This is a genomic window from Nocardiopsis sp. FR4, from assembly GCF_009830945.1.
Classification (GTDB): domain Bacteria; phylum Actinomycetota; class Actinomycetes; order Streptosporangiales; family Streptosporangiaceae; genus Nocardiopsis.
The window spans coordinates 21,973-78,106 of record NZ_ML776457.1 but is presented as its reverse complement, the minus strand read 5'-3'; the positions used below and the strand labels follow the sequence as shown (position 1 = coordinate 78,106).

The following is a 56,134-nucleotide window of genomic DNA, read 5'->3' as shown; positions in this document are numbered from 1 at the left end:
GGTCGGACGGCTTCGGCACCGTGGGTAGCAACCATCGCTCAGGGTGGTGTTTCCGGAACGCCGCGGAGCGGCCTCCGCGCTCGCGGGCGGCTGCGACGCCTACGCCACCCGCTCCTGGCCTTCCTCGGGGCGCTGCCGACCAGGTGCGGGGACCCGGCGGGCGCCCTCGCGCCCCCTCGGCACCGCGCGCGACGGAGCAGGCCCTGGACGGCTCCGGCCCGGGTCCGGCCCGGACGCGCCGCGCGAGGCCGCCGGGCGAGCCCGGGCGGGCCTCCCTCACGCGTAGAGGGCGAGCACGGCGACCACGGCGGCGGTGTTCCACAGCGCGTGAGCGACGACGGTCGCGGTCAGGCGGCCGGTGGCCAGGAACAGGCCGGTGTAGACCAGCCCGGCGAGGAGGATGGCGGCGGCGTCGGGCGGCGAGGCCGGCAGGTGCAGGACGGCGAAGAGCACCACCGAGACCGCCGCCGCCCCGTACAGCGCCGCCCGGCGGCGGGCGAAGAGCCGGGGCACCGCACCCAGCAGGAACCCGCGGAAGTAGAGCTCCTCGGCCAGCCCTCCGCCGACGATCCCGAGCAGCAGCGTCGCCGTGAGCGCCGAGGCCCCGGCCGCGGCGGTGGAGAGTACCTCCTGCACCCCGGGGTTGAGGGCGCCCCCGGCGGCGGGGACCAGCACGCCGAACTCCAACAGCAGGCGCGGGGGAACGGTCGCGGCGCCCAGCAGGGTGTCGCGCCCCCACGAGCGGGACGTCAGTCCGACGGAGTCGGCGCCCAGCCCCCGGCGGCGCAGCCACCAGGACACCACCAGGGCGGCGAGGGCGAGTTCGACCAGGGCCAGGGCCACGAGGGCCGGCGGAGGGGGCGGCGCGGGGGCCAGGACCCCCACCGCCAGGGGCGGGGCCACGAAGCACAGGACGGTTCCGGCCAGGAGGACCGCGCAGGTGCGGACGGGAGCGGTGCCGCTCATCGGTGGATCTCGCCTACTCGGGGTCAGGGGTGGGGTCAGGCACCCGTACATATCGATTATCGATACAGTAGCCTTGATTTTATCGATTGTCGATAAGTCCGAGTCGGAGGAGGAACCGTGCCCGTCCTACGCCAACGATTCCCGGAGTGGGTCGCCCTCGCGGCCGGCGCCCTGGGGACGCTCCTGGCCTGCATCGCCGCCGTCGGCGCACTGGTGGCGGACAACATCCTGGTGCCCGTCACCGTTCCGGAGTCCTCCGTCGGGGACGTGGTCGGTCCGGTCACCGCCGCCCTGCGAATCGCGGAGCCGACCGCCGGGGAGCGGTTGTGGACGTTCGCGCCCTCGCTCGTCCTGGCCGTCCAGGTGGCCGTGGTCGGGCTGCTGCTCTTCCGCGTGGTGCGGTCCCTGCGTACCGGCGACCCCTTCGCCCCGGCCAACGCCCGGCGCGTCTGGGCCTGTGCGGTCGTGGTCCTGGTCGGCGGCCTGCTGGCGGCGGCGCTGCGGACGTTCGGGCACCGCTCCGCGGTGGCGGCCGCGGGCGCGCCGGACCTGGAGGCGGTGGTCGACCTCCCGGTGGTCGCCGCGGTGCTCGGCCTCGGGCTCGCGGCCGCGGCGGAGTTCCTGCGCCGCGGAGCGGCGCTGCGCGAGGACGTGCGGGGCCTGGTCTGAAGGGCCGGCCCCTCGGCGGCGGCCGACGCCGCCCCCGAGGCGGTTGACGGGACCGCGCCGGGCCACCAGGGTCTGACCTCCCCGGGCACCCGGAGGCCGCCGACGCGGACGGCGGTCCGCGCCGGCGGCCTCCGTGCGCGGGGGCACCGCACGTCCGGGAGCGCGGATCGGAATGGCTCCGATCACCGACCACTGAGGGGCTTGTCACAGACAGCGCTGTTTCCTAGCATGGTGCCCGCTCATCGAAGCGCTTCGATCCGCACACACCGCGTTGTCGAAGCGCTTCGACAACGGTCCGGAGGGGACGCGATGGGAACCACCGAGGAGGCCGCCGCGCGGACGGCGCCGGAGACGGCGGTGCCCCACGGGTACCGCGGGGCCCCCGGACGGCCGCGGCGCGGCGGACGCCGTCCGGGCTGACCCGGGAGCTCCCACCGCACCACGGCGCGGACCACCGCGCCCCACCCCTCCCGAAGAGGCCCCCCACATGCACCACCACCCCCCTCCCGCGCGCCACTCGGCGTGCGCGGCCGCCTGCGCGGCGGCGCTCGTCCTGGCGGGCGCCGGATGCGCGGCCGAACGCGACCCGAACGTGTACACGGTCATGAACTCCAGCACCGACGAGCCGTACCACACCTGGGACCAGGAGGCCATGGACTCCTGCGGGGAGCGGGTGGGCGTGGAGGTCCGCCAGCTCAGCGTGCCCGCCGACCAGCTCGTCCCCAAGGCCCTGCGGATGGCCTCCTCCAACGCGCTGCCCGACATCCTGTCCCTGGACGGCTCGGACCTGCCGCAGTTCGCGGCGGCCGGGGGCCTGGTCCCGCTGGAGGACCTCGGCCTGTCCACCGAGGACCTGTCCGAGGGCGCGCTGTCCATCGGCAGCCACGGGGGCGAGTACTACGGCGCCGCCCGCGCGGTGAACTCGCTCGGCCTCTTCTACGACGCCGACGCCCTGGCCGAGGCGGGCGTCGAACCGCCCCGGACCTGGGCGGAGCTGCGGACCGCCGCCGCCGAGCTGACCGGGGGCGGGCGCTACGGCCTGGCCATCAGCGCCCTGGCCACCGAGGACGGCGTCTACCAGTTCCTGCCGTGGCTGTGGTCCAACGGCGGCGACGAGCGGGAGCTGGACTCCCCGGAGTCGGTGGCGGCGCTGGAGTTCGTCGCCTCGCTGGTCGAGGAGGGCTCGGTGTCCTCCTCGGTGGTCAACTGGACGCAGGCCGACGTCAACGACCAGTTCGTCGCGGGCAACGCGGCCATGATGGTGAACGGCCCCTGGCAGCTGCCGGTCCTGCGGGAACACCCCGAGCTGGACTGGGCCGTGACGGAGATCCCCGTCCCCGGGGCCGGGGACACCTCGGTGGCGCCGATCGGCGGAACCACCTTCACCGTGCCCGTCAACGCGCAGGACCCGGGGCGCGAACGCGTCGCCGCCGAGATCGTGGCCTGCATGACCACCCCGGAGGCGCAGCTGGACTGGGCGACCAAGGGCAGCAACGTGCCGGTCGACCCGGAGGCGGCCGAGGGGTACCGCGCGGCGGTCCCGGAGCTGGCGCCGTTCGTGGACCAGGTGCGCACCGCGCGCAGCCGCACCGAGCACGCCGGAACGGAGTGGAGCACCTACTCCCAGGCCATCGGCACGGCGGTGCAGGCGGCGCTCACCGGTGCGGCGAGCCCGCGCGAGGCCATGGAGCGGGCCCAGGCCCGGGTCGAGGCGGAGCTGGAGGGCAGGTCATGACCACGGCGGCGACCGCGCCGAGGCGGCCCGGGGACCTCGCGAAGTGGCTGTTCGTCGCCCCCGCGGCGCTGTACATGCTGCTGTTCTTCGGGTACCCGCTGGTCCGCAACGTGGTGATGAGCTTCCAGGACTACACGTTCGCCACGTACTTCACCGGCGAAGCGCCGTTCAACGGGCTGGAGAACTGGCGGGCGGTCCTCGCCAACGAGCTGTTCGGCGCGTCCCTGTGGCACACCCTGCTGTTCACCGTGGGCTCGCTGGCCGGGCAGTTCGGCATCGGCATGGCGCTCGCGGTCTTCTTTCACCGCCGGTTCCCGCTGTCCGGGCTCATGCGCTCCCTGCTCCTGCTGCCGTGGCTGATCCCCATGGTGGTGGCCGGCACCGTCTGGCGCCGGATCCTGGACCAGGAGACCGGCGTGCTGAACGAGGCGCTCCAGGCGCTCCGGGTCACCTCGGCGGCCGTCCCCTGGCTGAGCAGCCCCGACGTCGCTCTGCTGTCGGTCGTGCTGGTCAACATCTGGATCGGGATCCCCTTCAACATGGTGATCCTCTACGGCGGCCTCCAGGAGATCCCCGCCGAGCTGCGCGAGGCGGCCGTGCTGGACGGCGCGGGCCCGCTGCGGAACTTCTTCTCGGTGACCCTGCCCCTGCTGCGGCCCGTGGTGACCGTGGTGCTGGTGCTGGGCTTCATGTCGACCGTGAAGATCCTGGACCTGATCCTGGCGCTCACCAACGGCGGCCCGGCGCACTCCACGGAGACCCTGGGCACCCTCACCTACCAGTTGTCCTTCCTCCAGCTCGACTTCGGCCAGGGCGCCGTCGTCGGCAACGTCCTGATCCTCGTCAGCATGGTGTTCGCGGTGGTCTACCTGCGCGCCAACCGTGGAGGTGTCGCCCGATGAGCGCCAGCAACACCGTCCCCCGGGCCGCGCCGACGGCCCCGGCCCCCCGGGCGCCGGCCGCCGCCCCGGGACCCCGGCGTCCGCGCCTGACCCGCCGGGCGCGGGGGGACGCGGCGAGCGTCGTGTTCGGGGTCCTCGTCCTGGCCGTCCTGCTGTTCCCGCTGTACTGGATGGTCAACACGGCGCTGCAGCCGGGTGCCGCGATGGCCGACCTGCGGTGGTTCCCGCGGACCCTGGACCTCGGCAACTTCCGGCGCGCCTGGGAGTCGCAGGCGGGCAACCTGCTCACCTCGGTCGTGGTGGCGCTCGGCGCGGTCGCGGTCTGCCTGGCCGTGGCCGCCCCGGCCGCCTACGCGCTGGCCCGGTTCCGGCTGCGCGGCGCGGACACGGTCGTGTTCGCCACCCTCATCACCCAGATGGTGCCGGGCATCGTCGTGGCGAACGCGCTGTACAACGCCTACGTCGAGCTGGGACTGGTCAACTCCTACCTCGGGCTGATCCTGGCCGACGCGTCCCTGGGCATCCCCTTCGCGATCGTCCTGCTGCGCGCGTTCATGGTGTCCATCCCCGAGGAGGTGCTGGAGGCGGCCACGCTCGACGGGGGCGGCCGCCTGCGCGTGCTGGTCTCGGTCGTGCTGCCGATGAGCCGCAACGCCCTGATCACCAGCGGCCTGTTCGCCTTCCTCTTCGCCTGGTCGGACTTCCTCTTCGCGCTGACCCTGAACACCACCGACGCGGTCAAGCCCGTGACGCTCGGCATCTACGAGTACATCGGCGCGCACGTCGGCGACTGGGGCGCGGTCATGGCCGTGGCCGCCCTCTCCTCGGTCCCCGCGGCCGTACTCCTGGTCGTCGCGCAGAGGTACGTGGCCGCCGGGATATCCGGGGGATCGATCAAGTGACCAGCCTTGCCCACCGGACCGAGACCACAACGAGAGGGGCGGGCCGCCCATGAGGTTCACTGACGGTTTCTGGCAGATGAGGGAGGGCGTGCGCGCGCACCGCGCGAGCGAGGCGCGCGACGTGCGGGTGCACGGGGACCGCCTCACCCTCTACGCCCCGGTGCGCCCGATCGGGCACCGCGGGGACACGCTCAACACACCGCTGATCACGGTGGACTGCTGGTCGCCCGCCCCCGGGGTGATCGGCGTCCGGACCACGCACCTGGCGGGTTCGGTCCGCCGGACGCCGGAGTTCGCGGTGCACGACGACCCCGGCGCCGCCCCCTCGGTGCGGCGGGAGGGGGCCGCGGTCGAGCTGACCAGCGGCGGGCTGACGCTGCGGGTGGCCACCGAGGGCCCCTGGCACATGGAGTTCCGCGCCGGGGACACCACGCTGGCCAGCGCCGACGGCAAGGGCACGGCCTTCGTCGAGGAGGCCGACGGCACCCACCACATGCTCGGGCAGCTGTCACTGGGCATCCGCGAGCTGGTGTACGGGATGGGCGAGCGGTTCACCCCGTTCACCCGCAACGGCCAGACCGTGGACATCTGGCAGGCCGACGGCGGCACGAGCAGCGAGCAGGCCTACAAGAACGTGCCGTTCTACCTGACCAACCGGGGCTACGGAGTGTTCGTGGCGCACCCGGGCCCGGTGTCCTTCGAGGTGGGCTCGGAGTCGGTGGGCCGCGTGCAGTTCAGCGTCCCCGACCACGCCCTGACCTACTACGTCATCCACGGGCCCACGCCCCGGGAGGTCCTGGCCCGCTACACCGCGCTCACCGGCCGCCCGGCGCTGCCGCCCCGGTGGTCGTTCGGGCTGTGGCTGTCCACCTCCTTCACCACCTCCTACGACGAGGACACCGTCACCCGCTTCATCGACGGGATGGCGGAGCGGGAGGTGCCGCTGAGCGTGTTCCACTTCGACTGCTTCTGGATGCGCGAGTTCCACTGGTGCGACTTCGAGTGGGACCCGGAGCTGTTCCCGGACCCGGTGGGGATGCTCTCCCGGCTCAAGGCGCGCGGGCTGCGCACCTGCGTGTGGATCAACCCCTACATCGCCCAGCGGTCGGCGCTGTTCGAGGAGGGCTCCCGGCTGGGGCACCTGGTCCGCCGACCGGACGGGACGGTGTGGCAGTGGGACATGTGGCAGGCGGGAATGGCGCTGGTCGACTTCACCTCCCCCGAGGCGCGCGCGTGGTACGCCGACAAGCTGCGGTCCCTGTTGGAGATGGGGGTGGACTGCTTCAAGACCGACTTCGGCGAGCGGATCCCGACCGACGTCGTGTGGGCGGACGGCTCCGACCCCGAGGGCATGCACAACTACTACACCCAGCTCTACAACGAGACGGTGTTCGACCTGCTGGTCCGGGAGCGCGGCGAGGGCGAGGCCGTCCTCTTCGCCCGCTCGGCCACGGCGGGCGGGCAGCGCCTGCCGGTGCACTGGGGCGGTGACTGCGCCTCCACCTTCGAGGCCATGGCGGAGAGCCTGCGCGGCGGGCTGTCCCTGGGACTGTCGGGGTTCGGGTTCTGGAGCCACGACATCGGCGGTTTCGAGGGCACCCCCGACCCCGCCGTGTTCAAGCGCTGGCTCGCCTTCGGCCTGCTGTCCTCGCACAGCAGGCTGCACGGCAGCCGCTCCTACCGGGTGCCGTGGGACTTCGACGAGGAGTCCACCGAGGTGGCCCGCCGGTTCACCCGGCTCAAGTGCCGGCTCATGCCCTACCTGTTCGGCGCGGCCGTCCAGGCCGTCCGGGAGGGGGTGCCCGTGATGCGCGCGATGCTGCTGGAGTTCCCCGACGACCCGACCTGCCACCACCTGGACACGCAGTACATGCTGGGCGACGACCTCCTGGTGGCCCCGGTCCTGAGCCGGGACGGCGCGGTGGAGTACTACGTGCCCGAGGGCGAGTGGACGCACCTGCTCACCGGTCAGACGGTGCGGGGTCCGGCCTGGCACCGCGAGACGCACGGCTTCGACTCCCTGCCCGTGCTGGTGCGGCCGCACGCGGTGCTGCCCGTCGGCGCGGTGGACGACCGCCCCGAGTACGACTACACCGAGGGGCTGACCCTGCGGGTGTACGGGGCCGCCGACCCGGCGCCCCGGGACGCGGTGACCACGGCCGTCCCGGCCGCCGACGGCTCCGCCGCCGCGGTCTTCCGGACCGAGCGCGCCGAGGACGGGATCACCGTGGGGGCTCAGGCCGCTCCGGCGCACGGGTGGCGGGTGCTCCTGGTGGGCGTGCCGGGGGCCGGGTGCGACGACCCCCGAGCGGAGGTCACCGCGACCGGGGAGGGGACCCTCGTGTCGGTTCCGGCCGGGACCCCCCGGGTCCGCCTGCGCCTGCCCTGATCCCACCGCCCCGGACCCGGGCGGAGCGGCGGTGCCGCCGCTCCGCCCGGGCGGAGCGGCGCGCCCGCTCCCGGCGGTCCGGGACCCATCGGGGAAACGACCCGTTCGCGCCCGACCCCCGTTGCCAGGGCGTGTACCGCGGCATACCTTCACGTGGCCAGGCGGCCGTGGCCGCGCCGGTACGAACGAAAGGCCGCACCGTGGCCCCGACAGCCCCCCGTCTCGCCCTGCTCACCGCCCTGGGGATCAGCGCCGCGCTCACCGCCCCGGCGGCCTCGGCCGCCGAACAGGCCCCGGTCCCCGTCCCCGTCCCCCGCGTGGAGGGCCCCCTGCCGGGCGGCCTGCCCGGGGACCCCGGCGCCGACGACGTCGAGGACACCTACCCCTTCTTCGCCACCACCGAGGACCTGGCGGCCCACGGCTACGTGGAGGAGGAGTTCGTCGTCTCCGGCACGGCCAACCGGTACTCCGACGGGGAGGCGGTCTCGGAGCACCCCTACCGGACCCGGCTGCTGGTCCGGCGCCCCGCGGACCCGCGCGACTCCAACGGGACCGCGCTCGCCGAGTGGCAGAACGTCACGGCGGGCAACGACCTCGACGCCCTGTGGGGGCCCAGCGCCGAGCACGTCATGCGCTCGGGCTACACCTGGGTGGGGGTGTCCGCGCAGCACGTGGGCGTGGACCACCTGACGCGGTGGAGCCCCGCCCGCTACGGGGACCTGGACGTCACGGACGGCGGCACGGTCGGCGACGACCAGCTCTCCTACGACGTCTTCGCCCAGGCGGCGCGGGCCCTGCGCTCCTCCGGGCGGCTCACCGGCGGGATCGGCGTCGACCAGGTGCTGGCGATCGGGGCCTCGCAGTCCGCGCGGCGCATGACCTCCTACTACGAGGAGGTCCTGCCGCACACCGAGCCGGTCTTCGACGGGTACGCCTTCGTGGTGGGACCGGCGCCCTCCCCCGCCGACAGGCCCGAACCGGTCTTCCAGGTGCTCTCGGAGACCGACGTCGCCGGAAGCCGGCCGGTGCCCGACACCGACGCCTTCCGGCGCTGGGAGGTGGCCGGGACCGCGCACTCGGGCTGGGCGGGCCGACAGGCGCGCCGGGAGATCGAGGAGCGCGACTTCGGCGGACAGGCCGAGTACGACTGCGCCCGGCCGCCGTTCAGCCGCGCGCCGCTGCACCACGTGCTCAACGCCTCCTACGACCACCTGAGCGCCTGGGCCATGGACGGGACCCCGCCGCCGAGCGCGGAGCCGATCGAACGCGACGCCCTGGGGCGCATCGCCCGCGACGCGGACGGGTTCGCCCTGGGCGGCATCCGGCTCTCCCAGGTGGAGGTGCCCCGGGCGCTGAACACCGGCGCCAACGCCCCGGCCGGCCCGGACAGCTACTTCTGCGCCCTGTTCGGCACCCACGTGCCCTTCGACGAGGCCGAGCTCGCCGAGCGCTACCCGAGCCGCGGCCGGTACGTGTCGGAGGTCAACCGGGTGGAGAGCGCCAACCTGCGCCAGGGCTACGTCACCCGCGCCGACTCCCTGGCCAACCGCCGCGAGGCCGCCCGCCCCTGACTCCCGGCGGCACGGAGAGCACCCGGCGGCGTCTCGGCCGAGACGCCGCCGGGTCGCGTCCGTCCGCTCCGCCTGGACCGCACCCGTCGCCGTCTCAGGCCAGGAGGCGGCGCGCCATCCAGCCCAGGGTCCTCGCCATGCGCTCGGTGCTCATTCCGACGGTGTCGCGCTGGTGGGCGAAGAGGTCGGGGTCGAGCGGGGCGAGCAGCTGGTCCACGAGGGCCTCACGGTCGGTCCCGGGCACCTGGGCGAGCAGGGTGCCCACGTGCGCGCGCCAGAAGGAGTAGGCGCCCGTGGTGAAGCGCCTGCGCCCGGTCTCGGCACCCAGCACGAGAGGGAGGTGGCGGTCCATGAGGTCGACGGCGGCGGCGTAGAAGGCGGCCAGGCGCTCGGCGGGCGGCGCCCCGGGCCCGAGCGGGGGCGGGCCGTGCAGGATCTCGCCTTGCAGGAGGCGTTCGTGCTCGTCGAGCAGGGCGACGGCCACGGCCCCCGTGTCGGGGTAGCGCCGGTAGAGGGTGGCGCGGCCGACACCGGCCGCCTTGGCGATCTCCCCCATGGTCACTTCGCGGGGGTCGTTCTCGGCGAAGAGGCGCTCGGCCGCGGCCAGGATGCGTGAACGGTTGCGCGCGGCGTCGGCGCGCTCCCGGGACGGGTCGGCCGGCGTGCCGGGGCGGGCGGTGACCTGGTGCAGGAGGTGGGTGTCGCCGTCTTCCATGACGCGATAGTAAAGCACTCCGAGAATATGTGGACACCATGTCCGTTTGCGTGCTACCCATAGAGCACAAGCGGACACAGTGTCCGGATCATCTTCGAGGAGAGCCATGCACACCGCACTGCTCGCGGCGGCGCTGCTGATCGGCTGCCTGCTGGCCGTCCAGGCCTCTGTGAACCAGCAGCTCAACAAGGCCGTCGGTACGCCCTACGGCGCGTCAACCCTGCAGCTCGCCCTGGCCACCGGGCTGCTCCTGATCCTGAGCGTGCTCGCGGGAGCGGTCACCGACCTGGCCGGAGTGGCCGAGGCGCGGTGGTGGCACCTGCTGGGCGGACTGGCCAGCCCCTTCTACATCACCAGTGGCATCCTGCTCATCCCGCGCCTGGGTGCGGTCACCACCGTCGGCCTGTTCGTGTCGGGGCAGATGGCCGCCTCCCTCGCCCTGGACCTGACCGGGGCCCTGGGTGTCGACCAGCGACCGCTCTCCGCGGGCATGGCGGTGGGCGGCTTGGCCGTGCTCGTCGGGATCAGCGTGATCGTGCGGGCGCAGAGCCGTGCCGCGGCACCCGTACCGGTGCCGGCGCCGACAGCGACAGGTGGCGGGGGCGTTTCCGTCGCCACGGGCGAGGACCCGCGCCTCTCGCCCGGACGTCTGGGCTGGCCGCTCCTGGGGCTGGTGGCGGGCGGGGTCCTCCCGGTGCAGGGAGCGGTCAACGCCCAGTTGCGCGGTGTCCTGGGCGACCCCCTGGCCGTGGCCTCGGTCAGTTTCATCGTGGCCACCCTGGCCATCACCGTGGCACTCGTGGTGCTCCTCTCCACCCACCGGACGCCCCGTCCCCGTGTGGAGCCGCTCCGCCACATGCCGTGGTGGGGCTGGCTGGGCGCCGCCTGCGCGGTCGGCTACGTCACCGGCACCTTCCTGCTCATCCCCGTGATCGGTGCCGCGGTGACCGTCGCCCTGACCGTCAGCGGCCAGCAGCTCACCTCGGCGGCCATCGACCAGTTCGGGCTCTTCCGTCTCCCCCGGCGCCCGCTGACCTCCGCACGGGTCACGGGTCTGGTCCTCCTCGTCGCCGGCGCCTTCGCCATCCAACTCCTCTAGGAGCCCCTGTGAGAGAGCCGTACCGGGTCGCCCCCGGAATCCACGCCCTACCCTCCGAGTTACCGATTCCGGGTCTGGGACTGCAGCCCGTCAACGCCTTCCTGGTCATGGCGGCGGAACCGATGCTGATCGACGCGGGGATGCCGGTCGACCGCGCGGCCTTCGAGCACTCCCTCCACTCCCTTGTCGACCCCTCCGACCTGCGATGGATCGTGGTCACGCACGACGACCGGGACCACACCGGACTGCTGCCGCGCTTGTTGGAGACCGCGCCCCAGGCGACCCTGGTCACCAGCCCGATCTCGGTGACACGCCTGTGCGAGGAGTTCCGCCTCCCGCAGGAACGGATCGTCACCGCGAACCCGGGCGGACGGCTCAGGACCGCCGACCGGGTTCTCAGCTTCCACCGCCCGCCGGTGTTCGACTCCCCGGGCACCCTCGCCGTCCACGACCACGCCTCGGGCACCCTGTACAGCTCGGACAGCTTCGGCACGGTGCTGCCGGAGATCGGCGACCACCTGCACGACCACGAGGAGCAGGAGTTCTTCGAGGGGTTCGCCGTGCTGAACCGCGCGATCGCTCCGTGGACGCGCCTGGTCGACCCGGTGAAGTTCCTGGAGCCGATCGCCGAGTTGCGCGACCTCCGCCCGGAGCGCCTGCTCAGCTCGCACGCCCCCGCCGTGGAAGGGAACCTGGACCCCCTCTTCGAAGCCATGGCCCGGGTTCCCGACCTCCCTCCCTGGCCGCCAGAGGCCGACCTCGAAGCCGCCCTGGACGCCCACGAGACCGCGCACTCCTCCTGACACCGGACTCCAGCCTTCCGCTCCCGTTCTCCGAGGACCACCATGACCACTGGGACCACAGACCTGACTCCGCCCCCGGGAACCATCATCGTCTTCTCCGATATCTGGTGCTCGTTCGCGCATGTGGCCGTCCACCGGCTGCACGCGGCCCGCAGCGCGCTCGGACTGGACGGTGAGGTCTCCTTCGACCACCGCGCCTTCCCCTTGGAGCTGCTCAACCACGCGCCGAGCCCGCGGTCGGGCACAGACAGCGAGGTGGGCCGCATCGCCGCCCTCGAACCAGACGCCGGCTGGCAGCTGTGGCAGGCACCGGACTGGCTGTACCCGTCGACGACGCTGCCCGCCCTGGAGGCGGTACAGGCGGCCAAGGAGCAGGGCCAACGCGCCTCCGAGCAACTCGACCTCGCCCTGCGCAGGGCCTTCTGGGCTGAGTCACGCTGCATCGCGAACCGGACGGTCATCCTGGAGGCCGCGGCCTCCACCGAGGACGTGGATCCCGACCACATCGCTGCCGCGCTCGACGACGGCCGCGCACGCCGGGCCCTGTCCGAGCAGGCCGCGATCTCGGCCACAGACCGCGTGAACTGCAGTCCCCACCTCTTCCTTCCCGACGGAAGCGACCACGCCAACCCCGGCATCGAGGTCACCTGGTCAGGGGACTACGGCACAGGTTGGCCGGTCGTCTCCTCGGACGACCCCAAGGTCTACGGGGAGCTCGTCCGACGCGCCGCGCCCTGACCCCCGCGGGAGGGGCCCTGCCCCGGGCCCCTCCCGCCACCAGCCGGTCCTCCGTTCCAGCGGAACAAAAGGAAACAAAAAACAAACAAAATTCACCGAACGGGTCAACGGATTCCACGAACGCGGAATGCGTTATCGTGCCGCCCCCCTTTTCCCTTTGGCCAGATTGTGCCAAATCGGGATAATTTCTTGAGTTTGCGTATTTCTTGGATGACTTTGTCGTTGTCCAGCCCGCCGCACCCCCTTCGTCGCCCTGCGACGGGTGCTGGCGAAACGACAGTGATCCATCGATCCAAGAATGCGGAGAACCCGCTGAAGAGAAGGGGACGAACGATGTCCGCAACTCCCACGGGCAACAAGACGGATACCACGGTTCGACCAGAACGCCCGGTCGACCTCACCCAGCACGAGATCCAGGCGCTGAAGACGCGTTACAACCTCGCGGACGCGCACACCCACCAGCGGCAGTCCGGAAGCCAGGACAAGATCGTGGAACGGCTTCCCGAACTCTGGCACGAATCCGAGGAGGGGCAGCAGGCCTACTTCGAGGAACGCTTCCTGTCAGCGTTCTTCCGCCTGCACAGACAGCCCACGGCGAGAGCCATGCGCCGCACCCTGCTCTCGTATTCGGCCAGTGTTTCGACAATGGTCTCCGGAATGTACTTCAAGCGACACGACATTTCCGTGTCACTGATCGAACCGTGCTTCGACAACCTCACCGACCTGCTGCGCAACATGCGGGTTCCGCTCTCCCCCGTGCCGGAGGACGCACTGGCCGATCCGGGGTGCATCTACGAGCGTCTGACCGAGACCTGCGAGGGTGACGCCCTCTATCTCGTCGATCCCAACAACCCCACCGGATTCACCCTTCTCGCGCAGGGCATGGACGGCTTCCGCGAGGTCGTGCGCTACTGCGTCGACAACGACAAGTTGCTGATGATCGACTTCTGCTTCGCCTCGTTCGCCCTGTGCGACGAGAACATCGGCCGAGTCGACGTGTACGAACTGTTGGAGGAGTTCGGCGTCACCTACATGGTGATCGAGGACACCGGGAAGACCTGGCCCATCCAGGATGCCAAGTGCGCCATGATCACCGCCAGCCGCGACATCCACACCGAGGTCTACGACCTCCACACCAGTGTCCTGCTGAACGTGCCCCCGTTCGTACTGAACATGGTCACGCACTATGTCGAGGATTCCATCGAGGACGGCTTCGCTTCGGTACGCCGGATCGTCGAGGAGAACACCTCCACCGTGCGCAACGCACTCTCCGGAACAATCCTGGAATGCCAGGAACCGGTGGTCTCGACGAGCGTCGCGTGGTTCCGCATCCTCCCCCAGGGCACCAGCGCCGAGGAGCTCCAGGCCGAACTGCCGCAGGAGGAAGTGTACGTACTGCCAGGCACCTACTTCTACTGGAACAACCCGGCCAGGGGTGAGCGCTTCGTGAGGATCGCTCTCGCCCGCGAACCGGAGATGTTCCGGTTGGCCATGGACCGTATGCGCAAGGTGCTGATGCGCTATGACCGCTGACGTCTTCGTCGACGCCGACGTGTTCATGGGAATGCACCACGAGAACGAGGCGCTCCGCCGGGGTTGCAAGGCCTTCTTCGTGGAGCGTCTGAAGGGGCGCGTAGCCATGAGCCTGGAACAGGTGGGGCGCTGCGACGACCTGGTCTGGCGCAGGCCGCGCGAACTCCAGGACGCCTACTACCCCTTCATGGACCCGGCTGCACACCGACATGGCGGTCAACCGCGTCGGGCTACGCCGAGCAGGACGTCCGCCGGGCATGGGAGGACCCCGTTCTGAACGGGCTTCCCCCCACCGACGGCTGGTGCTGGGACAGGTGCTCGCCCGGGGCGCGACCCTGCGGACCCTCGATCCGGCACTGGTCCGCGACGGACTACCGGTGGACATCGTTTCCGGCAGCGACGACGAGCCCATCTTCCCTGAGCCCTTGGAAAGCCTGTACCAGGAGTCTCTGGTCTTGCGCGTCTCTTCCGAGGACCTGTGAGAGGCGATGACATGTACTCAGGAACAATCGTCCCCCTGGTCACACCGTACGACGCCGAAGGCCGTGTCAGCGAGGAGAGCACCGCTCGTCTGTTCGAGTACCTGCAAGCCGACGTGACCGCCCTCATGCCCACGCTCAGCTCCGGCGAGGGTTGGAAGCTCAACGAGCAGCAGTGGACCGACATGGTCCGCTACACCGTGACACACAACCACGGTCTGCCGGTCCTGGCCGGCGTCCAGCTCCCGGACACGGAGGCGGTCCTGGAGCGGGCTCGCCTGGCCGAACGGTTGGGGGTCGACGCGATCGTCGTCACGTCCCCTTTCGGCTCCGACGTGACCCAGGACGACATCCGCACCCATTACCAGACCATCCGCTCGGCGACCAAGATCCCGCTCTTCCTCTACAACGAGGAGGCCCTCTCCGGTAACCGCATCGAGTACGAGACCCTGCTCGCGCTGTGCGAGCTGCCCGGTGTCGTCGGCGTCAAGGAGTCGAGCGGTTCGGCCGAGTTCACCACGAGGATCGCCACCGCCGGTACCGGAGTCCCGGTCTTCGAGGGCTGGGAGAACCTGCTCTCCTCGGTCACCGGCATCGACGGCTTCATCGGGCCCCTCGCCAATCTCCAGCCCGACCTGTGCAACGCGATGCTCGTCGATCCCACACGACAGGCTCAGGAGGTCCTCAACCTCGTCTGCGAGCAGTACGGGATCTTCCGTGACGACTGGTACACGCATGTGAAGCGGGAATTGGGGCGCCGCGGCGTCATCACCACCGAGCCGATCATGGAGGACGCATGACCACGCACGCTCCTTCGACCCTCGACACGACCACGGCCCGGGCGCGGGTGAGGGCCACTGACCAGCGGCGCCGCTACCACCTCTACCGCAGCGTGCCCACGGCGGAGGAGTACGGAGAACTGCTGGAGTTGGAGGACCGGTGGATAACACCGCTGGCCACCGCCTGCACCGCCTCAGCACCTCCCTTTCGTTCCCGCGCCGACCTGCTTCGGGCTCTGCGCGAACGGCTCGCCCTGGAGGAGGCCTCACCGTCACCGGAGGACCGTTTCCTCGCGGAGGAAGCGACGCTGGAGCAGTTCCGCACAGTCGTCGCGGAATTCGCCGTGGACGGGCTGACCGAGTCGGAGTACCTGCTGCCCGTGGTGCCGAGGCTGCCCTTCAGAGCGGGCATGGCGGTGTTTCGGGTCCTCATCGACGAGCTCGGCTCCGGCAACGACGAGCAGGCGCACTCCCATCTCTACCGGGAGCTGCTGACCGAGCTCGGCATGCCGCTGGATCTCGGATACTACGTCGAGCGGGCCTGCCCAGAGGCGCTGGCCTACGTCAACATGTTCCACTGGCTGGCAAGCCGTGCACCCTCACCCGAGTACTTCCTGGGCGGATACGCCTACTTCGAGTCCAGCGTGCTCTACGCCTTCCGCAGTTACCAGCGGGCCGCTGAGCGCCTGGGCATCAGGGCCCACGGGTACTACAGCGAGCACCTCTACATCGACAGCTTCCACAGCAGGCAGATGCGGACGGCGATCCGTGTCCTGGACGAGGAGAACAGCCTCGACCTCGCACGGGTATGGGCAGGGGTGGAGCTGACCAGCACGATAGCCGCCGCAGCCGTGGAGGGGGTCGTCGACAAGGCAGGAGGGACGGCATGACCACACCTCCGGAGTCCGCACCCCCCGCCCGTGGAAGCACAGCCGCGCCCCGGGTGGTGCAGGTGACCGACGACCTGGTGCTGATCGAGGTGGCGGGCAGGCGCCTGATCACCGAGGCGCGCTGTCCGCATCGCAAGGGCAGGCTGAGATTCGCCCACGTGGACGAGCAGACCCTACGGATCCGCTGCCAGTTACACTACTCAACGTTCGATCTGAGAAACGGAGAGATCGTCACCGGACCCGCGTGCACACCACTGCGTGTCGTCACGCACCTCGGGGACGCCGACGGCGACACCTCTGGCGCCACGGGGAGGGAGTGACCGCCGAAGGCTCCGTCCGGTCCTCCGTGCGTGCCGTACGGCACGCACGGAGGACCGTGGCGGTCCGCGGACGGCGGTCCCGTCCCGGGGTCAGGTGAGCAGGCCGCAGCGGTAGCCCTCGGACACCGCCGCGGCCCGGTCGCGCACGCCGAGCTTGTTGTACACGTGCTGGAGGTGGGTCTTGATGCTCGCCTCGCTGATGAACAGGCGCGCCGCCGCGGCCCGGTTGGAGGCCCCGTCGGCGACGAGCCGGAGCACCTCCAGCTCCCGGTCGCTCAGGGTCGGGCTGGCGGGCCTGCGGACCTGTCCCACCAGGTGCCGGACCGCGGTAGGCGCCAGGACGGACTCGCCCCGGTGCACCGCGCGCACGCCGCGCAGCAGTTCGTCGGGGGAGGCGTCCTTGAGCAGGTAGCCGGTGGCCCCGGCCTTGATGGCCGGGAGCACGTCGCTCTCGCTGTCGAACGTGGTGAGGACGAGGACGCGCACGCGCGGCGCCTCCCGGGCCAGGACGGTGATCGCCTCCACCCCCGAGAGCACCGGCATGCGCAGGTCCATGAGCACCACGTCCGCGGCCAGCTCGACCGCCCGCTCGGCCGCGTCGCGCCCGTTGGCCGCCTCACCCACCACCTCGATGTCGTCCTCCGCCGCGAAGGCGCCGCGCAGGCCGTCGCGGACCACGGGGTGGTCGTCGGCGATGAGGACCCGGATCACGGCGCTCCCACCGGGACGGCGGGCACGGTCGCGCTGACGGCCGTGCCCTCGCCCGCGCCGCTCTCGACCTCCACGGTTCCTCCGATCCCCCGTATGCGCTGCCTCATGCTGGTGAGCCCGAACCCCTGCCGGGGCGTGCCCGGAATGCCCCGGCCGTCGTCGCGCACGTCCAGCAGGACCACGTCGTCGGAGTAGGACAGGGTCACGCCCACCCGGGAGGCCCCGGCGTGCTTGGCGACGTTGGTCAGCGCCTCCTGGGCCACCCGGAACAGGGCCACCTCGATCGCGGGGCTCAGGGCGACGCGTTTGCCGGTGACGTCGAGTTCGGGGCGCACCCCGTGCTGCTCGGCCCACCGCCGGGTGAGCTCGCCCAGGGCCTCGGGCAGCTGGCTGTCGGCCAGCTGCCGGGGCGCCAGGGCCCGCACGGAGCGCCGCGCCTCGGTGAGGCTCTCGCGGGCCAGTCCGAGGGCGCGGTCCACGTGCGGTCGCGCCGTCCCGGGATCCTCCCACACCCGCTGCGCGGCCTGGATCTGGGTGATGATCCCGGTGAGGCCCTGGGCGAGGGTGTCGTGGATCTCCCGGGCCATGCGCTGGCGCTCGTCCAGCGCCCCGGCCTCCCGGGCCTGGGTGAGGAGCTGGGCGTGCAGCCCGGCGTTCTCCTCCAGGGCCGCCTCCAGTCTGGTCACCATCACCTGGCGCTCCCGGTGCTGCTCGGCGCTCTTGACCGCGACCATGAGTCCCCCTCCGACGGCCACGGTCTGGATCGTGATCACTCCGAGGTAGAGGAACAGGTGCTGGAGGAAGGGAGTTCCGGGGTCGGTGCCCGGGAAGCCCATGGTGTGCGTGTACAGCGCGATCGAGGTGGCCGCGACCCCGACGAGGGCCAGCGGCCAGGGCAGCGACATGGCCTGGAAGAACAGCGCGATCATGAACATCAGGAACATGAGGTCGTGCGCCATCATCACCGCGGCCAGCGCAAGGAGCCCGGCGAAGTGGACCAGGGCGGGCAGCGGACGGCCGCTGCCGTACCCGGGGGACAGCACGCGCCCGAGGAACAGCCACGCGGCGGCGAGCGCGGCCAGTCCGGCGGTGACCGCGTGCTCCCCCCAGCCCCGGTCCGGCTGGGCCAGGACCAGCGCGGCCGAGGGCAGCAGCAGGATCCAGGGGAGGACGTCGACGAACCGCTCCCACCAGCTGTCCCAGTCCCTGGCGGTGCTCTCTCCGGGCAGGTCCACGCGCCGCTCACTCCCATCGGAACAGCCGGGCCGCCAGAACGGCGGCCGCCACTGCGACCCCCGCCATTATCGCCAACTGCACCAGCTGTGACAGCCCCGAGGCGTCGGCCGTTCCGGACCAGCTCTCCAGCAGCAGCTGGACGCCGGGCGGCGTGAACTCGCCCATCCGCACGAGGACGTCGGGCAGGAAGACCCGAGGCAGGAACACCCCGCCCACGAGCATCAGGAACATGTACAGCACCATCGACATGCCGTTGGACGCGCTCGCGCTGGGCGCCACGGCGGCGACCAGGGTGCCCAGGGCGATGAGCGAGGCGGATCCGACCAGGAACGCGGCGGCGAACAGCAGCGGCTGCCGGGGCGGTTCGACGTCCAGGACCAGCCAGGCGGAGAGCACGAGGAGCAGCCCGGAGGCGACCGTGGCCGCGAACACCACGGCCAGCTGTGCGGCCAGGACCATCCCGGGGTGGACCGGGGTGGTCGACATCCGGCGCAGGACGCCGTTCTCGCGATAGGTGGCCAGGACCGACGGCAGGTGCTGGACGCACAGGATCCCCATGCCCAGGACGAGGGCGGTGGGGGCCCAGATCTCGACGAAGCGCAGACCGCCGAACTCCGGGCTGGGCTCGCGCGTCACCGGAATGGCGCCGATCCCCAGCAGGATCGCGGTGGGCAGCAGCATCCCGAGGCCGACCGACAGGGGTTCGCGCAGCAGCAGTCTGGCCTCGGTCACGACGAGGCGGTTCAGGGCGGGTGTGAGGGGCCTTCTTCCGGTTCCGGTGCTCATCGCAGGCTCCGTCCGGTCAGGGCGACGAACGCGTCGTCCAGGTTGGAGCGCTCCACGCGCAGGTCCTCGGCGAGGACGTGCTCGCGGGCCAGCACCGAGGTCACGGCGTGGAGCAGGTTGCCGCGGCCGGTCACCCGCAGCCGCCCCCCGTCGCGGTGCGCGGAGGAGACCTCGGGCAGGCCGGTGAGGAGGCGCTCGTCGAACCCGGCGGGGACGCGGAAGGTCACGCGCTGCTCCGGGTCGGCCCGGTCGACGAGTCCGGCGGGGGTGTCCAGGGCGGCGACGCGGCCTTGGTCGATCAGGGCGAGCCGGTCGCAGAGGCGTTCGGCCTCGTCCATGAAGTGGGTGACGAGCACGATGGTGACCCCCGAGTCGCGCACGCTCTCGACCAGGTCCCAGGTTTCGCGGCGGGCCTGGGGGTCCAGGCCCGTGGTCAGCTCGTCCAGGACGGCCACGGTCGGCCGCCCCACGAGGGCCAGGGCGATGGACACCCGCTGCTTCTGGCCCCCGGACAGCTTGCGGTAGGCGGTGTCGCGCTTGTCGGTGATGCGGAGCATCTCCATGAGCTGGTCGGGGTCGGCCGGGGAGCGGTAGAACGAGGCGTAGAGGCGCAGCGCCTCCCCGACCCGGATCCGGTCGGGCAGGCGTGCCTCCTGGAGCTGCACGCCCAGGCGCTCGCGGACCTCGTCCCGATGGAGGCGCGGGTCCCGGCCCAGCACGCTGACCGCTCCGCCGTCGACGGGGCGCAGCCCCGCGACGCACTCGACCGTGGTGGTCTTACCGGCGCCGTTGGGGCCGAGGATTCCGAAGATCTCCCCCTCCTCCACGGAGAAGGAGACGTCGTCGACGGCGACCTTCTCCCCGTAGCGCTTGTGCAGGTTTCGGACGTCGATGATCGGCATGCCCCGAGCCTCTCCCGCGGCCCCTCCCGTGCGGATCGCCCGCCCGGCCACGGGATCGGTGGATTTGCGGATCAACCGATCGGTTGACGCGGGGCCGCCGACCGGAGGGCCCGCCCGCCAAAGCCGCGGCCCCGGGCGGGACAATAGGTCCGATGACGAGAACACCCCGCGCCCGCACGCCCGTGTCCGCCCCGGTCGGAGGAGCGCGGTGAGGGCCGCGCGACAGGCCTCCCCCGTCCGGGTCGTGGTCGCCTCCGCGCTGGTCCTGGCCCTGAGCGGCCCGGGGCAGACGGCGGGGATATCCGTCTTCGTCGACCACGTCATCGCCGACCTGGACGTCAGCCGGTCCGCCGTCTCCCTGGCCTACATGGCGGGCACGCTGGCCGGGGCTCTCGCGCTGCCCTGGCTGGGCCGGGCCGTGGACAGGTTCGGGGTGCGGCCGGTGCTGGGCGGGGTGGCACTGGGCTTCGGCGGGTTCCTGGTACTCCTGGCGTGCGTGCAGGAACTGGTGGGGCTGACCGCGGGCTTCGTGGGCGTGCGGGCGCTGGGCCAGGGCGGGATGTCGCTGGTGGCCACCACGGCCGTCGCGATCTCGGTGACCCGCAACCGGGGGTTCCTGCTCGGGCTGACCACCTCGGCGGGAACGGCGGGGATCTCCCTGTTCCCGCTGTTCGCCGAGCGGCTGGTCGCCCTGCTGGGGTGGCGCCACACCCTCGCCGCCGAAGCCGTGCTCATCTGGGTGGTCGTGCTGCCGCTGGCCCTGTGGGGGCTGCGCGGGGTCGCCCGGGCCGCCGGGACCGCGCCCCGGTCCGGTCCCGGCCCCGAGGCCGATCCCGGACCCGAGGCGGAGAGCGGACCCGAGGCCGGGTCCGGGGAACCGGCGGCGCCCCCGGAGCCGCGGTGGCCGCTGCGGGACATCGTGCGCACGTCGGTCTTCTGGGCGATGGCGGGCGGGGTGGCCTGCAGCGGGCTCGTGGTCACGGCGGTGTTCTTCCACCAGATCGCCCTGCTGGGCGAGCAGGGGCTCACCCCGACGCAGGCGGCGGCCAACTTCCTGCCCCAGACCGTGGCGGGGCTGGGCGCGGCCCTGCTGTTCGGTTCGGCCGCCGACCGGTTCTCCCCCAAGGTGCTGATGTGCGCCGCCATGGCGCTGCAGGCGCTGGCCCTGGCCCTGCTCCCGCTGGTGGCACCGGGTCTGGGCGCGCTGCTCTACGGCATGGCCCTGGGCGCCGCGGCCTCGGGCGCCCGGGCGGTGGAGAACGCGGCGCTGCCCTTCTACTTCGGCACCGCCAACCTGGGCTCGCTGCGCGGGTTGACGCAGGCCGTCGCGGTCGCCTCCACCGCGGTGGGGCCCATCCTGCTGTCCCTGGCCCACGGCTGGGCGGGCTCCTACCGCCCCGGGGTGCTCGGGCTGGCCCTGATCTGCGCCCTGATGGCGGTGGCGGTGTGCTTCGCCCGGCGGCCGGTCCCGCCGGGCGACCGCGCGAACGCGACCGCGGCCGGGTGGCGCCGCGCCCGGAAGGGGTGAGGGGGCGACGGCGCCCGTGCCGACGGTTCGGGCACATCTGGCCGCGGACACGCCAAAGGGGCCGGTGACCTGCGAAATCTCACGCTACCGGCCAGTAACGTCCAAATACGTCCACACTTCTGTTACATTGCCACGGCAAACACAAGGAAGGAGACCGGGTTGCCCGAGCACCGTCGCCACCCTCTCCTCATGTGGTGTTCGTAGCCGTCCACCCCACGGACGGGTACTGATTCTCCGGAGGAAGACAGGCAGCGATGAGGGATCCCGCCCACCTCGGCACTGCCGGGAGAGCGGCCGATCCAGCCCCGTGACCGCGCCCCGACCGCCCGGGAGCCGCCGAGGCGGCGGCACCCAGGGGACGCGGCGCACCCGGATCCGACACGGCCCCGGGAGACCCCGGAGGCCGCACACGTTTCGTTCTCCAAGTGATCACGCAGGGTACCAGCGTGGTCCTGATGTGTGTGCCTCCCCTCCCGCCAACCCGATTGGAGGCTCCTTTGTCTCCCCGCTCCATCGACGAGGTCCCGCTCCCCGACCAGACCGTCATCGACGCGGTCCGGCGCTCCTGCGCCTCCTTACCTCCCGGTTCGACCCGCCTGTCCGACCGCTTCTACGAGAACCTCTTCGCCATGGTCCCCGAGGTGCGGTCGATGTTCCCCGCGAACATGCAGACCCAGAAGGAGCGCATGGCCTTCGCCCTGCTGGAGGTGGTCCGCTACCTCGACCAGCCCGACGAGGTGGCCGGGTACCTGCGCCAGCTGGGCGCCCAGCACAAGCGGCAGCTCGGCGTCAAGCCGGAGCACTACCCCTACGTGGGCCGCGCCCTGGTGCGCGCGGTCAGCGAGATCTCGCCGACCTGGTCCTCGTCCATGAGCTCGTCCTGGGTCATGGTCTACGAGTGGATCACCGCGAACATGCTCGCGGGCGCGCGCGAGGCGGAGGAGGGCGGGTCCGCGACCCGTCAGGCCGAGCCCGCTCCGCGACACGCTGCCCCGCCCGCGCCCCGGGCGGCACGCCGGCCGGGACCGATGTGGCGCGGTGAGCCGACCGACGCCTCCTCCCCGGTGCGCTGACCCGGCGGACCGCCCGCTCCCCGGGAGCGCCCTTACCGGCGGCCTCCGGCCCGGCCGCCCCGCACCACCCCACCCTTTCCCATCTCCCCGATGGGCGACTCCGGTCCCACAAACCCCATCAGCCCCACGAGAGGCAGTAATGCGCGAGACCTCCCCACGGCAACTCCCCGGCAGCGAGGGTGAACACCGCGTGCAGCGGATGACCGGTACGAGCGAGCGCGCCGAACGCTTCTACCGGGACCAGATGCTCGACCACCTGAACCCGCGGATGCGCGAGTTCGTCGCCCGCCAGGAGATGATGTTCATCGCCACCTCCGACAGCCGCGGCGAGTGCGACTCCAGCTTCCGCGCGGGACCGCCCGGGTTCGTGCACGTGATCGACGAGCACACCCTGGCCTACCCCGAGTTCCGGGGCAACGGCGTGTTCGCCAGCGTGGGCAACATCCTGGAGAACCCGCACGTGGGCCTGATGTTCCTGGACTTCACCCGGGAGCGCATCGGGCTGCACGTCAACGGCCGGACGACCCTGCTGGAGGACGCGGAGCTGCGCCGCCACGTCCACGGCCTCCCCCAGCCCGAGGTCCCGGGGCAGAAGGCGCTGCTGTGGACCGTGGTCCACGTGGAGGAGGCCTACATCCACTGCCGCAAGCACATCCCTCACCTGCGCAAGGTCGGCCGGGACGAGGCGTGGGGCACCGACGACACCGTGCGCAAGGGCGGCGACTTCTTCGGGGCCCGGGACACCCCCAAGCGCTGGAGCGAGCCCGCCGAGCCCGCCTACCCGGGCTGACCGCCGGGGTCGGTCGGGGGCGACCGGTCGGCCCGGAGCGCCCCCGACCGACCGTTAGGGTGCGGTGGGGCCCGGGAAGGGCCCCGGGACAGCACATCGACGGAAGAAGGGTTGGTGCCCGATGGCCAACCGCGCGTACGTGATCGCAGGCTCGGAGGCCACCGGCGGCGCCGGCATCCAGGCCGACCTCAAGGCCTTCCAGGAACTGGGCGTCTACGGCATGGGCACGATCACCTGCATCGTGTCCTTCGACCCGGGGAACGGGTGGGGGCACCGCTTCGTCCCGGTCGCCCCGCAGGTCATCGCCGACCAGATCGAGGCCGCGACCTCCTGCCACGACCTGGACGTGGTCAAGATCGGCATGCTCGGCACCCCGGACACCATCGACGCGGTCGCCGAGGGGCTGCGCCGCCAGCCGTGGCGGCACGTGGTCCTGGACCCGGTGCTGATCTGCAAGGGCCAGGAGCCGGGCGCCGCGCTGGACACGGACAAGGCGCTGACCGAACGGATCCTGCCCCTGGCCACCGTGATCACGCCCAACCACTTCGAGGCGCGCACGCTGGCGGGGATGGAGCGGATCGAGACGGTGGACGACCTCGTGGAGGCCGCCCGGCGCATCCGCGGGCTGGGTCCCCGGCACGTCGTGGTCAAGGGCGGTGTGGAGCTGCCCGGCCCGGACGCGGTGGACGTCCACTTCGACGGCGAGGAGACCACCGTCCTGAGCGCCCCCAAGATCGGCGACGAGCGGGTGAGCGGCGCGGGCTGCACCTTCGCCGCGGCGATCACCGCCGAGCTGGCCAAGGGCCAGGGCGTGGGCGAGGCCGTACAGGTGGCCAAGGAGATGGTGCGCGAGGGCATCGCGGGCCGGGTGGACACGCACGCCCCCTTCGCCTCGGTGGCCACCGTCGCCCCCTGATACCCCCGTTTCCCTGTCCGAACATGATTCGGTCGCTCCGAAACCGGTTAGGGGTCCTGGTAGGACCGAACACCGAGCCAGGAGGTGGGTATGTCCGATCGAGACCAGGCCAGCAACAAGGCCGAGGAGTTCAAGGGCAAGGCCAAGGAGAACCTGGGCAAGGCCACGGACAACGAACAGTGGCAGGCCGAGGGCAAGACCGAGCAGAAGACCTCGAAGTTCAAGCAGGCCGGGGAGAAGGTCAAGGACGCCCTGACCGGTGATGACAAGCACCGCAGGTCCTGAACCGGGCCCGGACTGACCGCGGGGGGGGCACCACGGGTGCCTCCCCGTCGGCGTGCGGGCCCCGGGCGCGCGGTATCGCGGGGCCGCGGCCCGTCACCGCTCCGGGAGGGTGTCCCCCAGCGAGAGCAGCAGCACCCGCAGCAGTTCCGCGAGCCGCTCGCGGTCCGCCCCGTCCATGCCGCCGAGCAGGCGCGCCTGGTTGGCCACGTGCCCCTCCACGACCCGGTCCACCAGCTCCAGCCCCTCCGGGGTCAGCGCCACGAGCGTGCGCCTGCGGTTGCCGGGGTCGGTCTCACGGGTGACCAGGCCGCGTCGGACCAGCCGGTCCACCCGGTGCGTCATCGCGGCGGAGCCCACCATGGTCATGGCGACCAGTTCCTTGGCGCTCAGGCAGTGCGGGTCGCCCGCCCGGCGCAGGGTGGCGAGCACGTCGAACTCCCAGGACTCCAGCCCCTCCCCGGACAGGTAGTCGTCGACGCCCCGGGCCATCAGACGGCTGGCGCGGGTGAGCCGGCCGTGGACCGCCATCGTCGACGTGTCCAGGTCGGGTCGCTCACGGGCCCACTGGCTGAGGAAGACATCCACGGCGTCGTTCATCCGGCCGATGATAGCGGCGCTCCCTTGACCCGGGGGACGATCCGAACCTAATCTTTCGATGTCGAATAGTTCGTCACCGAAAACTTAGGCATCGAATGAACATGCGTCTCCCCGCGGCCGTCCCCGATCCCGTTCCGCGTCCCCACCCCGCGCCGCACGGGACGGCGCTGACGTGAGCCGCGCACGCCTGGCCACGGACACCCTGGTCACCGCGCTGGCCCCGGCCGTGTGGGGCAGCACCTACCTGGTCACCACCGAGTTCCTGCCGCCCGACCGGCCCCTGCTCGCCGCCGCCGTGCGCGCCCTGCCCGCCGGCCTGGTACTGCTGGCCGTGACCCGCTCCCTGCCCTCGGGCGCGTGGTGGTGGCGCGCCGCGGTGCTGGGCACGCTCAATATCGGCGTCTTCCTCTACCTGCTCTTCGTCGCCGCCTACCTGCTGCCCGGCGGGGTGGCCGCCCTGGTGATGTCCGTGCAGCCCATGCTGGTCCTGGCCCTGGCCGCGCTGCTCCTCGGCGAGCGCGTCCGCCCCGTGCACGTGATCGCCACGCTGCTGGGCGCCGCGGGCGTGGCCCTGCTGGTGCTGGGCCCGCGGGCCGCCCTGGACCCGGTCGGGGTGCTGGCCGGGCTCGCCGCGGCGGCCTGCATGGCGACCGGCATCGTGCTCTCCAAGCGGTGGGGGCGGCCCCCCGGCACGGGCGTCCTGGCCCTGACCGGGTGGCAGCTGACCGCGGGCGGCCTCCTCCTGGCCCCCGCAGCCCTGCTGGTGGAGGGCCTGCCCGAACGGGTCACCGGGCCCAACCTCCTCGGCTTCGCCTACCTCGGCGTGGTCGGCGCCCTGGTCTCCTACGCGCTGTGGTTCCGCGGGGTGCAGCGCCTGCCCGCCCTGGCCGTGTCCTTCCTGTCCTTCGCCAGTCCGCTGACCGCCACCGCCCTGGGCTTCCTGGTGCTGGGCCAGACCCTCACCCCCGTGCAGGGGGCGGGGGCCCTGGCCGCGGCCGGTGCCGTGGTGCTGGTGCAGCTCACCGGGCACCGACCGCGCCCGGATCAGTCAGCCGCGGAGGCCGGGGAGAAGGCCAGGCGCAGCAGGTGGCGCCCGGCCTCCAGGCGGTGGGCGGGGAGCACCCCGGGCCCGCACGAGGCCGACCCGATCCCCTGGTGGGCCGCGTCCAGGTGCAGGTGGACGCGGTCGCCCGGCACCAGGTCGAAGGGATGGCGGGCCGCGTCGAGCTCCGCCGTGCCCCACCGGCGCGCGGAGAAGTCGAACACCGGGTCCCCCTCGACCCGCAGGCCCGTGCCGTCGGCCGCCCGCAGCACGGCCCACCGGACGTCCATGCGGTTGCCGTTCTCCTGGGGCCGCAGGTAGGGCGTCTGGAGTCCGTCGACCGTGCTGGTGAACCGGCCGACCCGCGCGGCCTGGGACACGTCCCGGTAGGCCTCGCCGGGTCCGCGCCCGAACCACTCCACCCGGTCCACCGCGGCGGGCAGAGCCGTGCGCACGCCCAGGCGCGGCAGCGGGCAGGGCCACTCGCCCCCGGCCTCGGCCTCCACCGTCAGCAGCAGGCGGCCCCCGGACCCGGACCAGCGGTGGGCCACGCCCATCCCGAAGTCCCGGGCGGGCGGGGCCAGACGGGTCCGGACGACGAACTCCTCCCCCTCCCAGCCGAGCGAGACCAGGCGGGAGGTGAGCAGGTCCAGGCCCGCCGCCCGCCACAGAGCGGCCACCGAGTCCCCGTGCGGGGCGATGTCGTTGTCGGTCGGGGCGCGCCACAGGTCCAGCACGAGCGGGTCCAGGTCCAGGCCGCCGACCGAGAGCAGCGCCCCGGTCCCCGCGTCCAGCAGGCCCGGACCGATCCGCACGGCGCCCTCCCCCACCGGGGCCGCCGTGGCGGACACGGACGGCCCGGACCTCCGCGCGGCGCCCCCCGGCCCCCGGACCCGGGCCTGCCCCCAGGCCAGCTCGTGCCCGGCCGGAGCCCAGGCCTCGTCCCCGGCCAGCCGGGCGGACACCGTCAGCCAGACCTCGCCCGTCCCCGGGGGCTCGGGGAGGGCGGGCAGCGCGGCCTCGGCGCGTCCGCCCGGGGCGAGCACCGGCACCTCCAGCTCCCCCTCGCCGAAGGGGATCCCCTCCTGTTCCACCCGCCAGGCGAAGACCAGCCCCGCGGTGTCCCGGAAGTCCCACGTGTTGGCCACGCCGACGGTTCCGGCCTCCGGGTCGGGGACCACCCGCACCGGTGCGACCGTCCTGGCGTAGGCCGCCAGCCCGGGGCTGGGCACGCGGTCCGGCAGGAGCAGGCCGTCGGCCACGAAGTTGCCGTCGTGCAGGGCCTCGCCGAAGTCGCCGCCGTAGGCGAACCACTCGGTGCCGTCCGCCCCACGGCGGCGGATGCCGTGGTCGATCCACTCCCAGACGAACCCGCCCTGGCAGCGGCCGTACTCCTCGAACAGGCGCTGGTACTCCTCCAGCCCGCCGGGCCCGGTGCCCATGGCGTGCGCGTACTCGCACAGGACGAAGGGCAGGCCGCGCCGGTGCGCGTCGGCCCCGGGGTCCCGGGTGGGCTCCTCCTCGCCCCGGCCGATCAGCGCCACCTCCTCGTGCGGCGCGTACATGCGCGAGTACACGTCGGCGTAGGAGCTGTCCCGGTCCCCCTCGTAGTGGACCGGCCGCGACGGGTCGTGCTCGCGCGTCCACGCGGCCATGGCCGCCAGGTTGCGCCCGGTCCCCGCCTCGTTGCCCAACGACCACAGGATGACGCTGGGGTGGTTGCGGTCGCGCGTCACCGTCCGGCGGATCCGGTCCAGGTAGGCCTCGCGCCAGCGCGGGTCGTCCGAGGGGTTGCCGCGCCACCCGACCAGCTCGAACCCGTGGGTCTCCAGGTCGCACTCGTCGATGACCCACAGGCCCAGTTCGTCGCACAGGTCGAGGAAGTCGGGGTGGGGAGGGTAGTGGCTGGTGCGCACCGCGTTGACGTTGTGCCGCTTCATCAGCAGCACGTCCTCCCGCATGGTCTCCCGGGGCACCGCGCGGCCGTGGTCGGGGTGCCATTCGTGCCGGTTCACCCCGCGCAGCAGCAGGGGGCGGCCGTTGACCCGCAGCCGTCCCCCGGAGACCTCCACGGTCCGGAAGCCGACCCGCACGCGGGCCTCCTCCCCCGGCGTGCGCACCCGTGCCTCGTACAGGCGGGGCACCTCGGCCGACCACGGCTCCACGGGGCCCACCGCGTGCTCCACCCCGGCCGCGACGTCGGCGAGCCCCAGCTCCGGAACACTGACCAGGGCGTCCTCCGCGCCCGCCACGTCCACCCGCAGGGTGCCCGTCCCGGCGGCGTGGTCGTAGGAGGCGTGCACGGTGAGGTCGTCGATCCCGCCCTCGGGACGGGCGAGCAGGGTGACGTCGCGGAAGATCCCGGACAGCCACCACATGTCCTGGTCCTCCAGGTAGCTGGCGGCCGACCACTGGTGGACGCGCACGGCCAGGGTGTTGCGCCCCGGGCGCAGCAGGTGGCCCGCGTCGAACTCGGCGGCCAGGCGGCTGCCCGTGGAGAAGCCCAGCTCGGTGCCGTTGAGCCAGACCCGGAAGCAGGAGTCGACCCCGTCGAAGCGCAGCACCGCCCCGCCGCCGGGCCACCCCTCCGGCAGGTCGAAGACCCTCCGGTAGTCGCCGGTGGGGTTGTCGTCGGGCACGTGCGGCGGGTCCACCGGGAAGGGGTAGGCGATGTTGGTGTAGGCGGGGGCGCCGTGGCCGTGCAGCTGCCAGTGCGCGGGCACCGGCAGGTCGGACCAGGCCGAGTCGTCGTACCCCCCGGCCTCGAACCCGTCGGTGTCGGCCGGGGCCCGGTCGAGCAGTCGGAAGCGCCACGTGCCGTTGAGGTCCAGGGAGGGCGCGTCGGAGGCGAAGCGGGCGCGGGGCGCGCGCGCCCCCTTCGAGGGGACGAAGTCCTCCAGGTAGGCGGGCTTGGTCATGGGCGGGTCAGACCTCTTTCAGGTGCAGGAGCAGGGCCTGGGACGGGTTGAGGTTGGGCAGCTGGATCCCGGAGCGGGCGAGCACCGAGCCCGGCGCGGTGGTCTCCCCCTCGGTGAACCACGCCGGGGGCAGCCGCTCCGTGGTGGAGGGCGGCCCGGCCTCCCCGCGCCGCACCAGGCGGTAGCGGCGGTCCGGGCGCAGGCCGGGCAGGCGGACGCGGCCGGGCAGGGCGCGTTCGGAGGTGGCCAGCCGGGCGTAGCGGAACACCGCCTCGCTCCCGTCCGGGGCGACCACGCCGTCGAGCTGTTCGGCGGGGTCGACGGGGTCGGCGTGCACGGCCTCCCCCGAGTGCAGCAGCGGGCGCAGCTCCTTGTACAGGCCGATCCAGGCGGCCAGCGTCCGCAGCTCGTCCCCGGTGCACCCGGTGATGTCCCACTCGATACCGGCGTGGGAGAACAGGCTGGTCAGACAGCGCAGGGACAGGTCGGCGGCGCGCCCGGTGGTGTGCGCGACGGGCCCGCCGACGTGGCTGCCCACCAGCTCGGGCGGCAGCAGCAGGGCGGTCCAGCGCTGGAGGGCCAGCCGCTCCAGCGGGTCGTTGGTGTCGGAGGCCCACACGCGGTCGGCGCGCTCCAGGATCCCCAGGTCCACCCGGCCGCCGCCGGAGGAGCAGGACTCGACCTCCAGGCCGGGGTGGCGCTCCCGGAGCCGGTCCAGCAGCGCGTACACGGCCAGGGTCTGCCGGTGCGTCCCCGCGCCGCCGGTGGGTGCGTGCACGGGTTCGAGCAGGTCGCGGTTGTGGTCCCACTTCAGGTAGTCCGGCCGGTACTCGGTGACCAGCGCGTCCAGGCGGTCGAACACGTACCGGAACGCCTCGGGGCGGGACAGGTCCAGGACCTGCTGGTGGCGGCTGGGCGGCGGGAGGTGCCCCTCCTCCGCCAGCACCCATTCCGGGTGTGCCCGCACCAGGTCGGAGTCGGGGTTGACCATTTCCGGCTCCACCCACAGCCCGACCTGCATCCCCCGGGCGCGGACGTGGTCGAAGAGCGGGTGCAGGCCTCCGGGCCACACCCGGGGGTCCACGGTCCAGTCGCCGAGTCCCGCGGTGTCGTCGCGGCGGCCCCGGAACCAGCCGTCGTCCAGGACGAACCGCTCCACGCCGATGTCGGCGGCGGTGTCGGCGAGCCGGGTGAGCGTGTCCAGGTCGTGGTCGAAGTAGACGGCCTCCCAGGTGTTGAGGACCACCGGCCGCGGGGAGGAGGGGTGCCCGGGCCGGGCGCGCAGCCAGCGGTGCAGGCGCGCGGACATGCCGTCGAGCCCCCGGTCGGACCAGGACAGCAGCACCCACGGCGTGGTGTACGACTCGCCCCGGGCCAGGCGGACCTCCCCGGGGTGGAGCAGCTCGCCGCCCGCGATCACGCCGTCGGCCTGCCCGGCGGCCTCGGGCAGGCGCTCGGCCAGGTGCACGTGGTCGCCGCTCCAGGCGGTGTGCACGCCCCAGACCTCGCCGTGGCGGAACCCGAACCCGGGGGTGCCGGCGGTGAGCAGCAGCGGCGCGTCGTGGCCGGTCCGGCCCCGGCGCGAGGCGCGCAGCCGGGTTCCCGTACCCGGGTCGTGCCGCTGGGGCGCGCGCTCGCGGCACCAGCGGCCGGTCAGGTCCAGCACCTCCCGCGCCTCCCGGGGCAGGGGGAGGGCGACCAGGAGGGAGTCCAGCGTCCAGGGGTCGGCGTCGGTGTTGGTGACGGTGTGGCGGGCGCGGACCAGGCCGGAGGCCTCCATGCGCAGTTCGCAGCGCAGTTCCAGGCCCGGGGAGTCGGCCAGGACGGTCAGGGACCCGCCGGTTCCGGGCTCGGTTCCCTCCAGGGGTGCCGCGGAGCACTCCCGGACGGTCCAGCGGGGGAAGGTGGTCCGGCCCTCGTGGTGCCCGGCGATCCCGGGGTGGCCGCGCCAGCCCTCGCCCTGGGTGGGCACCAGCGACACCCACCGGGGCTCGTCGAGTCCGTTGTGCGCGGCGCCGGGGGCCGCCGCGGCGGCCAGCCCGTCGGTGTCGGGCAGGTCGGCGCCCCAGTGCAGGACGTGCGGCAGCCCGTCCCCGGGGACGCCGAGGATTAGGGCGGTGCCCGCCGCGCGCAGGCTCACGGTGCGGTACGTCATCCCTTGCTCGCCCCCAGGGTCAGTCCGGCGACGAAGTGGCGCTGCAGTGCGAAGAACACGACCAGCGTCGGCAGGGCGACGAGGACCGAGCCCGCCGACAGCAGGTTGTAGTCGACGAAGAAGGCGCTCTGGAGGTTCTGCAGGGCGGTGGTGATGGGCAGCTTGTCCCCGCTGGAGAGCAGGGCCAGCGCCCAGAAGAAGTCGTTGTAGATCCACGTGACCAGCAGGGTGGCCAGAGCGGCCAGGCTCGGGCGGCACAGCGGGAGCACGACCCTCCAGTACTGCTGGAAGGCGCTGGCCCCGTCCACCCGGGCCGCCTCCAGCAGGGAGGCGGGCATGGCCTTCATGAAGTTGCTCAGCACGAAGGTGCAGAAGCCGATCTGGAAGGCGGTGTGGATGAGGATGATGCCCAGGTGGCTGTCGTAGAGGGAGCCGGACTCGCTGATCCAGTACGGCAGCGGAATGGAGTTGTAGAGCCGGAAGAGCGGGACGAGCAGCGCCTGGGGCGGCAGCAGGTTCGCGGCGAGGAACACCGCGAGCATGACCAGGTTGAACCGGCGTGAGTACTGGGAGAGCACGAACGCGGCGCACGAGGACAGGAACAGGGTCAGCAGCACGGCGGGGACCGTGATGACCAGCGAGTTGAGGAAGTAGCCCGGCAGTTCGCCCTGGGTCCAGGCCTCGGCGTAGTTGTCCAGGGTGAAGCCGCCCAGGGACAGGTAACCGTGCACGGCGGTGTACTCGTAGTCGCGGAAGGAGTTGACCACGGCCCACAGCACCGGGAAGAACCAGGCCAGCGCGGTGGTGAGGAGGAAGGCGTGCAGCAGGGCGCGGGCGGGCCGGATCCGGCGGCGCCGCGGGGCGGGCCGCGCGGACGACGCGGGGCGGGCGGACGAGGCGGGCGGAGCGGGTGGGACGGACGGGGTCGTGGCGGTCACCGGTAGGCCCCTCTCAGCATGGTGGACACGTAGACGGCGATGAACACCAGCGAGATCACCAGCATGACCACGGCCAGCGCGGAGCCGAAGCCCACCCGGCTGGCCTCGCCGATGACGTTGGAGGTCACCAGCGCGGAGATCAGCTCCAGGCCGTTGCGGCCCCGGTTGATGACCCACACGATGTCGAAGGCGCGCAGTGCGTCGATGACGGTCACGACGACCACGACCAGGTTGATCGGCAGCAGGGCGGGGAAGACGACCCGGGTGAACGTGCGCACCGGGCCGGCGCCGTCGATGGCGGCGGCCTCGCGCAGCGAGGGGTCGACGGCCTTCAATCCGGCCAGGTAGAGCAGCATGATGTAGCCGGTGTGCCGCCACCCGGCCGCGACCAGCACCGCGTACAGGTTGATGTCGGGGTCGCCGAACCAGTCCACGGGCGGGGCGTCGGCGGCCAGGGCGAGGAAGGCGTTGAGCAGCCCCTGGTCGCGGGAGTAGACGAGCTGCCAGATGAACCCGACCAGGGCCAGCGACAGCACGACCGGCATGTAGAACGCGCTCTGGTACAGGGATCCGCCGCGCAGTCGGCGGTCCAGCAGCACGGCCAGGAGCATGCCGAGGACGGTGGGGAAGGCGAACAGGACCACCAGCCACACGAGGTTGTTGCGCAGCGCCGGTTCGAACGGCGGGTAGATCGTGAACGCGTCCACGTAGTTCTGGGCACCGATCCACTCGATGGTCTCCGGGCCGCCGATGCCGTCCCAGCGGGTGAACGACAGGGCGACCGTGGCCAGGGCGGGCAGCCAGACCAGGCCGACCACGAGCAGTGCGGGCACGCCCAGCATGAGGGCCAGGGTGATCCGGTCCGCCCGGCCGTTGCGCAGGCTGGGGCGCCGGGGCCGGCCGGGGCGGCGGTCCGGCGGCCGGGGCAGGGTGCGCCCCTCCCGGGGCGGTGCGGGGGCGTTGGACACCACGCCTTCTCCCTTCTGGTTCAGCGGCCGAAGATGGAGACCTTCTGGCGCTGGATGCTGGCGGTCAGGTCGGCGAGGTCGTCGGGCTGGCGCAGGAAGCGCTGGAGGGCGGGGATCATGACGACGGAGGCGAAGTCGGGGCGGGTGTCGCGGTCCATGTACTGGGTGAGCGCCCCGGCGGCGTTGATCATGTCGCTGACGCGGGCGTCCAGTCCGGTGAACCCGCTGGTGTCGGCGTCCTGGTGGATGGGCAGCGCCTGCGGGTCGATCGCGGTGTAGAGCTCCTGGGCCTCCAGGGAGCCCAGGTGGCCGAGGAGTTCGTGGGAGCCCTCGGCATTGCGCGGGTCCCCCGACACCATGAACCCGTCGATGGGCGCCTCGACCGCGTCGGCGCCGATCTCGGGATCGAACTCGGGGAAGGGGAAGCAGTCCAGGTCCTCGCGGTCCTCCCCCTCGGGGAAGACGTGGGTGATGAACAGGCCGCAGAGCATCATCCCGGCCTCGCGCCGGACCAGGGCGGTCTGGGCCTCGTTGATCCCGCGGCCCAGGGGGTCGGGCTGGTGGTGGGGCAGCAGTTCGGCCCAGGCGCCGAAGACGCTCCGGACCTCGGGGGTGTCCCAGGAGTGGTCGCCGTTGAGGAGTTCCAGGTGGTACTCGGGGCCGTTGATCCGCAGGTTGAGGTGGTCGAACATGCCCATCGCGGGCCAGCCCTCGCGGATTCCCGAGGCCAGGGGTTCGAGCCCGTCCGCGCGCATGCGCTCGCAGAGTTCGACGAACTCCTCGCGGGTGGCGGGGACCTCGTACCCCCTCTCCTCGAACAGGCTCCTGCGGTAGAAGACCGCCCAGGGCGCGGTGGAGTCGGGGACCATGTACTGCCTGCCGTCGTCGGCGGTGCACAGGCTGCGGACCTGGTCGGTGAAGGCGCCCTGGAAGTGCCGTTCCCAGACCGGGGTGACGTCGCTGATCAGGCCGCGCTCGGCGAAGAAGCGCATCCGGTAGCCCGCGAACCAGGCGATGACGTCGTCCGGGGTGCCCTGGAGGTAGTTGTTGAGGCTCTCCTGGAACGAGGTGGAGTCGAAGGTGTTGATCTCCACGGTGCGCCCGGAGGCGGCCTCGAAGAGCCCGACGCTCTCGGCGACGGCCTCGCGCTGGGCGGGGTTGGCCCGGTTGGAGGCCATGGTGACCAGGTCGGGGTCCGTGCGGCGGCCCGCGCCGCACCCGCCCAGGCCCGGCAGGGCGAGCAGGGCCCCGGCTCCGGCCATCCCGCGCAGCAGGGAACGGCGGGCCGGGCCCGGTGGTCCGGGGGGTCTGTGGTGCATCGGGGGTCCTCCGAACATGTGTGAAGGCGGTCACACGAACGATGCACACATAGTCAGCACCCCTCGCCCGACTTGTCAACACTTGCCAACGTTTTCCAACATTTACCATCAGGGATTCCGCCGCCCGTTGACACCGATCCGGAACATGACACACTGTTTCCAACAAGAAGAAACATTTTCCACCACCCAGGGGGGCGGATGCTGGCCGCACAACGGCAGGAGCTGATCCTCGAACAGGTGCGGCGCGCCGGAGCCGTCCGGGTCGCCGACCTCGTCGAGAGCCTCGCGGTGTCGGACATGACCGTGCGGCGGGACCTGGACGCCCTGGAGAACCGGGGAGAGGTGCGCAAGGTGCACGGCGGCGCCGTCGCCCCGGAGAGCGCGCGCACCGAGGAGCCGGGCTTCGAGGCCAAGTCCACCCGCCAGGCGGACGAGAAGCACGCGATCGCCCGGGCGGTGGCCGAGCTGGTCGAACCGCACACCGCCGTGGGCCTGTCCGCGGGCACCACCACCGCCGCCGTCGCCGAGTACCTGGCCGACACCCCCGGCCTGACGGTGGTCACCAACTCCCTGCGGGTGGCCGAGGTGTTCCACCGCGCCGCCCGGCCCGACCAGACCGTGGCGCTCACCGGGGGCTTCCGCACCCCCTCCGACGCGCTCGTGGGCCCGCTCGCGCTCGCCTCCATCCGCGGCCTCAACCTGGACACCCTCGTCCTGGGGGTGCACGGCATGCAGGAGCGCGCCGGGTTCACCACCCCCAACCTCATGGAGTCCGAGACCAACCGTGCCCTGGTGGAGGCCGCCGCCCGCCTCGTCGTGGCCGCCGACCACAGCAAGTGGGGCACCGTGGGGATCAGCACCATCGCGCCGCTGGACCGCTGCGACGTGCTGGTCACGGACTCGGGCGCCGACCCGGCCGTGCGGGAGACCCTGTCCGAACACGTGGGCCGCCTGGTGGTCGCCGACGTCCCGCCCCGGGAGGAGGGGGAATGAGGAGGACCTCCGCGCGCCTGGCCGACGGGCGTGAGATCGTCTACTTCGACGAGGGCGACACCGTCCGGCGGCCCGTCCCCGACCAGCGCGGGCTGCCGCCGTCCGCGACCGGCTCGGAGATGCGCTTCGACCCGCTGCTGCGCGAGTGGGTGGTCGTGGCCTCCCACCGCCAGGGGCGCACCCACCTGCCCCCCAGCGACGACTGCCCGCTGTGCCCCTCGGCGGACGGGCGGCACACCGAGATCCCCGACCCCTCCTACGACGTGGTGGCCTTCGAGAACCGCTTCCCGTCGCTGGTCGCCGACGACGGGCGGGTCCTGTCCGACGTCGGCGAGCTGGAACCCTCCCGCCGGGTGGGCGCGGGCCGCTGCGAGGTCCTCGTCTTCGGCTCCGACCACAACGCCTCCTTCGCCGACCTGGGCCCCGAGCGGGCGGGCACGGTCATGGAGGCCTGGATCGACCGCACCCGCGCGCTGTCCGCGATGCCCGGCGTGGAGCAGGTGTACTGCTTCGAGAACCGGGGCCCGGAGATCGGGGTGACCCTGCACCACCCGCACGGGCAGATCTACGCGCTGCCCTTCGTGGCCCCGCGCACCCTGCGCATGCTCGACTCCGCCGAGGAGTACCGCGCGCGCACCGGGGGCGACCTGTTCGGCGACGTCCTGCGCGCCGAGCAGGAGGCCAAGACACGGGTGGTCGCGCGCACCGAGCACTGGACGGCGTTCGTCCCGGCCGCGGCGCGCTGGCCGGTGGAGGTGCACCTGTACCCGCACCGCCGGGTGCCCGACCTGCCCGCGCTCTCCGCCGCGGAGCGGAAGGACTTCGGCCGCCTGTACCTGGACGTGCTGCGCCGCTTCGACTCGCTCTACGACGCGCCGCTGCCCTACATCTCCGCCTGGCACCAGGCGCCCGTGCGCGAACGGCGCGACCTGGCCCGCCTGCACCTGGAGCTGTTCTCGGTGCGGCGCGCCGCGGACAAGCTCAAGTACCTGGCCGGAACCGAGTCCGGCATGGGCGTGTTCATCAGCGACGTCGCGCCCGAGACCATCGCCGAGCGCCTCCGGGAGGCCGCACCGTGAAACTGCTCGTCACCGGCGGCGCCGGGTACGTGGGCAGCGTGGTCACCGCGCTGCTGCTCAAGGAGGGGCACGAGGTGACCGTGCTCGACGACCTGTCGACCGGGCACCGCGACGCCGTACCCGACGGGGCCCGGCTGGTGGTCGCCGACCTGCACGAGGCCTCCGACGTCCTGGACCCGTCGGTGGAGGCCGTCCTGCACTTCGCCGGCAAGTCCCTGGTCAGCGAGTCGGTGCGGAGCCCCGGGCTGTACTGGCGCACCAACGTGTCGGGGACGCTGGCGCTGCTGGAGGCCGCGCTGTGCCACGGGGTGCGGCGGCTGGTGTTCTCCTCCAGCGCCGCCACCTACGGCGAGCCCGCCTCCCGCGCGCCGCTGCGCGAGACCGACCCGGCGGTGCCCACCAACCCCTACGGCGCCACCAAGCTGGCCGCCGACCACCTCCTGGAGTCGTGGTCGCAGGCCTACGGTCTGGGAGCGGTGAGCCTGCGCTACTTCAACGTGGCCGGGGCCTTCCTGGGTTTCGGCGAGCGGCACGAGACCGAGACGCACCTGGTGCCGAACCTGCTGAAGGTGGCCGCCGGGGAGAGCGAGCACGCGCGGGTGTTCGGCACCGACTACCCGACCCCGGACGGCACGGCGGTGCGCGACTACCTGCACGTGGCCGACCTGGCCGACGCGCACCTGCGCGCCCTGGAGCACGTGCGGCCGGGCGCCTTCCGCGTCCACAACCTGGGAACCGGCGGCGGGCACAGCGTGCGCGAGGTGATCGAGGCGGTCCGCCGGGTCACCGGCCGCCCGGTGCCCGTGGTCGACTCCCCCCGCCGTCCGGGCGACCCGGCCGTGCTGGTCGCCGCCAACGACCGGGCCCGGCGGGAGCTGGGCTGGGAACCCGTGCGCACGCTCGACCGGACCGTGGCCGACGCGTGGGAGTTCGCCCGCCGGGAGGAGCGGTGAGCGGGACGGAACGGCGGGTGGACGGCCTGGGCGACGCCTTCCGCGCGGCCTTCGGAGCCGGTCCCCGGGGGGTGTGGACCGCGCCGGGGCGAATCAACCTCATCGGCGAGCACACCGACTACAACGACGGGTTCGTGCTCCCCTTCGCCCTGCCGCACACGCTGACCGCCGCGGCCTCCGCGCGGTCGGACGGCACGGCGCGGCTGCGCTCCCGGCAGTCCCCCGAGGCGCACGATGTGGCGCTGGCCGACCTGGACCCCGGCCGGGTCCGGGGGTGGGCCGCCTACCCCTGCGGCGCCCTGTGGGTGCTGCACGAGGAGGGGTACCCGGTGACGGGGCTGGACCTGCTGGTGGACAGCACCATCCCGACCGGCGCGGGGCTGTCCTCCTCGGCCGCGCTCTCGTGCGCGACCGTCATGGCGGCGGCCGAGCTGCACGGCGCCGCTCTCGCGCCCGCGGAGGTGGCCCGGCTGGCCCAGCGGGTGGAGAACGACTTCGTGGGCATGCCCTGCGGCATCATGGACCAGTCCGCGTCCATGCTCTCGACCGAGGGCCACGCCCTGTTCATGGACACGCGGTCGCTGGAGGCCGTGCAGGTGCCCTTCGACCCCGCGGCGCGGGGACTGACCGTACTGGTGGTGGACACCCGCGCCCCGCACCGGCTGGTGGAGGGCCACTACGCCGACCGGCGCCGCTCCTGTGAGGCGGCCGCGCGTTCCCTGGGGGTGGCGGCCCTGCGCGACGTCGGGGACCTGGCGGCGGCGCTGGACGCCCTGCCCGACGAGGTGTCCCGTCGCCGGGTGCGCCATGTGGTGACCGAGAACGCGCGGGTGCTGCGCGCGGTGGACCTGCTGCGCGCGGGGGACCTGCGCGCGGTGGGGCCCCTGCTCACCGCCTCCCACGCCTCGCTGCGCGACGACTACGAGGTCAGCGTCGCGGAGGTGGACACCGCGGTGGAGGCCCTGCTGGCCGCGGGCGCCCTGGGGGCGCGGATCACCGGCGGCGGCTTCGGCGGGTGCGTGGTCGCCCTGGTGGAGTCCGACCGCGTGGAGGTGTGCGCGAAGGCGGTCCGGGAGGCCTACCGGGAGCGGGGCTTCTCCGCGCCGGAGGCGTTCGGGGCGCTGCCCTCAGCGGGGGCCCGGCGGCTGGCCTGACCGCCCCGGGGAGACGGGGCCACCCTCGGGGACCGGGGCCGCCTCCGTCCGTGGGAGCGTTTCCATGGAGAATGGCCGACAGCGGCGGCGCGGAGCGAAGGAGTATGGCATGGGCCTCAGGTTCGGACTGCTGGGCACGGGTTACTGGGCGGCGGAGACGCACGCCGCGGCACTGGACGCGCACCCCGGCGCCGCCCTGGCGGGGGTGTGGGGGCGCGACCCCGCCAAGGCCGCCGCGCTCGCGGAGCGGTACGGGACCCGCGCCCACACCGAGGTGGACGCACTCCTGGCGGAGGTGGACGCCGTGGCCGTCGCCCTGCCGCCGGACGTGCAGGCCGAACTCGCGCTGCGCGCGGCGCGGGCGGGCAGGCACCTGCTGCTGGACAAGCCGGTGGCGCTGACCACCGCCGCGGCCGACGCCCTGGCCGCCGAGGCGGGGCGGCGCGGCCTGGCCTCGGTGGTGTTCTTCACCAACCGCTTCTCCGACAACGTGACGGAGTTCCTGGACTCGGCCGCCGCCGAGGGGGGCTGGCACGGGGTGCGGGCGACGCTGTTCGCGTCGATCTTCGAGCCCGGCAACCCCTACGGCGCCTCCCCCTGGCGCAGGGAGAAGGGCGGCCTGTGGGATGTGGGCCCGCACGTGCTCTCCCAGGTGCTGCCGGTGCTCGGCCCCGTCACCAGGGTGAGCGCGCTCGCGGGGCCGAGGGGCACCACGCACATGCTCACCCGGCACGCGGGCGGCGCGGTCGGCTCCTTCGCGGTGACGCTGGACGCCGCTCCGGCGGAGCGGGCCTTCGAGGTGGTCCTGCACGGAGAGCGGGGCTGGGTCCCGGTCCCCAGCGGCGACCGGGGTCCCGTCGCGGCCTTCACCTCGGCGGTCGACCGGCTTCTGGCCCAGGTGGAGGGTACGGTCGGCGACCCGTGCGACGTGCGCTTCGGCCGGGACGTGGTGGCCGTGCTGGAGGCCGCCGAGTCCTCGCTGGCCACCGGGCGGACCGTGGACGTGGCCGCCGGATAGGCGGACAGGGCCGCCGGGAGGGCCCGGCGGCCCGGAGCGGGGCGGAGCGGGGCGGGGCGGGGCGGAACCGCTACGCGGTCCGGCCCTTGGCGCTCCTGGCGTAGAAGCCGTCCGCGAAGTAGACGATCGCGGCGGCCACCAGCACCTGCACGATGAGGACGAAGAGCCAGAACGACGTGAAGAAGCTGGCGATCCAGCCGCCCACGAAGGCGGCCACGATACCCAGGACCAGCGTCAGCCAGATCGGCAGGTGCTGCTTGCCCGGGACGACGAGGCGCCCCAGCGCGCCGATGATCAGACCGACGATGATCGCGGTGATGATTCCGGTGATCTCCATTGGGTTCCTCCGGATGTAGACGCAACCCCCTACTTCCCGCTGCGCCAGAGGGAAAACACGCCCGGGTCTCGCCGGGGCCGAACCTTCGACGCCGTTTGGCTGCCCCGCCCCTCTCCCCCGCCCCGGCGCGTTCCCTCCGGTGTGCGCCGGTGCCCGCCGGAGCCGCGGATCAGCGGATCAGCGGATCCAGGACCAGCCCGCCGGTTCCGCGTGCGCGCACGCGAACGTGTCGGACCGGGAGAAGACGCGGAGAGGGGGAACGGACACGGGGACCTCCGAGGAGAGCTATGGCTGGAGAACACCGGGGCATGCTCCGGGATCCCGGGGAGCCCGGGAGTACCAGCCGTGCGGGCAGAATACTGAGCAACACCACCTCATACCCGCCTTTCGGACATTTCCACGCGGGCATTCCCTCAGGCCCCTTCCGGCTGACACGTCGTCGGGAGGGCGCGCCCCTTCTGCCCTGCGCAGAAGACCCGCGGCCCCCTCCCCCTCCGGGCCCGCCCCGGCGTAGGCTCGCGGGCAAAGACCGCCAGACGGGAGGCCCCGATGACCGACGTCCTACGCTCCCTGGAGGAGGCCCGCACGGGTGGCCGGGAGCCGGAGGAGCCCCTCATGCGCGACCTCATCGGCGACCTGCTGCGGCGCACCCGGACCGAGCAGGGCCGGACCCTGCGCGAGGTGGCGGAGGAGGCCCAGGTGTCGCTGCCCTACCTGAGCGAGATCGAGCGGGGCCGCAAGGAGGCCTCCTCCGAGGTGCTCGCCGCGGTCTACCGCTCCCTCGGCCTGAGCATGTCCGACGTCCTGGGCGCCCTGTACGAGCGCAGCGTGCTGGGCGGCCCCCGGCGGACCGGCACCTCGCTGGGCGAGTACCGCCGGGCCGGTTCGCCCTCCGTCGCCGCTCCCGCGCCCCGGGCCCAGGCGCTGTCCCTGGCCGCCTGAGGCCCCCGGCCGCCCGCGCCGGGCGGGTCCGCGAGGGGTACGCCCCCCGCGGACCCGCCCGGGCCAAGGCGAAGCGGAGGCCCGGAGAACACCGTCAGGCCGCGCTCCGGGCCGCCGGGGCGACCTCCCGGGTGGTGATGATCCCGTCCACCAGGCCGTACTCCCTGGCCTGCTCGGCCGTGAAGATCTTGTCCCGGTCGGTGTCGGCGCGCAGCCGCTCCTGCGTCTGCCCGGTGTGCCGGGCCAGGATCTCCTCCACCTGGGCGCGGATCCGCATGATCTCCTCGGCCTGGATCTCCAGGTCGGCGGCGACCCCCTGCCCCTCGGCGGACGGCTGGTGCAGCAGCACCCGGGCGTGCTCCAGCGCCATGCGCTTGCCGGGCGCGCCCGCGGCGAGCAGCACCGCCGCCGCTGAGGCCGCCTGGCCCATGCACACCGTGGCCACGTCCGCGCGCACGAAGCGCATGGTGTCGTAGATCGCGGTCAGTGCGGTGGCCGAGCCGCCCGGGGAGTTGATGTAGAGCTGGATGTCGCTCTCGCTGGACTCGTAGTCCAGGTGGAGCATCTGGGCCATGACCACGTTGGCGACGTCGTCGTCGATCGGCGTCCCCAGGAACACGATCCGCTGCGAGAGCAGCCTGCTGAAGACGTCGAAGGACCGCTCGCCGTGCGGGGTGCGCTCCACCACCATCGGAACCGTGTAACGACCGCTCATCAGTGCTCTCCCCCCGCGCGCGTGGCGAACCCGGGCGCGCTGGCGCCCAGCCTCAGACCGCTGCCGTTCATCTCGGCGGCGGACGAGACGACGTGGTCCACGAACCCGTACTCCCTGGCCTCCTGGGCGGTGAACCAGGCGTCGCGGTGCTGGTCCCGCGCGATGGTCTCCTCGGACTGACCGGTGTGCCGCGCGATCAGCCGCACCATGGTCTGCTTGGTGTGCGCCAGGTTCTCGGCCTGGATGGCGATGTCCGCCGCGGTCCCGCCCAGCCCGCCCGAGGGCTGGTGCATCATGATCCGCGCGTGGGGCAGGCTGTACCTCTTGCCCGGGGCGCCGACGCAGGCCAGGAACTGGCCCATGCTCGCCGCGAAGCCCATGACCAGGGTGGACACGTCGTTGGGGACGAAGTTCATCGTGTCGTAGATGGCCAGCCCCGCCGAGATGACCCCGCCCGGGCTGTTGATCGCCAGCGTGATGTCCCTGCGCGGGTCCTCGTCGGCCAGCAGCAGGATCTGCGCGCACACGCGGTTGGCGCTGGTCTCGTCCACCTGCGTGCCCAGGAGCACGATGCGGCTGCGCAGCAGGCGCGCGGCCAGCTGGTCGTCGAAGGCGCCGCCGGGGCCCTCCTCCGCGAGCCGTTGTCTGATCGCCATGGAACCTCCCTCATCCGGCCACGGGGCGGGGCGTTCGCCCGCCCGGCCGGTGGTTCCAGCCTGCGGCGGCGGCCCCGGCGGGCGCCACGTTTTCGGCCCGGGGCAGATCTGCCCACGGCAGAGGGGCTCCGGGGCGGTCGCTCAGATCTCGTCCACGGCCTCGCGCAGGTCGCGCAGGAGGGTGATGAACAGGGGGCGCAGCGAGGGGTCGATGGCCTCGAAGAGCCGCCGCTGCTTGTGCTCGCGCTCCCGGCGCAGGCTGGCGAGGACCCGCTCGCCCTCCTCGGTGACGGCCACCACCGTGCTGCGTTCGTCACGTTCGGACCGACGGCGCGCCAACATGCCCTTGCGCTCCAGCTGTTGGATCATGCGTGTGGCGGAAGGAGAGGAAACACCGACAATCTGGGCGACCGCGCCGACGCTGGGCGCCTCCATCCCGCGCACGGCCTCCATGAGGAGCGTCTGCGTGAGGGTGAGCCCCTCGGCTCCCCGCGGGCCGTGGCCGCCGCGGAAACGGGCGTGGATCGCCGCGTTGATGAGTTCGGTCCAGGCGCGCTGGAACTCCTCAAGCTCGGCACCGTGCCGGTCGGCACGGGGTTCGTGGGTCTCGTCGGGCACGAAACGGTCCTCGCAGGCTGGGCTCGACGCACGGATTGTCGGCCGCGCAGTGGTTTGACGTTTGTGTAGCTTAACTATTAAATAGCTTGTACACGCAAGTTCACATGGTTCCCTGCCCCCTCAGGACCGCAGCGACACCCCGTCCACCGATCCGGTCGGAGGCTGGACGGACCGCCGCCGGGGGGCAGCGGACGTCCGTCCGGGGGTGGACGGGCCCGGACCGGTCCGGGAGGGCGTATTGACCACAGTGCTGATCGCGCATTTCGTCGCGGCTGCGATCGCGCCCTTACTCGTGCGCCAGTGGGGCCGGGGCGCCTTCCTCGCCCTGGCCGTGGTCCCCGGGCTGTCGACCGTGTGGGCCCTGTTCCAGCTGCCGGCCGTGCTGGGCGGCGAGGCGCTCTCCTCCTCCGCGGAGTGGGCCCCGGAGTTCTCGCTCCGGCTCGGCCTGCACATGGACGGCCTGGGCCTGGTCATGACGCTCATCGCCGCGGGCGTGGGCGCGGTGATCCTGGTCTACTGCGCCCGCTACTTCACCGACTCCGAGCCCGGCCTCGGGCGCTTCGCCGGGGTCTTCGTGGCCTTCGCCGGGGCCATGCTCGGCCTGGTGCTGGCCGACGACCTCATCCAGCTCTTCGTGTACTGGGAGCTGACCACGGTCTTCTCCTACCTGCTCATCGGACACAGCACCGAGGTCAAGGAGAGCAGGCGGGCGGCCATGACGGCCCTGACCGTCACCACCTTCGGCGGTCTGACGATGCTCGTGGGCATGATCCTGCTCGGTGAGGCCGCCGGGACCTACGTCATCTCCGAGATCACCGCCGCGCCGCCCGGCGGCACCGCGGTCGACGTCGCGCTCGCGTTGGTCATGGTCGGCGCGATGTCCAAGTCCGCGCTCCTGCCGTTCAGCCTGTGGCTGCCCGCGGCCATGCGCGCCCCCACGCCGGTCTCCGGCTACCTGCACGCCGCGGCCATGGTCAAGGCGGGCGTCTACCTGGTGGCCCGGCTCGCCCCCGCCTTCCACGACGCCGCCGTGTGGCACTACACGGCACTGTCCTTCGGCACGGTCACCATGGTCCTGGCCGGGTGGAAGGCGCTGCGCCAGTACGACCTCAAGCTCGTGCTGGCCTACGGCACCATCAGCCAGCTCGGCTTCCTCATCACCCTGTTCGGCGCGGGGACCCAGGCCGGTGCCGTCGCCGGGATCTCCATGCTCGTCGCGCACTCGCTGTTCAAGGCGCCGCTGTTCCTGGTGGTCGGCGTGATCGACCACAGCACCGGCACCCGCGACCTGCGTGAACTGTCCGGGCTGCGCACGTCCATGCCGGTGACCTTCTGGACGGCGGTCCTGGCGGCGGCCTCCATGGCGGGCCTGCCGCCCACCCTCGGGTTCGCCGCCAAGGAACTCGCCTTCGGCGCCTTCGAGCACGGCGGCGGCGCCGACACCGCGGTCCTGGCCGGCCTCGTGGTAGGCACGTGCTTCACGGTCGCCTACACCCTGCGCTTCCTGTGGGGCGCCTTCTCCGTCAAGGAGGGCGCCTCCCCCACCCCGGTGCACGAGCCCGGTCCGCTGTTCCAGGCGCCCGGCCTCCTGCTGGCCGGGCTCGGCCTCCTGGGCGGCCCCCTCTCCGGACTGCTCGACCCCCTCCTCGCCGTGTACGCCGACACCGTGCCCGTCGCCCCGGGCGAGAAGGCCGAGCACCTGGCGCTGTGGCACGGCCTGGGCCTGCCCCTGCTGCTGTCGGCGGTGTGCTGGGGCGGCGGCCTCGTGCTGTTCCTCCTCCGCCACCAGGTGGTGTGGCTGGGCAACCGCACGGCGCTGCCGGACGCCGACCGGGTCTACCGGCGCATGCTCGCCTGGCTGGAGGACGTGGCCCTCCAGGTGACCGGCCGCACCCAGCGCGGTTCGCTGCCCGTCTACCTCGGCACCATCCTCATCGCCCTGGTCGTGGCCGCCGGGTGGTGGATGGTCGGCGGACGGCTCTGGGAGGGCGACCACCCGCCGCCGCGCCCGTGGGACTCCCCGGTGCAGATCATCCCCGGCGTCGCCATCGTCGTCACCGCCCTGCTGACGCTCTTCGTGCGGCGGCGGCTGTTCGCGGTGGTCCTCGTCGGGACCGGCGGCTACGGCGTCGCCACCCTCTTCTACGTCATGGGCGCGCCCGACATCGCGCTCACCCAGTTCCTGGTGGAGACCGTCAGCCTGGTGGTCTTCGTCCTGGTGCTGCGCCGCTTCCCCCCGCGCTTCTCGGCACCCGCCCTGCGCGGCAGGCGGGTGTGGAACCTGGCGCTGGGCCTGGCCACCGGGGTCGTCGTGGCCTCTCTCACCTGGTTCGCCCTGGCGGGCCGCACGGAACCCTCGATCGCCGAGGACTACCCCGCCGCGGCCGAGGAGGCGGGCGGCTACAACATCGTCTCGGTCCTGCTCGTCGACGTCCGCGCCTGGGACACCATGGGCGAGATCTCCGTGCTCGCCGCGGCGGCGGCCGGTGTGGCCAGCCTGATGTTCGTGCGCCGCCGCGCGCAGCCGCGCAAGGCCCCGGGCGGGGTCATGGCCCTGTCGCTCACCACGGCACCGCAGCGCGGCGACGGCGACGTGGACCTGGGCGGGGTCCGGATCGCCCCGCGCAGCGCGCACATCCGGCCCCGGTGGCGGCACACATGGCTGCCCGGAGCCGACGCCCTGCCCACCGAGCGCAGGTCGGTCATCTTCGAGGTGGTCTCGCGCTTCCTCTTCCCCGTGGTCATGGTGATCTCGGTGTACCTGCTGCTGACCGGGCACGGCTCGGTCGGCGGCGGCTTCGCGGGCGGCATCGTCGCGGGGCTGGCGTTCATCGTCCGCTACCTGGCCGGGGGCCGCTTCGAGCTGTACGCCACCGCGTGGGTGCAGCCGGGAGCTCTGATCGGCGCCGGACTGGCCGTGGCCACCGGCACCGCGCTGGGCGGCGCCGTCTTCGGCACCGACGTCCTCGCGGGGGGCCACGCCTACATCGACCTGTGGATCCTGGGCGAGGCACACGTCACGGTCTCCCTGCTCTTCGACTTCGGCGTGTACCTGCTGGTCATCGGGCTGATCCTGGACATCCTGCGCAGCCTCGGCGCCCGCATCGACGAACAGATCGAACGGGACTCCGCGCGTGTAGGGGCACAGGGCGGGGCCGGGGCGTCCGAACGCGCCGAGGAGGTCATCTCGTGAGTGAGTCCCCCAGCCTGCTCATCGTCATCGTGGTCGGGGTCCTGGTCGCCGTGGGCGTCGTGCTCCTGCTGGAGCGCAGTCTGACCCGGGTCCTGCTCGGCTTCATCGTGCTGAGCAACGGCGTCAACCTCATGATCCTGGCGATGGCCGGCGAACCCGGCGGCCCGCCGGTCATGTGGCTGACGGACCCGGAGGAGATGACCGACCCGCTGCCGCAGGCGATGATCCTGACCGCGATCGTCATCACCCTCGGCGTCACCGCGTTCCTGCTGGCCATGGCCTACCGGAGCTGGCAGCTGGAGGGCAACGACGAGGTCCAGGACGACGTCGAGGACCTGCGGATCGCCCAGGACGAGGGGCGGCGCGCGGTGCGCCAGCGCTACCTCAAGGAACGGCGCAGGCTCCAGGCCGACATCCGCCGCCAGCGCGCGGAGCTGCAGGCCCGCATCGCCGTCGCCGACGCCCGTGAGCTGGCCGAGCAGGCCCGGATCAAGGCCGAGATCGCCCGGGCCCGGGCCGAGCTGGCCCGCTACGAGCTGGAGGCCGAGGACCACGACCCCGACGAGCGCTCCCAGGAGACCATGCGCCGCCTGAGCGACCGCGCCGAGAGCATGACCGTCCAGGTCCAGGAACTGCGCGCGCGGATCCGGCTGGGGCGCAAGCGGCTGCGCGAGCACCGCCGGGCCGACCGCGCCGCCGAGCGCGAGCTGTGGCGCGAGCTGCGCCGCCGGGTCCGCGCCCAGCGGCGCCGGGCGCGCCAGACCATGCGGGTCGAGCGCGAGCGCCTGGCCCGGGCGGAGGACAGCGACCTGCAAGGGAACGAGTGACCATGATCGTGGACTACCTCGCGGGCCTCCTGCACTACCTCATCCCCCTGCCGGTGGTGCTCCCGCTGTTCGCGGCCGGCGTGAAGCTCGCCATGGGCATCCGGTGGCCGCGCCTGCAGCAGGCGCTGAGCGTGATCGCCCTGGCCCTGGTGCTGGTCATCGGCTTCGCGCTGATGCTGGGCGCGCACGCGCACGGCCCGCAGGTCGTGCAGGTGGGCGGCTGGGAGGCGCCGATCGGCATCACCCTGGTCGCCGACCGGCTCTCCGCGCTGATGGTGACGGTGTCGGCGGCGATCACGCTGGCCGTGCTGGTGTACTCCATCGGCCAGGGCATGGCGGGCAAGGCCGAGGTGGCGCCCCTGTCGGTGTACCAGCCGACCTACCTCATCCTGGTGGCGGGCGTGTCCAACGCCTTCCTGGCCGGTGACCTGTTCAACCTGTACGTCGGGTTCGAGATCCTGCTGACCGCCAGCTACGTGCTGCTGACCCTGGGTGGCACCCAGGCCCGGATGCGGGCGGGGGCCACCTACGTGGTGGTGTCGCTGGTGTCCTCGGTGCTGTTCCTCATCGCCATCGCGCTGGTCTTCGGCGCCGCCGGAACGGTGAACATGGCCCAGCTCGGCGAGCGGCTGCCGGAGCTGTCCACCGAGTTGAAGGCGACCCTGCAGATCGTGCTGCTGTTCGCCTTCGGCATCAAGGCCGCGGTGTTCCCGCTGGCGGCCTGGCTGCCCGACTCCTACCCCACGGCGCCAGCGCCGGTCACCGCGGTCTTCGCGGGCCTGCTCACCAAGGTGGGCGTGTACGCGATCATCCGCACGCAGACGCTGCTCTTTCCCGGGGAACAGCTCAACGGCCTGCTGATGTGGGTGGCTCTGGCGACGATGATCATGGGCATCCTGGGCGCGGTCGCGCAGACCGACATCAAGCGTCTGCTGTCCTTCACCCTCATCAGCCACATCGGCTACATGGTCTTCGGCGTGGCCCTGGGCAGCGAGCAGGGCATGACGGGCGCGGTGTTCTACGTCGCGCACCACATCACGGTGCAGACCACGCTGTTCCTGGTCACCGGGCTGATCGAACGCCGGGGCGGCTCCACGTCCCTGGACCAGCTGGGCGGCCTGGGACGGATCGCGCCGGTGCTGGCGGTCCTGTTCTTCGTCCCGGCGATGAGCCTGGGCGGGATCCCGCCCCTGTCGGGCTTCCTCGGCAAGGTCGGCCTGCTCCAGGCGGGCGTGGCCGCGGGCACCCCGCTGGCCTACACCCTGGTGGGCGCGTCGGTGCTGACGAGCCTGCTCACGCTGTACGTCATCGCCCGGGTGTGGAGCTACGCGTTCTGGCGCTCGCCCTCGGAGGGCATTGTGGCCGAACCGGGCACCGTCCTGGAGGACGCCGACACCGACGAGCCCTCCACCGCGGCCCTGGGCCCCGGTGAGGCGGTCGGCCCCTCCTCCCGGCTGCGCTACTCCTCGACCGCGACCACCCCGGTGGTCACCTCGGTCGTCCTGCCCCGGACCATGGTCGGCGCCACGGTGGCGCTGGTGGTCCTCGGGCTCCTCCTGACGGTGTTCGCGGGACCGCTCATCGGGTACTCGTCGGAGGCGGCGGTGGAACTGCAGTCACGCACCCCCTACATCGACGCGGTTCTCGGAGGTCACCGGTGATCGACGCGCGGGACAGGAAGAGGATCGGCCTGACGGGGCTGCGGCGCCGCCTGGGCAAGGTCCAGCTGCCGATGGCACTCGGCATGACCCTGGTGTGGATGCTGCTCTTCGACGGCTTCCAGCTCCGGCGGGAGTCGCTGGGCCTACTGGTCCTGGGCTTTCTGGTGTCGGTGGTGATCATGGTGCTGTTCCCGCTGCCGCCCATCACTCCGGGGCCCCGTTTCCACCCGGTGCACCTCGTCCGGCTGATCGTGCACGTGCTCACCGAGATGGCCGTCGCCAGCTTCCAGGTCACCGTGCTGACCTTCCGCCCCGGACGGGTGCGCAGCTCGGTGGTGGCGGTGCGGATGCGCACCGACTCGGACCTGACCATGGTGGCCACGGCGATCGCCGCCTCGATCATCCCCGGCACCCTGATCGCGGAGATCAACCGGCCCGAGCGGATCCTGTACGTGCACATGCTGGGCGCGGACAGCGACCGGACCATCGAGAAGGGCCGCCGGGACGTGTGGACGCTGGAGGAGCGCTTCGTCATGGCTCTGGGCACCCACGAGGACATCGCCGCGCTGCGCGCGGGCGGACCCGAGGAGCTCGAACGAAAGGGGGGCGCGTGAACGTCCTGTGGATCGCCGTCGGCGTCATGCTGGGCGTGGCGGCGCTGGCGGGCGTGGCCCGGATGGTCATGGGTCCGAGCATCCTGGACCGGGCGCTGTCGGTGGACGTGCTGGTCGCCTCCGCGCTGACCGGAGCGGGGGCCTACGCGGCCTTCCACCGCGACCCCACCGTGCTGCCGACCCTGCTGGCGCTGTCCCTGCTGGGCTTCGTCAGCTCGGTCAGCATCGCCAAGTTCGTCGCCCGGCGCATGCAGCAGGAGCACATCGCCCCGCCCACCGACACGCATCCGACCTCGGCGACGCCCACCGACGCGGTACCCGGGTCCGAGCGGCCCGAGAGGGGGGAGGCCTCGTGAGCGAGCAGCTCATCGCCGTGCTGGACTGGGCGGCGCTCCTGTGCATCCTGGCCGGGGCCATGCTCTCCCTGGTGGCCGGGGTGGGGCTGATCCGCTTCCCCGACCTGCTCTCGCGCATGCACACGGCGGCCAAGCCGCAGATCCTGGGCCTGCTGCTGGTGCTGGTGGGGATCGGTCTGCGGCTGGTGCCGGTGGAGACCAACGTGTTCAGCGTCGGAACGCTGGTGCTGGTCGGGCTCTTCCAGATGGTCACCATCCCGGTGGCCGGGCACATCACCGCGCGGGTGGGCTACCGGACCGGGCGCATCGACGAGGAGTCCCTGGCCCGCGACGAGCTGGCCGAACGCCTGGAGGCCCGGCCCGCCGACGAGGAGCGCTAGGCCGTGCCCGCTTCGGGCCTCCGCTTCGCTCCGGTCCGCGTTCAGGCGCCTCGAAGCGCGGGAACCCCGCGGGCGCCCGAACGCCCCCATGGCTGAAGCCCGGCTCGCACAACAGGCCTCAGCCCGTTCCGGCCGCCGGGCCCGGGGGCCGCGGCGGCCGGAGGGGCTCACAGGTGCCCGGCCTCGTCGTCGGTCATGAGCCGGGAGCGGATGAGGAAGCGGTTGCCCGTGGGCGCCTCCAGGGAGAAGCCCGATCCGCGCCCGGGGACGACGTCGATGGTCAGGTGGGTGTGGCTCCACACCTCGAACTGCGCGCGGGACATCCACACCGGCACCGGTTCGGGAGCGCCGACGTCCAGGTCTCCCAGGTGGACGTCCGACCCGCCGGTGCGGAACTCCCCCGCCGGGTAGCACATCGGCGAGCTCCCGTCGCAGCACCCGCCGGACTGGTGGAACATGAGCGGCCCGTGTTCGGCCCGCAGGTCGCGCAGGAGGGCGGCCGCCGCCCCGGTGACGGCCACCCGTTCCGCCCGACCGCGGTCGGAGTCGTCCATCAGAACAGCCCCAGCGCCCTGTCGGAGTAGCTGACCAGCAGGTTCTTGGTCTGCTGGTAGTGGTCGAGCATCATCTTGTGGTTCTCCCGGCCGATCCCGGACTGCTTGTACCCGCCGAACGCGGCGTGCGCCGGGTAGGCGTGGTAGTTGTTCACCCACACGCGGCCCGCCTGGATGTCGCGGCCCGCCCGGTAGGCGGTGTTGCCGTCGCGCGACCACACGCCCGCGCCCAGCCCGTACAGGGTGTCGTTGGCGGTCCTGAGGGCGTCGTCGTAGTCGTCGAAGCGGGTCACCGAGACCACCGGGCCGAAGATCTCCTCCTGGAAGATCCGCATGCTGTTCCGGCCCTCGAAGACGGTCGGGGTGACGTAGTAGCCGCCGGACAGGTCGCCGCCGAGGTCGGCCCGCTCCCCGCCGGTGAGCACCTTCGCCCCCTCCTTCCGCCCGATGTCGATGTAGGACAGGATCTTCTCCAGCTGGTCGTTGCTGGCCTGGGCGCCGATCATGGTGGCGGTGTCCAGCGGGTTCCCCTGCCGGATCAGGCCCACCCGGTGCAGGGCGTCGCCCATGAAGCGGTCGTAGACGGCGTCCTGGACCAGCGCCCGGGAGGGGCAGGTGCACACCTCCCCCTGGTTGAGGGCGAAGAGGGCGAAGCCCTCCAGAGCCTTGTCGTAGAAGGCGTCGTTGGCGGCGGCCACGTCGGCGAAGAAGATGTTGGGGCTCTTGCCGCCCAGCTCCAGGGTGACCGGGATGAGGTTCTCCGACGCGTACTGCATGATGAGGCGCCCGGTGGTGGTCTCGCCGGTGAAGGCGACCTTGCGCACGCGGGAGCTGCTGGCCAGCGGCTTGCCCGCCTCCACGCCGAAGCCGTTGACGACGTTGACCACGCCGGGCGGCAGCAGGTCGGCGACCAGCTCCACGAGCAGCAGGATCGAGGCGGGGGTCTGCTCGGCGGGCTTGAGCACGACCGCGTTCCCGGCGGCCAGCGCGGGTGCGAGCTTCCAGGTGGCCATGAGCAGGGGGAAGTTCCAGGGGATGATCTGGACGACCACCCCCAGGGGCTCCTGGAAGTGGTAGGCGACCGTGTCGCCGTCGATTTGGGAGGTGTGCCCCTCCTGGGCCCGGATCGCCCCGGCGAAGTAGCGGAAGTGGTCCACGGCGAGCGGCAGGTCGGCGGCCAGGCACTCGCGGACGGGCTTGCCGTTCTCCCACGACTCGGCGACGGCGAGCCGCTCCAGGTTCTCCTCGATCCGGTCGGCGATCCGGTTGAGGACCAGGGCCCGCTCAGCGGCGGAGGTGCGGCCCCAGGCGGGGGCGGCGCCGTGCGCGGCGTCCAGGGCCAGCTCCACGTCCTCGGCGCCGCTGCGGGCGACCTCGGTGAAGGTGCGCCCGGTGACGGGGGTGGGGTTCTCGAAGTACCGCCCCCGGACCGGCCTCACCCACTCGCCGCCGATCCAGTTGTCGTAGCGGGGCGCGTACTCGACGACGCTGCCCGGCTGGCCAGGGGGTGCGTAGATCGCCATCGGGGTCTCCTCTCCTCGGCAGGGACAGGGGTGACGCTAGACACGGCGACGTTGCGACCACGTTGCGCGCGGGCGTCCTCACCCGCCGAGCCAGCGCAGCCTGGCGCGCAGGGCGGCGTGGCGCGGGGAGCCGGGGTCCAGGGCGCGCAGGGCCGCGGCCAGCGCCCGGGGGTCCTCGCGCCACTCGGGGTGCTCGACCCAGTCCAGGAGCACGTCCGGTGGAGCGCCCGCGCCGAGGACCTCGCACACCTCGGCCTGGAGGGCGTCGCGGACCTCGGCCACCCCGGGCGCCTCCGAGCGGGGCAGCACCGGCCCGGCGTAGGCCTCCAGGGCGCTCCGGTACCGGCCCCGGGCCAGGTGGCGGCACACCTCGTCGACGTCGGTCTCCAGCGGGCGGCACAGGCGGTAGGGGCGCGAGTCGAGCAGGCCGGGGCCCAGCAGGCGGCGCAGGCGCGAGACCTCGGCGCGGACGGTGACCGGGGCGGCGTCGCGCTCGTGCAGGCGGGCGCCGAGCGCCTCGCCGGTCAGCCCGCGCGGGGCGCGGGCGAGCAGGAGCAGGATCTCGGCGTGGCGGGCGCTCAGCTCCAGGTCCCGCCCGTCCAGGGTGAGGCGGGCGCCGTCGCGGCCCAGCACCCGCAGACGGGCGGGCGCCGCGTCGGAGCGCGGTGCGGTCGGCGCCTCCCCCCGCCGTCCGCGCGACGGCGGTCCGGGGACGGGCCCGCGGTCGCCGGCGCGCAGGGCGCGCAGTTCCATCTCGGCGGCGGTGGCGGCGGCGCGGACCAGGGCCAGCGCCTGCGGTGAGGCGAGGTGGTTGTCCCCGGTGATGTCGAGGACGCCGAGGAGGGCGCCGGTGCCGGGGTCGTGCAGGGGTGCCGCCGAGCAGCTCCAGGGCTGGGCGCACCGGGCGAAGTGCTCGCTGGCGAACACCTGCACCTCGTGGTCGAGGGCGAGCGCGACCCCGGGCGCGTTGGTCCCGGCCGAGCGCTCGTGCCAGTTGGCGCCCTCCACGAAGAGCATGTCCTCGGCGCCGCCGCGCAGCCGGGCGTCGCCCTCCACCCACAGCAGCCGCCCCGCCGCGTCGCCGACCGCGACGATCTGGGGGCCGGGCGCGGTGTCCAGGAGCAGGCGCCTCAGCAGCGGCATGACGGCGGCCAGCGGGTGCGCCTCGCGGTAGTCGCGCAGGGCGGACCCGGTGAGCTCGATCCGGGGCACGGTGGTGTCGGGGTCCACCCCGTGCAGGGCGCTGCGCTGCCAGGAGTCGCCCACGACGGGGCGGACCCGGCCGCTGACCCGGCCGGAGCCGGTGAAGCGCTCGTGGGCCACCGCCACGTCCCGGCGCACCGCCTCGGGGTCGGCGTCCCACGCCCACGCGTTCCAGGCCCCCGACATGCGCGCTCCCTCCGCCTCGCCGACGGCGGACCACGCGAGGAACCGCCAAACCCTGATTGAAACCGGACACGCCCCTCCTGACAAGGGGTTCTCCGTGTTCCGGCCGCCGGGAGGGCCCGCCGCTATCCCGCGGCGGTCAGGCCCAGGGGCCCGTCCGGGGCGGGGGCGAAGTGGCGGGCCACGTCCTCGTCGGTGACCGCCTCCAGGGTGTCCGGGACCCACTTGGGCGAGCGGTCCTTGTCGACCACCCGGGCCCGGACGCCCTCCACCAGGTCGGGCGAGGACAGGGCCGCGCAGGAGACCCGGTACTCCTGCTCCAGGACCTCGGCGAGCCCGGGCAGCTCCCGGGCCCGGCGCAGCGCGGCCAGGGTCACCTTGACCGAGGTCGGCGACTTTCCGGCGATGGCGCGGGCCGCCTTCGCGGCCTCGGGATCGCCGTGCTCGCGCAGCCGGGCCACGACCTCCTCCGCGGTGTCGGCGGCGTAGCAGGCGTCGATCCAGTGCCGGTGGGCCTCCAGCGCGGGGGCCGGGGCGGGCTCGGCGAACCGCTCCGCCGCCGCGGCGGCCTCGGCCGCGGTGGCGGCGCCGGTGAGCGCGCTCGTGAGGTCGGCGAGGCGTTCGGAGGGCACGAAGTGGTCGGCCAGGCCCAGGTACAGGGCGTCGCCCGCGCCGACCGGCTCGGCGGTGAGCGCCAGGTGGGTTCCGGTCTGGCCGGGAGCGCGGGACAGCAGGAAGGTGCCGCCCACGTCGGGCACGAACCCGATGGCGGTCTCGGGCATGGCGACCGCGGAGCGCTCAGTGACGATCCGGACCGAGCCGTGCGCGGACACGCCCACGCCGCCGCCCATGACCACGCCGTCCATGATGGCGACGTAGGGCTTGGGGTAGCGGGCCACGCGCGCGTTGAGGAGGTACTCGTCCCGCCAGAACGCCGCCGCCAGGCGTCCGCCCTCCCGGGCGCTGGCGCGGATGGCGCGGATGTCGCCGCCCGCGCACAGGCCGCGTTCCCCGGCCCCGTCGAGGAGGACCGCGGCGACCGCGTCGTCGTCCGCCCAGGCGTCCAGGGCCGCGCGCAGGCGGCGCACCATGGCGTGGTCGAGGGCGTTGGCGGCGCGCGGGCGGTTCAGGGTCAGGTGGCCGAGGCGGCCCCGGACCCTGGCCAGGACCGTGTCGCCGTCCCCGGACGCGGCGGCGGGCATCAGAGGTCCCCTCGGCGGACGGCGGCGGGGATCGGGTTCACGCTTTCCTCCCGGGGGTCGGGTCCGGCCGCGCGGTTCGGCGGTTCGGCGGTTCGGCGGTTCGGCGGTTCGGCGGTTCGGCGGTTCGGCGGTTCAGCGACGATCCTCCCAGGTCCCCGGCCCCGGCGGTCACGGCGCCCCGGCGGAAGCGCCGCCGACCCGGCGTGCGCGGGCAGGGGCGGAGGCGCGCCGGGCGCACCCGCGCCCGGCGCGTGGGTGGAGCGGGGGGACCGGGGCCTGGGTCAGGAGGCCGTCCGATCGCCGAGGGTGCGCAGCAGGCCGTGGGCCTCCTCCAGGCGGACGGGGAAGACCTCCGGGGTCTCCGCCAGACGCATGGCGGTGAGCTCGCAGGCCATCGCGGTGTGGGCGGCGAGCACGGCGACGTTCTCGGCGGTGTCCGCCTCCACCAGGGCGCCCGCGAGCCGGTTCGCCCGCTGCTGGCGGGTGAGCAGGTAACGCGAGCGCAGGTCGGCGCTCTCCCGGAGCAGGCGCGTGAGCACGGCGGAGTGCGCGGGTGAGAGCGCGGTGTGCGGTCTGACGGCGGCGCCCGCCCCCCGGAGGAGTTCGAGTGCGGCGGGCAGGTCCGCGCCCACCGGGCGGTCGGCGTTCTCCCTCACATGGGCGCACATGCGTTCGGTCTCGGCAGCGTCATCGGCGAACAGCACCTGTTGTTTGTCGCCGAAGTACCTGAAGAAGGTGGTCCGGCCGACCTCGGCACGTTCGGCGATCTGGGCGACCGTGACGTTGTCGAACCCGTGCTCCGCGAAGAGTTGGAAGGCGGCTGACACGATCATGGCCCGGGCCTTGCGGCGTTTGCGGGCGTGGAGCGTGTCCGGGGGGTGGTGCATGAGGCGACCCTATCGAGTGGGAACCCGGTTCTTTCTGGTACGCGGGACCATTGGGACGGTAGTCCTGAAACGCGCCGTGGAACCGGGAGAGCGGGAAGTCGTCTGTCCTGTTGGTGTGGGGATCACGACCGCGGGGCACAGGACGGGGCCCGTGCGGTCGTACCGGTTGGCCCGGAATTTTATTGCAGACCAGTCCGCGTCCGACAACCGCCTTCCGCTTCGGGGAGAACACCCACCAGGAATGGGTTCCCTCCCCACGACGGATATGCCTGGGGTCGGATACCCGTTTTCTGGTCATCTCTTATTGAACATCTTCCTGGAAATAGTTCAGTTTCTTGAGAGTTCAAGGGGTCGGCGCGGCGCCGAAAGCACGCCGGGCGCGCTTTCGGCGCCGCGCCGACGGCGGAATTCCCGCCCCCCCAGCCACACTTG

The 56,134-nt window shown here is 72.9% G+C and carries 53 protein-coding genes and 1 pseudogene; 33 read left to right on the top strand and 21 right to left on the bottom strand.

All coding sequences use genetic code 11. The features are described from left to right. Positions 1-276 precede the first annotated feature (276 nt). Positions 277-966: a CPBP family intramembrane glutamic endopeptidase gene (locus FYW95_RS04605; protein ID WP_159944084.1), complete on the bottom strand. Its 690-nt coding sequence runs from the start codon at positions 964-966 to the stop codon at positions 277-279. Positions 967-1,083: 117 nt separating this feature from the next. Here FYW95_RS04605 and FYW95_RS04600 point away from each other — a divergent pair, with 117 nt between their 5' ends. The 6 genes from FYW95_RS04600 to FYW95_RS04575 all read left to right on the top strand — a co-directional run bounded on the left by FYW95_RS04600 (position 1,084) and on the right by FYW95_RS04575 (position 9,134). Beyond that, positions 1,084-1,635, top strand: a complete 552-nt coding sequence (locus tag FYW95_RS04600; RefSeq protein WP_159944083.1) for a DUF2975 domain-containing protein — start codon at positions 1,084-1,086, stop codon at positions 1,633-1,635. Positions 1,636-2,122: 487 nt separating this feature from the next. Next, a complete protein-coding gene (locus tag FYW95_RS04595; protein WP_159944082.1) occupies positions 2,123-3,370 on the top strand; it encodes a sugar ABC transporter substrate-binding protein in 1,248 nt (415 codons plus the stop codon). Beyond that, on the top strand, positions 3,367-4,272 hold the full coding sequence (locus tag FYW95_RS04590; RefSeq protein ID WP_159944081.1) for a carbohydrate ABC transporter permease: 906 nt from the start codon (positions 3,367-3,369) through the stop codon (positions 4,270-4,272). Before FYW95_RS04595 ends, FYW95_RS04590 begins: the two co-directional genes overlap by 4 nt. Continuing rightward, positions 4,269-5,174, top strand: coding sequence for a carbohydrate ABC transporter permease (locus FYW95_RS04585; RefSeq protein WP_159944080.1), 906 nt, complete (start codon positions 4,269-4,271; stop codon positions 5,172-5,174). The genes FYW95_RS04590 and FYW95_RS04585 overlap by 4 nt, the downstream gene beginning before the upstream one ends. Before the next feature lie 49 nt (positions 5,175-5,223). Beyond that, entirely contained in the window at positions 5,224-7,563 is a 2,340-nt protein-coding gene (yicI, locus tag FYW95_RS04580) for an alpha-xylosidase (RefSeq protein WP_159944079.1), read from the top strand. Positions 7,564-7,763: 200 nt separating this feature from the next. Further along, positions 7,764-9,134 carry an alpha/beta hydrolase domain-containing protein gene (locus tag FYW95_RS04575; RefSeq protein WP_236567935.1) on the top strand — a complete coding sequence of 457 codons (1,371 nt, stop codon included), beginning with the start codon at positions 7,764-7,766 and terminating at the stop codon, positions 9,132-9,134. 94 nt (positions 9,135-9,228) lie between these two features. Here the strand turns inward: FYW95_RS04575 and FYW95_RS04570 are convergent, their stop codons facing one another. Next, a complete protein-coding gene (locus FYW95_RS04570) occupies positions 9,229-9,849 on the bottom strand; it encodes a TetR/AcrR family transcriptional regulator (RefSeq protein ID WP_159944078.1) in 621 nt (206 codons plus the stop codon). A 106-nt stretch (positions 9,850-9,955) separates the two neighbouring features. Between FYW95_RS04570 and FYW95_RS04565 the strand changes: the two genes are divergently transcribed. The 9 genes from FYW95_RS04565 (at position 9,956) to FYW95_RS04530 (ending at position 16,490) form a co-directional block, all read left to right on the top strand. Next, positions 9,956-10,948, top strand: a complete 993-nt coding sequence (locus FYW95_RS04565) for a DMT family transporter (protein ID WP_159944077.1) — start codon at positions 9,956-9,958, stop codon at positions 10,946-10,948. 8 nt (positions 10,949-10,956) lie between these two features. Then, complete coding sequence (locus tag FYW95_RS04560; protein WP_159944076.1) at positions 10,957-11,751, top strand: oxygen-binding di-iron domain-containing protein; 795 nt, start codon at positions 10,957-10,959, stop codon at positions 11,749-11,751. A gap of 42 nt (positions 11,752-11,793) precedes the next feature. Next, positions 11,794-12,489 carry a DsbA family oxidoreductase gene (locus FYW95_RS04555; RefSeq protein WP_159944075.1) on the top strand — a complete coding sequence of 232 codons (696 nt, stop codon included), beginning with the start codon at positions 11,794-11,796 and terminating at the stop codon, positions 12,487-12,489. A 333-nt stretch (positions 12,490-12,822) separates the two neighbouring features. Continuing rightward, the gene (locus FYW95_RS04550; protein WP_159944074.1) at positions 12,823-14,022 is read left to right on the top strand and encodes a PLP-dependent aminotransferase family protein; all 1,200 of its coding nucleotides are present in this window, start codon (positions 12,823-12,825) and stop codon (positions 14,020-14,022) included. Then, positions 14,012-14,299, top strand: coding sequence for a DUF6190 family protein (locus FYW95_RS28595; RefSeq protein ID WP_201294684.1), 288 nt, complete (start codon positions 14,012-14,014; stop codon positions 14,297-14,299). The genes FYW95_RS04550 and FYW95_RS28595 overlap by 11 nt, the downstream gene beginning before the upstream one ends. Continuing rightward, positions 14,232-14,504, top strand: a complete 273-nt coding sequence (locus FYW95_RS28590; RefSeq protein ID WP_255459496.1) for a DUF6190 family protein — start codon at positions 14,232-14,234, stop codon at positions 14,502-14,504. The genes FYW95_RS28595 and FYW95_RS28590 overlap by 68 nt, the downstream gene beginning before the upstream one ends. Positions 14,505-14,515: 11 nt before the next feature. Next, positions 14,516-15,301 carry a dihydrodipicolinate synthase family protein gene (locus tag FYW95_RS04540; protein ID WP_159944073.1) on the top strand — a complete coding sequence of 262 codons (786 nt, stop codon included), beginning with the start codon at positions 14,516-14,518 and terminating at the stop codon, positions 15,299-15,301. Continuing rightward, a complete protein-coding gene (locus FYW95_RS04535) occupies positions 15,298-16,170 on the top strand; it encodes an iron-containing redox enzyme family protein (RefSeq protein ID WP_159944072.1) in 873 nt (290 codons plus the stop codon). The genes FYW95_RS04540 and FYW95_RS04535 overlap by 4 nt, the downstream gene beginning before the upstream one ends. Beyond that, on the top strand, positions 16,167-16,490 hold the full coding sequence (locus tag FYW95_RS04530; protein WP_159944071.1) for a Rieske (2Fe-2S) protein: 324 nt from the start codon (positions 16,167-16,169) through the stop codon (positions 16,488-16,490). The genes FYW95_RS04535 and FYW95_RS04530 overlap by 4 nt, the downstream gene beginning before the upstream one ends. Before the next feature lie 90 nt (positions 16,491-16,580). On the opposite strand, the gene FYW95_RS04525 is transcribed toward FYW95_RS04530, so the two are convergent. From FYW95_RS04525 to FYW95_RS04510, 4 genes are read right to left on the bottom strand one after another with little or no spacing between them, the layout of a single operon-like run. After that, positions 16,581-17,201: a response regulator gene (locus tag FYW95_RS04525; protein ID WP_159944070.1), complete on the bottom strand. Its 621-nt coding sequence runs from the start codon at positions 17,199-17,201 to the stop codon at positions 16,581-16,583. Beyond that, a complete protein-coding gene (locus tag FYW95_RS04520) occupies positions 17,198-18,436 on the bottom strand; it encodes a sensor histidine kinase (protein ID WP_159944069.1) in 1,239 nt (412 codons plus the stop codon). The genes FYW95_RS04525 and FYW95_RS04520 overlap by 4 nt, the downstream gene beginning before the upstream one ends. Before the next feature lie 7 nt (positions 18,437-18,443). Further along, positions 18,444-19,223 carry an ABC transporter permease gene (locus FYW95_RS04515; RefSeq protein ID WP_159944068.1) on the bottom strand — a complete coding sequence of 260 codons (780 nt, stop codon included), beginning with the start codon at positions 19,221-19,223 and terminating at the stop codon, positions 18,444-18,446. After that, a complete protein-coding gene (locus tag FYW95_RS04510; protein ID WP_160050024.1) occupies positions 19,220-20,125 on the bottom strand; it encodes an ABC transporter ATP-binding protein in 906 nt (301 codons plus the stop codon). The genes FYW95_RS04515 and FYW95_RS04510 overlap by 4 nt, the downstream gene beginning before the upstream one ends. Positions 20,126-20,333: 208 nt before the next feature. On the opposite strand from FYW95_RS04510, the gene FYW95_RS04505 reads away from it, so the two are divergent. From FYW95_RS04505 to FYW95_RS04485, 5 genes are all read left to right on the top strand, one after another. After that, positions 20,334-21,653 carry an MFS transporter gene (locus FYW95_RS04505; RefSeq protein WP_159944817.1) on the top strand — a complete coding sequence of 440 codons (1,320 nt, stop codon included), beginning with the start codon at positions 20,334-20,336 and terminating at the stop codon, positions 21,651-21,653. A gap of 497 nt (positions 21,654-22,150) precedes the next feature. Further along, complete coding sequence (locus tag FYW95_RS04500; RefSeq protein WP_159944818.1) at positions 22,151-22,726, top strand: globin domain-containing protein; 576 nt, start codon at positions 22,151-22,153, stop codon at positions 22,724-22,726. Between the two features lie 139 nt (positions 22,727-22,865). Next, on the top strand, positions 22,866-23,516 hold the full coding sequence (locus FYW95_RS04495) for a pyridoxamine 5'-phosphate oxidase family protein (protein ID WP_159944819.1): 651 nt from the start codon (positions 22,866-22,868) through the stop codon (positions 23,514-23,516). A gap of 121 nt (positions 23,517-23,637) precedes the next feature. After that, on the top strand, positions 23,638-24,432 hold the full coding sequence (thiD, locus tag FYW95_RS04490) for a bifunctional hydroxymethylpyrimidine kinase/phosphomethylpyrimidine kinase (protein ID WP_159944820.1): 795 nt from the start codon (positions 23,638-23,640) through the stop codon (positions 24,430-24,432). Between the two features lie 90 nt (positions 24,433-24,522). Then, positions 24,523-24,717, top strand: coding sequence for a CsbD family protein (locus FYW95_RS04485; protein WP_159944821.1), 195 nt, complete (start codon positions 24,523-24,525; stop codon positions 24,715-24,717). Positions 24,718-24,810: 93 nt separating this feature from the next. On the opposite strand, the gene FYW95_RS04480 is transcribed toward FYW95_RS04485, so the two are convergent. Continuing rightward, a complete protein-coding gene (locus FYW95_RS04480) occupies positions 24,811-25,314 on the bottom strand; it encodes a MarR family winged helix-turn-helix transcriptional regulator (protein ID WP_159944822.1) in 504 nt (167 codons plus the stop codon). Positions 25,315-25,486: 172 nt separating this feature from the next. Between FYW95_RS04480 and FYW95_RS04475 the strand changes: the two are divergent. After that, positions 25,487-26,356: pseudogene (locus FYW95_RS04475) on the top strand (EamA family transporter); the annotation flags it as partial. Between the two features lie 2 nt (positions 26,357-26,358). Here FYW95_RS04475 and FYW95_RS04470 read toward each other — a convergent pair. The 5 genes from FYW95_RS04470 to FYW95_RS04450 form a co-directional block, all read right to left on the bottom strand. Beyond that, positions 26,359-29,274, bottom strand: a complete 2,916-nt coding sequence (locus FYW95_RS04470; RefSeq protein ID WP_159944823.1) for a glycoside hydrolase family 2 TIM barrel-domain containing protein — start codon at positions 29,272-29,274, stop codon at positions 26,359-26,361. A gap of 7 nt (positions 29,275-29,281) precedes the next feature. Then, positions 29,282-31,429 carry an alpha-galactosidase gene (locus FYW95_RS04465; RefSeq protein WP_159944824.1) on the bottom strand — a complete coding sequence of 716 codons (2,148 nt, stop codon included), beginning with the start codon at positions 31,427-31,429 and terminating at the stop codon, positions 29,282-29,284. After that, positions 31,426-32,274, bottom strand: a complete 849-nt coding sequence (locus tag FYW95_RS04460; RefSeq protein WP_159944863.1) for a carbohydrate ABC transporter permease — start codon at positions 32,272-32,274, stop codon at positions 31,426-31,428. Before FYW95_RS04460 ends, FYW95_RS04465 begins: the two co-directional genes overlap by 4 nt. An 89-nt stretch (positions 32,275-32,363) precedes the next feature. Further along, positions 32,364-33,338: a carbohydrate ABC transporter permease gene (locus FYW95_RS04455; RefSeq protein ID WP_370462432.1), complete on the bottom strand. Its 975-nt coding sequence runs from the start codon at positions 33,336-33,338 to the stop codon at positions 32,364-32,366. 17 nt (positions 33,339-33,355) lie between these two features. Further along, complete coding sequence (locus tag FYW95_RS04450; protein WP_159944825.1) at positions 33,356-34,654, bottom strand: ABC transporter substrate-binding protein; 1,299 nt, start codon at positions 34,652-34,654, stop codon at positions 33,356-33,358. Positions 34,655-34,852: 198 nt separating this feature from the next. Here FYW95_RS04450 and FYW95_RS04445 point away from each other — a divergent pair, with 198 nt between their 5' ends. The 5 genes from FYW95_RS04445 (at position 34,853) to FYW95_RS04425 (ending at position 39,851) form a co-directional block, all read left to right on the top strand. Beyond that, entirely contained in the window at positions 34,853-35,647 is a 795-nt protein-coding gene (locus tag FYW95_RS04445) for a DeoR/GlpR family DNA-binding transcription regulator (protein ID WP_159944826.1), read from the top strand. Then, entirely contained in the window at positions 35,644-36,726 is a 1,083-nt protein-coding gene (galT, locus tag FYW95_RS04440; RefSeq protein WP_159944827.1) for a galactose-1-phosphate uridylyltransferase, read from the top strand. The genes FYW95_RS04445 and galT overlap by 4 nt, the downstream gene beginning before the upstream one ends. Beyond that, positions 36,723-37,679, top strand: coding sequence for a UDP-glucose 4-epimerase GalE (galE, locus tag FYW95_RS04435; RefSeq protein ID WP_159944828.1), 957 nt, complete (start codon positions 36,723-36,725; stop codon positions 37,677-37,679). Before galT ends, galE begins: the two co-directional genes overlap by 4 nt. Beyond that, the gene (galK, locus tag FYW95_RS04430; protein WP_370462433.1) at positions 37,676-38,833 is read left to right on the top strand and encodes a galactokinase; all 1,158 of its coding nucleotides are present in this window, start codon (positions 37,676-37,678) and stop codon (positions 38,831-38,833) included. Before galE ends, galK begins: the two co-directional genes overlap by 4 nt. A gap of 109 nt (positions 38,834-38,942) precedes the next feature. Further along, positions 38,943-39,851, top strand: a complete 909-nt coding sequence (locus tag FYW95_RS04425) for a Gfo/Idh/MocA family protein (RefSeq protein WP_159944829.1) — start codon at positions 38,943-38,945, stop codon at positions 39,849-39,851. Positions 39,852-39,921: 70 nt separating this feature from the next. Here the strand turns inward: FYW95_RS04425 and FYW95_RS04420 are convergent, their stop codons facing one another. Then, positions 39,922-40,188: a GlsB/YeaQ/YmgE family stress response membrane protein gene (locus tag FYW95_RS04420; protein WP_159944830.1), complete on the bottom strand. Its 267-nt coding sequence runs from the start codon at positions 40,186-40,188 to the stop codon at positions 39,922-39,924. A gap of 549 nt (positions 40,189-40,737) precedes the next feature. Between FYW95_RS04420 and FYW95_RS04415 the strand changes: the two genes are divergently transcribed. Beyond that, entirely contained in the window at positions 40,738-41,130 is a 393-nt protein-coding gene (locus FYW95_RS04415) for a helix-turn-helix domain-containing protein (protein WP_159944831.1), read from the top strand. A 94-nt stretch (positions 41,131-41,224) separates the two neighbouring features. Here FYW95_RS04415 and FYW95_RS04410 read toward each other — a convergent pair whose 3' ends face one another. From FYW95_RS04410 to FYW95_RS04400, 3 genes are all read right to left on the bottom strand, one after another. Beyond that, positions 41,225-41,845 (bottom strand): ClpP family protease, encoded by a 621-nt coding sequence (locus tag FYW95_RS04410; protein WP_159944832.1) that lies wholly within the window; start codon positions 41,843-41,845, stop codon positions 41,225-41,227. Further along, entirely contained in the window at positions 41,845-42,501 is a 657-nt protein-coding gene (locus FYW95_RS04405) for a ClpP family protease (RefSeq protein WP_159944833.1), read from the bottom strand. The genes FYW95_RS04410 and FYW95_RS04405 overlap by 1 nt, the downstream gene beginning before the upstream one ends. 141 nt (positions 42,502-42,642) lie before the next feature. Then, positions 42,643-43,119, bottom strand: coding sequence for a MarR family winged helix-turn-helix transcriptional regulator (locus tag FYW95_RS04400; RefSeq protein WP_159944834.1), 477 nt, complete (start codon positions 43,117-43,119; stop codon positions 42,643-42,645). 247 nt (positions 43,120-43,366) lie between these two features. Here FYW95_RS04400 and FYW95_RS04395 point away from each other — a divergent pair, with 247 nt between their 5' ends. The 6 genes from FYW95_RS04395 to mnhG are packed head-to-tail and all read left to right on the top strand — an operon-like array spanning position 43,367 to position 50,150. After that, complete coding sequence (locus FYW95_RS04395; RefSeq protein WP_159944866.1) at positions 43,367-46,312, top strand: Na+/H+ antiporter subunit A; 2,946 nt, start codon at positions 43,367-43,369, stop codon at positions 46,310-46,312. After that, entirely contained in the window at positions 46,309-47,139 is an 831-nt protein-coding gene (locus tag FYW95_RS04390; RefSeq protein ID WP_159944835.1) for a Na(+)/H(+) antiporter subunit C, read from the top strand. The genes FYW95_RS04395 and FYW95_RS04390 overlap by 4 nt, the downstream gene beginning before the upstream one ends. 2 nt (positions 47,140-47,141) lie before the next feature. After that, positions 47,142-48,800, top strand: coding sequence for a Na+/H+ antiporter subunit D (locus FYW95_RS04385; RefSeq protein WP_201294679.1), 1,659 nt, complete (start codon positions 47,142-47,144; stop codon positions 48,798-48,800). Next, the gene (locus FYW95_RS04380) at positions 48,797-49,414 is read left to right on the top strand and encodes a Na+/H+ antiporter subunit E (RefSeq protein WP_159944837.1); all 618 of its coding nucleotides are present in this window, start codon (positions 48,797-48,799) and stop codon (positions 49,412-49,414) included. The genes FYW95_RS04385 and FYW95_RS04380 overlap by 4 nt, the downstream gene beginning before the upstream one ends. Then, positions 49,411-49,770, top strand: a complete 360-nt coding sequence (locus tag FYW95_RS04375; protein ID WP_159944838.1) for a monovalent cation/H+ antiporter complex subunit F — start codon at positions 49,411-49,413, stop codon at positions 49,768-49,770. The genes FYW95_RS04380 and FYW95_RS04375 overlap by 4 nt, the downstream gene beginning before the upstream one ends. Then, positions 49,767-50,150, top strand: a complete 384-nt coding sequence (gene mnhG / locus FYW95_RS04370) for a monovalent cation/H(+) antiporter subunit G (RefSeq protein ID WP_159944839.1) — start codon at positions 49,767-49,769, stop codon at positions 50,148-50,150. Before FYW95_RS04375 ends, mnhG begins: the two co-directional genes overlap by 4 nt. Positions 50,151-50,317: 167 nt before the next feature. Here mnhG and FYW95_RS04365 read toward each other — a convergent pair whose 3' ends face one another. The 5 genes from FYW95_RS04365 to FYW95_RS04345 form a co-directional block, all read right to left on the bottom strand. After that, complete coding sequence (locus tag FYW95_RS04365) at positions 50,318-50,704, bottom strand: DUF779 domain-containing protein (RefSeq protein ID WP_159944840.1); 387 nt, start codon at positions 50,702-50,704, stop codon at positions 50,318-50,320. Beyond that, the gene (locus tag FYW95_RS04360; RefSeq protein ID WP_159944841.1) at positions 50,704-52,227 is read right to left on the bottom strand and encodes an acetaldehyde dehydrogenase ExaC; all 1,524 of its coding nucleotides are present in this window, start codon (positions 52,225-52,227) and stop codon (positions 50,704-50,706) included. Before FYW95_RS04360 ends, FYW95_RS04365 begins: the two co-directional genes overlap by 1 nt. A gap of 78 nt (positions 52,228-52,305) precedes the next feature. Continuing rightward, the gene (locus FYW95_RS04355; RefSeq protein ID WP_159944842.1) at positions 52,306-53,616 is read right to left on the bottom strand and encodes a GAF domain-containing protein; all 1,311 of its coding nucleotides are present in this window, start codon (positions 53,614-53,616) and stop codon (positions 52,306-52,308) included. Positions 53,617-53,738: 122 nt separating this feature from the next. Next, positions 53,739-54,815: an enoyl-CoA hydratase/isomerase family protein gene (locus FYW95_RS04350; protein ID WP_159944843.1), complete on the bottom strand. Its 1,077-nt coding sequence runs from the start codon at positions 54,813-54,815 to the stop codon at positions 53,739-53,741. Between the two features lie 281 nt (positions 54,816-55,096). After that, the gene (locus tag FYW95_RS04345) at positions 55,097-55,702 is read right to left on the bottom strand and encodes a TetR/AcrR family transcriptional regulator (protein WP_159944844.1); all 606 of its coding nucleotides are present in this window, start codon (positions 55,700-55,702) and stop codon (positions 55,097-55,099) included. Between the last annotated feature and the right edge of the window lie 432 nt (positions 55,703-56,134).

Coding starts and splice junctions, on each gene's coding strand:
- FYW95_RS04605 (WP_159944084.1), bottom strand. CDS start 966: ATGAGCGGCACCGCTCCCGTCCGCACCTGCGCGGTCCTCCTGGCCGGA.
- FYW95_RS04595 (WP_159944082.1), top strand. CDS start 2,123: ATGCACCACCACCCCCCTCCCGCGCGCCACTCGGCGTGCGCGGCCGCC.
- FYW95_RS04590 (WP_159944081.1), top strand. CDS start 3,367: ATGACCACGGCGGCGACCGCGCCGAGGCGGCCCGGGGACCTCGCGAAG.
- FYW95_RS04585 (WP_159944080.1), top strand. CDS start 4,269: ATGAGCGCCAGCAACACCGTCCCCCGGGCCGCGCCGACGGCCCCGGCC.
- yicI (WP_159944079.1), top strand. CDS start 5,224: ATGAGGTTCACTGACGGTTTCTGGCAGATGAGGGAGGGCGTGCGCGCG.
- FYW95_RS04570 (WP_159944078.1), bottom strand. CDS start 9,849: ATGGAAGACGGCGACACCCACCTCCTGCACCAGGTCACCGCCCGCCCC.
- FYW95_RS04565 (WP_159944077.1), top strand. CDS start 9,956: ATGCACACCGCACTGCTCGCGGCGGCGCTGCTGATCGGCTGCCTGCTG.
- FYW95_RS04555 (WP_159944075.1), top strand. CDS start 11,794: ATGACCACTGGGACCACAGACCTGACTCCGCCCCCGGGAACCATCATC.
- FYW95_RS04550 (WP_159944074.1), top strand. CDS start 12,823: ATGTCCGCAACTCCCACGGGCAACAAGACGGATACCACGGTTCGACCA.
- FYW95_RS28595 (WP_201294684.1), top strand. CDS start 14,012: ATGACCGCTGACGTCTTCGTCGACGCCGACGTGTTCATGGGAATGCAC.
- FYW95_RS28590 (WP_255459496.1), top strand. CDS start 14,232: ATGGCGGTCAACCGCGTCGGGCTACGCCGAGCAGGACGTCCGCCGGGC.
- FYW95_RS04540 (WP_159944073.1), top strand. CDS start 14,516: ATGTACTCAGGAACAATCGTCCCCCTGGTCACACCGTACGACGCCGAA.
- FYW95_RS04535 (WP_159944072.1), top strand. CDS start 15,298: ATGACCACGCACGCTCCTTCGACCCTCGACACGACCACGGCCCGGGCG.
- FYW95_RS04530 (WP_159944071.1), top strand. CDS start 16,167: ATGACCACACCTCCGGAGTCCGCACCCCCCGCCCGTGGAAGCACAGCC.
- FYW95_RS04515 (WP_159944068.1), bottom strand. CDS start 19,223: ATGAGCACCGGAACCGGAAGAAGGCCCCTCACACCCGCCCTGAACCGC.
- FYW95_RS04510 (WP_160050024.1), bottom strand. CDS start 20,125: ATGCCGATCATCGACGTCCGAAACCTGCACAAGCGCTACGGGGAGAAG.
- FYW95_RS04495 (WP_159944819.1), top strand. CDS start 22,866: ATGCGCGAGACCTCCCCACGGCAACTCCCCGGCAGCGAGGGTGAACAC.
- thiD (WP_159944820.1), top strand. CDS start 23,638: ATGGCCAACCGCGCGTACGTGATCGCAGGCTCGGAGGCCACCGGCGGC.
- FYW95_RS04485 (WP_159944821.1), top strand. CDS start 24,523: ATGTCCGATCGAGACCAGGCCAGCAACAAGGCCGAGGAGTTCAAGGGC.
- FYW95_RS04480 (WP_159944822.1), bottom strand. CDS start 25,314: ATGAACGACGCCGTGGATGTCTTCCTCAGCCAGTGGGCCCGTGAGCGA.
- FYW95_RS04470 (WP_159944823.1), bottom strand. CDS start 29,274: ATGACCAAGCCCGCCTACCTGGAGGACTTCGTCCCCTCGAAGGGGGCG.
- FYW95_RS04465 (WP_159944824.1), bottom strand. CDS start 31,429: ATGACGTACCGCACCGTGAGCCTGCGCGCGGCGGGCACCGCCCTAATC.
- FYW95_RS04450 (WP_159944825.1), bottom strand. CDS start 34,654: ATGCACCACAGACCCCCCGGACCACCGGGCCCGGCCCGCCGTTCCCTG.
- FYW95_RS04445 (WP_159944826.1), top strand. CDS start 34,853: ATGCTGGCCGCACAACGGCAGGAGCTGATCCTCGAACAGGTGCGGCGC.
- galT (WP_159944827.1), top strand. CDS start 35,644: ATGAGGAGGACCTCCGCGCGCCTGGCCGACGGGCGTGAGATCGTCTAC.
- FYW95_RS04425 (WP_159944829.1), top strand. CDS start 38,943: ATGGGCCTCAGGTTCGGACTGCTGGGCACGGGTTACTGGGCGGCGGAG.
- FYW95_RS04420 (WP_159944830.1), bottom strand. CDS start 40,188: ATGGAGATCACCGGAATCATCACCGCGATCATCGTCGGTCTGATCATC.
- FYW95_RS04415 (WP_159944831.1), top strand. CDS start 40,738: ATGACCGACGTCCTACGCTCCCTGGAGGAGGCCCGCACGGGTGGCCGG.
- FYW95_RS04410 (WP_159944832.1), bottom strand. CDS start 41,845: ATGAGCGGTCGTTACACGGTTCCGATGGTGGTGGAGCGCACCCCGCAC.
- FYW95_RS04405 (WP_159944833.1), bottom strand. CDS start 42,501: ATGGCGATCAGACAACGGCTCGCGGAGGAGGGCCCCGGCGGCGCCTTC.
- FYW95_RS04385 (WP_201294679.1), top strand. CDS start 47,142: ATGATCGTGGACTACCTCGCGGGCCTCCTGCACTACCTCATCCCCCTG.
- FYW95_RS04365 (WP_159944840.1), bottom strand. CDS start 50,704: ATGGACGACTCCGACCGCGGTCGGGCGGAACGGGTGGCCGTCACCGGG.
- FYW95_RS04360 (WP_159944841.1), bottom strand. CDS start 52,227: ATGGCGATCTACGCACCCCCTGGCCAGCCGGGCAGCGTCGTCGAGTAC.
- FYW95_RS04355 (WP_159944842.1), bottom strand. CDS start 53,616: ATGTCGGGGGCCTGGAACGCGTGGGCGTGGGACGCCGACCCCGAGGCG.
- FYW95_RS04350 (WP_159944843.1), bottom strand. CDS start 54,815: ATGCCCGCCGCCGCGTCCGGGGACGGCGACACGGTCCTGGCCAGGGTC.
- FYW95_RS04345 (WP_159944844.1), bottom strand. CDS start 55,702: ATGCACCACCCCCCGGACACGCTCCACGCCCGCAAACGCCGCAAGGCC.